The organism is Pantoea sp. SGAir0175 (assembly GCF_043547855.1).
The window spans coordinates 285,787-343,457 of record NZ_CP028082.1 but is presented as its reverse complement, the minus strand read 5'-3'; the positions used below and the strand labels follow the sequence as shown (position 1 = coordinate 343,457).

Sequence of the window (57,671 nt, the reverse complement as noted above, 5' to 3'; positions counted from 1 at the left end):
CGGTAACACCTATGCAGGCAGTAACGTCCATGACGAAAAAACCGACATTTTTACCCTGGTTCATTCTTCCCGCCACGCTGACCGCGATGGGGCTGGTCGTCGCGATGTTTGCGGTGATGCAGTTCAGCGTGCGTGCATACATCCCCGGCTCGCTGGATGTCGGCGGCTTTACGCTGGCCAATTTCAGTGGCCTGTTCAAACGCATCTACGGCGACGCGTTTCTCAATACTGTGCTGCTCAGCGCCAAAACGGCTTTATTTGGTTTGCTGATGAGTTACCCACTGGCCTATGCGCTGGTGCGCACCCGCACCGCGTGGATCAAATCCACCATTCTGATCATCGCGATTACTCCGCTGTTTCTGGGGGAAGTGGTGCGCACCTATTCGTGGATTATCGTGCTGGGTAACAGCGGCTTTCTTAATAGCCTGCTGCTGGCGCTGGGCATCATCAGCCAGCCGATCCAGTTTATGTTTACCCAGACCGGCGTGGTGGTCGCGCTGGTGCATGTCACCATGCCGATCATGGTGCTGATGCTGGCGACGGCGCTGTCACACATCAATCCGGACTACGAAAAAGCCGCCACCAGCCTTGGCGCCGGGCCGGTACGCGCGCTGCTAACGGTGACCATTCCGCTGTCGATTCCCGGCATCATCGCCAGCCTGACCACCGCGTTTGCCTGGACCTTTAGCGCTTTCGCGACGCCGCAACTGATTGGCGGCGGACGCGTCAGTACCGTGGCTACGCTGGTGTATCAGCTGGGCTTCTCCTCGATGAACTTCCCGTTTGCCGCAGCGCTGAGCATTGCTGGCCTGCTGCTGACCATTCTGCTGCTGCTGGCGCTGAAGCGCATGACGCGCTTCCTGCATGCCATGGGAGGGCACTGATATGACCCGTTCTCACAACGACAAACTGATTGCGCTGCTGGGCAAACTGCTGGTGATCGCCATTCTGACGTTTGTCATGTTGCCCACCGTCGTGGTGTTTATCTCGTCGTTCAGCAGCACCTCCGTGCTGTTCTTCCCGCCGAAAGGCTGGTCGCTGCGCTGGTTTGAGCGGGCGCTGAGCTACGACGATTTTCGTCACGGCTTCTGGTCCGGACTGATTGTCACAGCATGGGCGTCAACGCTGGCGGTGGTCATCGGCGCCACGCTGGCGATTGCCATCGAGCGCTATCGCTTTCCCTGCAAACAGGTGCTGGAGAGTATTCTGCTGTCGCCGCTGTTTATTCCGCATTTCACCATTGGCCTCGGCCTGCTGATGCTGGTGTCGCAGCTCAATCTGGGACGCGGCTACGCACTGGTGATTTTCTGCCACGTGGTATTAGTGCTGCCGTTCGTGCTGCGCAGCGTCTATGTATCGCTGAAAAATCTCGAGCAGCGGATAGAACTGGCGGCGGCCAGCCTCGGCGCATCGCCGTTACGCGTAGTATGGACCATTACCGTGCCGCTGATTCTGCCGGGCCTGTTTGGTGGCTGGCTGTTCGCGGCGATTCTCTCATTCAATGAATTCACCGCCTCGCTGTTTATTACCACCCAGGCGACGCAGACGCTGCCGGTGGCGATGTACAACTACGTGCGTGAATTTGCCGACCCGACGCTGGCGGCGCTGTCGGTTATTTATATTGTGGTGACCGCCGTGATGTTAATTATCGCCAATAAGTTTTTCGGGCTGGGAAAAATATTAAACGTTGAGGCCGGGCATTAATTTCGCTGTGCCATTAAGCTGCCGTTAAACATGACAACCTGGTGTTAATCGCCAGCGGCGCAATATTTGCGCCGCGCTGGTGGCATGCCAACTATTCGGGGATGACCTATGTCAGTAGAAAAAATCAATACCGTGATCGTCGGAGCGGGCCAGGCGGGTATCGCCATGAGCGAACATCTGGCGCAGATGCAGATCCCGCACGTGGTGCTGGAGCGCAGCCGCATTGCCGAGCGCTGGCGCTCCGAACGCTGGGACTCGCTGGTGGCTAACGGCCCGGCGTGGCACGACCGCTTTCCTTCGCTGAAGTTTGATAATATTTCACCGGAGGCGTTTCCGCCGAAAGAGCGCATGGCGCAGTATTTCGAGGATTACGCAAAGATGCTCAACGCGCCGGTGCGCACCGGGGTTGAAGTACAGCAGGTGACGCGGCTGCCCGGACGCAGCGGCTTCCGGGTGGTGACGTCGGCGGGAGAATTCGACGCGGACAATGTGGTGGCTGCCACCGGCCCGTTTCAGAAGCCCGCGTTCCCGGCCATCGTGCCTGAAGGCGCGGTGCCGCAGCAGATCCACTCATCGGCGTACAAGAATCCACAGCAGCTGGCGCCCGGTGCGGTGCTGGTGGTCGGTGCGGGTGCGTCCGGCACCCAGATTGCCGAGGAGCTGCGTCAGGCCGGCCGCGAGGTGTTTCTGTCGGTCGGTGAGCACTACCGCCCGCCACGCGCCTATCGCGACCGTGATTACTGCTGGTGGCTTGGCGCGCTGGGGCTGTGGGACGAGGTGAAAATCAAGCCGAAGAAACAGCATGTGGCCTTTGCCGTCAGCGGCTATGAAGGCGGTAAAACCGTGGATTTCCGCCGGCTGGCCCATATGGGCATTACGCTGGTCGGCATCACCGAGCGCTGTGATAACGGCGTGCTGCGCTTTGCGCCGGGGCTGGCAGAGAATATCGCCGAAGGTGACAGAGCCTATTTCGAGGTGCTGCGCGATGCGGATGCGTACATTGAGCGCAACGGGCTGGATTTACCGGCCGAGCCGCAGGCGTGGGAACTGTTGCCGGATCCGGAGTGCCTGTTAAATCCGCTGATGCAGCTGGACGTGCAGGCGGCGGGCATCAGCACCATTATCTGGGCTACCGGGTTTAAATTTGATTTCAGCTGGCTGCAGGTGGATGCGTTTGATGAACAGGGCCTGCCATTCCACAAGCGCGGTATTTCTGCCGAGCGTGGTATTTATTTCCTTGGCCTGCCCAATCTGGTCAACCGGGCGTCGTCGTTTATTTATGGCGTGTGGCACGATGCGAAATATATTGCCGACCACATCGCGCTGCAAAATGCCTATTCGGATTACGTAAAGTCGTAATTATTTTCCAGGTGCGCATGAATGCGCACCCTGCGGAGAACGTTCACCCTTAAATTGTATCATGTAGGGTCGCTATTAATAGCGACCCGCTGTAGCGACTGAACCGTATTTATTCTGGCTCTGCTGGTGGATGAGGCAATCGGGAAGATGACGTATAGCTTTGATAGAGCGCTTTGATATCAGGATCATCAACCGCACCGTAGTAAATGTCTTCTTTATCTAAACCGTCCAACCCTTTTATGCCACTAATCATTGCCGGCCATTCGCTTCGACTGGCAATATCAACAACGCAGGGGAGTAAATAATTATCCAGATGGCCTTTAGCGGGTTCACGAATCTCAGCGCTGAGTGCGCTAAGATACGCATCTTTTTTGGTTCTTGCCCATTCAATGGCAAAGCCAGCACGGTAGGTCATTTCCATAAATAGCAACAGCAACGTTCGACCATTACCATCCAGAAAAGGATGGGCAAAAGCCAGTTGTCCCATTACCTCACCCGGTTTTTTTCTGAACCGCGATGAGTCGCTGGCAAGGCGCAGAGCATAATCAACGGCGAGCTGAATCGAGTGGGGCTGCTCAAACATGGTAAAATAAGCATCTTCTGGCATGCCTTTAAAAACAGCAAGATGAGGAACTAACTCGTTGCGATCTTTACCCGCCCAGGGATAAAAGTCAGAAAACAGAATTTTATGAACTGACAAAAAAGTGCTGTAAGTGATTGCAGGCTGAAGTGCCAGGAAATGAAGCGCATCTTCGACGCTAGATTCAAAGGCCAGATGCTCAGCTTTTTTTACCTCATCCGCATCTTTAAGCCCCAACGCGTTTCTCAGGTAGCCGGAAGTAGAAAAATCGCTGAAAGGATCAAACGTCATGCGCTGAAGTTCTGCTTGTGCTCACGTTTTTCCTGCAGATAAGAACCCTGAAGCTTCAGCGTTTCTGCTTTAGTCAGCACACCTTTTCTTTTGAGATTAACCAGCAATTGTTCAACGTAATCCAGTTCTACTCTGTCGCCTGCCAGATGAGTAATCGCAGCAGCCATGAGGCTGACACCGTCACGCTCTGCGGTGATATGGTTAGCCTTCGCTAAATTCTGGATCTGGCTGGCAATACTCAGAGATGCATTTCTGCTCATAATTAATCTCCCGTCAGAAGTTCAATTTTAGCACGCTGCATCGTCAAAGTCAGTGGGAAGAGACGCTGAACCACAGGGCATCTCTCAGCGGTAACACTGGTGAAGTCTGACACAGCAATCATCAGATCCCAGACAAAAAAATGCCGGTGGGCGATGGCTCGCGCACCGGCATCGGTTCGATTGACTCAGCGATGGCGTATTACAGCGCCATATCCTGCTTCGCGGACTCTTCGCGCGGTTTGGCCTGCGCGGGGGCTGACTGCTGATCGTCCATGTTGATCACAGGCGGTTTGGTCAGCTGCAGCACGGCAGCGGTGTTATCCCATACCTGCTGGGTCAGCGCGGTGTTGCCGTTCAGCTTCTGGCCGAAGCTTGGCACGATAGCGCGGATCTTCTGCTGCCACTCTGGTGACGCGAACTGCTGCGGGAACAGCTTCTGCATCACGTTGAGGGTGATCGGTGCCGCGGTAGATGCACCCGGTGAAGCACCCAGCAGGGCCGCCACGGTTTTCTGCTGATCGGTCACGATTTCGGTACCCAGCTTCAGCACGCCGCCTTTCTCAGCATCTTTCTTGATGATCTGCACACGCTGGCCGGCCTGAATCAGTTTCCAGTCCTCTTTACGCGCGTTCGGGTAGTACTCTTTCAGCGCGGCAAAGCGGTCGTCATCGTTCAGCATCACCTGACCAATCAGGTATTTCACCAGGTCAAAGTTATCGATGCCCACGTGCGTCATCGGCATGAAGTTGCTGGTGGTGGTGGCGCTCAGCAGATCAAACAGCGAACCGTTCTTCAGGTATTTGGTCGAGAACGTGGCGAACGGCCCAAACAGCACCACTTTTTTACCGTCGAGGTTACGGGCATCAATGTGCGGTACCGACATTGGCGGTGCGCCTACGGAAGCCTGACCATACACTTTCTGCAGGTGACGGCTGGTGATTTCCGGGTTTTCGGTCATCAGGAACGAACCGCCCACCGGGAAACCGCCGTAGTTATCGGCTTCAGGAATACCGGTTTTTTGCAGCAGCTTGATCGCCGCACCGCCCGCGCCGATGAATACGTATTTCGCATCCACTTCACGGTTTGCGCCGCTCTTCACGTCTTTGATGGTGACGTGCCAGGAGTTGTCGCTGTTGCGTTTGAAATCGGTGACTTCAGAGGAAGTTTCCAGCTTGAAGTTCTGATCTTTCTGCAGGCTGCCGATCAGCTGACGGGTGATTTCACCGTAGTTCACATCGGTACCCACCGGCGTCCAGGTGGCGGCCACTTTCTGATTCTGATCGCGGCCTTCCATCACCAGCGGTGCCCACTGCTCGATCTGTTTGTGATCGGTAGAGAACTTCATGCCCTGGAACAGGGTCGTTTTCTGCAGCGCCGCATAGCGTTTGGTCAGGTATTCGACATTTTTATCGCCCCAGACAAAGCTCATGTGCGGGGTAGAGTTGATGAACGAACGCGGATCGTGCAGCACGCCACGCTGTACCTGGCTGGTCAGGAACTGGCGGGTAATCATGAACGATTCATTGATTTCCAGCGCTTTGCTCACATCGATGGAACCGTCTGCACGCTCTGGCGTGTAGTTCAGCTCCATGTTGGCAGAGTGGCCAGTACCGGCGTTATTCCAGCCGTTGGAGGATTCCAGCGCGACGCCGTCGAGACGCTCAACCATCAGTTGTTTCCAGCCCGGTTGCAGCTCCTGCAGCCAGGTACCGAGCGAGGCGCTCATGATACCGCCGCCAATCAGCAGCACGTCGGTTTTTTCTGGTGCGTTCTCAGCGTGAACCGCTGAAGAGACAAGCAGTGCCGTCAGCGAAAGCGCGGACACAAGTTTTTTGGTCTGAGTCATGCCAGTCCTGTTTATTCTTTGCAGATGAACGTTAAAAATTCGGTTGGCAAATTAAAAGATTGTTACGAAAAGATTAACTTGTTTTTAGTTAATTAACTATTGATGGCAATTAATTAACTTTTATAAAAGCGGGATGGCGAAATAAGCGGCAGGAATACAGCAGCAGTGCGGGAAAAAGCAACAATATATCCGCTAACGGAGCGCGGTTATTATTTATAACCACGGGCACGACTTAGGTCAAATTAAATCCGCTGCCGCGATGACAAATCATGCACTATCACTGCACGGAGCGTGTTGATGATCTGACGCCGAATGGGTTTACCCTAAGGTCTCTGATGACTTGTTTAACTTTCGCGTGGACATGAGCATGGCGGGCAAAACCCTGTATGAAAAGCTGATCGAACAGCATGTGGTACGTCACCTGGACGATGAGGGGCACGTGCTGCTCTATATCGACCGGTCAATCCTCAATGAATACACCAGCCCGCAGGCGTTTAGCGGTCTGCGCGACCGGTCGCGGCGCGTGCGCCATCCTGCCACCATTCTACTTAACGTTGACCACGTGAACCCGACGCGGCCAGTGCGCGATGCGGCGATGACCGACGCTGGCGGTCAGCTGCAGGTCGATTACTTCCGCAAAAATGCGGAGCACTTTGGCATCGAGCTGTTTGACGTGCTCGATCCGCGACAGGGCATTGAACATGTGGTGGCGCACGAGCAGGGGCTGGTGATGCCAGGCATGGTGATTGCCGCCGGCGACAGCCATACCACCACTTACGGGGCGTTTGGCGCGCTGGGGTTTGGCATCGGCACCTCGGAAATCGAGCACCTGCTGGCGACACAGACATTGATTTATCGCACGCTGAAAACCATGCGCGTTGAAGTTACCGGCGAGCTGCCGTTTGGCTGCGCCGCCAAAGACATCGTGCTGGCGTTGATCGAACAGATTGGCGCATCCGGCGCTACGGGATATGCGATTGAGTTTACCGGCAGCGCGATCGATGCGCTGAGCATGGAAGGGCGTATGACGCTGTGTAACATGGCAGTGGAAGCCGGTGCGCGCGGGGCGATTATCGCGCCGGATGACAAGGTCTACGCTTACATTGCCGGCAAACCGCAAATGCCGGTGGGCGAGCTGTGGCAGCAGGCGCTGGCCGAGTGGCGCACGTTGCGCAGCGATGATGATGCAGTATTTGACCGGCAACTGACCATTGATTGCAGCGATCTGGAACCGAAAGTCACCTGGGGCATCAGCCCGGATCAGGCCTGCGCCATCAGCGGCCACGTGCCTAATCCGGCTGACGAACCCGATCTGGTGAAACAGCAGGCGATGAAAAATGCGCTGCACTACATGGGGCTGCAGGCCGGCACGCCGCTGGCCGACATTGCCATCACCCACGCGTTTATCGGCTCCTGCACCAATGGGCGCATTGAAGATTTGCGCGCTGCGGCAGCGGTGATTGGTACCCGCAAAATCGCGCCGCACGTGCGCGGCATCATCGTGCCGGGCTCAACCCAGGTACGGCAGCAGGCGGAGGCGGAAGGGCTGGCGGCCATCTTTATCGACGCTGGCTTCGAGTGGCGTCAGTCGGGCTGTTCGATGTGTCTGGCGATGAACGAAGATGTGCTGGCACCGGGCGATCGCTGCGCATCGGGCACCAATCGTAACTTTGCCGGCCGTCAGGGCGCGGGCGCGCGTACTCACTTAATGAGTCCGGCGATGGTCGCCGCCGCTGCGCTGGCGGGCCATCTGGTTGATGTTCGTCACTATCTGCAATCCGGGGTTTAATATGCAAGCTTTCACTACCATCACCGGCAAGCTGGCACCGCTGCCGGCTGCTAACATCGATACCGATGTGATTATGCCCAAGCAGTTTCTCAAAGGCATTGACCGGCAGGGGCTGGACCGCGGCGTGTTCTTTGACCTGCGCTTTCTGGCCGACGGTGCACCAAACCCTGATTTCATCCTCAATCAGCCGGGCTGGCAGAACGCGACGTTTTTGCTGGTCGGCGCCAATTTTGGCTGCGGCTCCAGCCGCGAACATGCAGTGTGGGGGCTGAATCAGCTGGGCATCCGCGCGATTATCGGCACCAGCTTCGCCGGCATTTTTGACGACAACTGCCAGCGTAACGGCGTGCTGACGCTGAGCCTGAGCGAGGCGGATTATCAGCGTCTGAGCGCGGTGGCCGCCGATGCGCAGCGCAACACCATCAGCGTGTCGCTGGAGCAGCAAACCATTCAGTTCGCGGATGAGGTGATTCACTTTACGGTCAGTGCCCTGAAGCGCGAGATGCTGATCGGTGGCGGCAGCGCGGTAGACTGGACGCTGCAATATGAAGCAGATATCCGCCAGTTTGAAGCGCAGCACTTTGCGCAGCGTCCGTGGCTGCAGCGCACCAGGGAGCAACCATGAGTAAGATTATCGATCGCGGCCCGTCGCCGTTTATCGCCGGTTTTACCCTGCAGGATGTGACGCTTGATAATGGCGTTACGCTGCGCGTGGCCATCGGCGGCAAGGGCTCGCCTTTACTGATGCTGCACGGCCATCCGCAAAATCATCTGGCCTGGCGTAAAATCGCACCGCAGCTGGCGCAGCATTATCAGGTGATCCTGCCGGATTTGCGCGGCTACGGTGACAGCGACAAGCCCGCCAGTGACGCTGAACATCTGCCGTATGCCAAACGCAGCATGGCGCAGGATATCAGCCAGCTGATCGACGCGCTCGGCCTGCAGCGCGTGGCGTTTGTCGGCCACGATCGCGGCGGGCGCGTCGGGCACCGGCTGGCGCTCGATCACCCGGAGAAAGTCAGCTGCTGCGTGTTTGTCGATATCGCACCGACTGCCACCATGTACGCGCTGACCGATCAGGCGTTCGCCACGCGCTATTTCTGGTGGTTCTTCCTGATTCAGCCGCACCCGCTGCCGGAGACCATGATTGGTCACGATCCGGCGTTCTTTTTGCGTAAACACATTGATGGCCAGCTGAAAACGCCGGGCGCGACCGAAGCGGCGGTGTTTGAAGATTATCTGCGCTGCTATCGGGATCCGGCGATGATCCACGCGGTATGTGAAGATTATCGCGCCGCCGCCAGCATCGATTTGCAACACGATGCCGCTGACAGCGACCGGCGCATTGCCTGCCCGCTGTTACTGTTGTGGGGCGAAAAGGGCACGGTCGGTCAGCTGTATGATGTGGTGCACACCTGGCAGGACAAGGCGCTGCAGGTGCAGGGCGAGGCGTTACCGTGCGGCCATTCACCGCAGGAAGAGGTGCCAGAGCGGTTTCTGCACTCGCTTCAGCGCTTCCTGGGATCTGTGTTATAACCACGTGGCGTTCACTCACCATGTGCTGTTATGAAAATACTGCTTGCCGGAAAAAGTTATCAGAAGCCGTTACAGGGTTGGCCGTCGATTGAAGACCTGTACGTGTTTATCAGCGTGGCGCGGCATGACGGTTTCGGCCGCGCGGCGATTGAGCTGGGTCAGTCACCGTCTTACATCAGTAAACGCATCGCCATTCTGGAAAAACAGCTGGAGACGCGGCTGTTTTTCCGCACTAACCGCGTGATGCGCCTGACGCCGGAAGGTGAAAAAGCGCTGGAGGGCGCGCTGCAGGTAGTGCAGGAAATGGATGGCTTTCTCAATAATTTCCGTCAGTGGCGCGGCGAGCTGACCGGGGAAATTACCGTCGGCTGCTCGTTTGGTTTCGGTCAGGACTATTTATCGGATGCGGTTTCGGCATTTATTCACCAGCATCCGTCGCTGAATATTAAACTGATGCTAAGCGATCGGGCATTCGACCTGCTACAGAGCGGCACGGATGTAGAAATCTGCGTTGGCGACGATCTCAATCCTTCTTATATTGCCCGCCGGCTGATTGCTAACCGGCGCATTTTATGTGCCGCGCCGGCGTATTTATCCCGCGCCGGTATGCCAGATTCGCTGGATGCGTTAATTCATCACAGCTGTCTGATCATTAATGAACGCGATAATTCATTTGGTAACTGGGCATTGACCAATGGCGAGCAGCAGGTGTTGTGTCGCCTGAACAGCCATTACTCTTCCAATAGCGGCAAGGTGATTCTGCACTGGGCGTTGCAGGGGCATGGTATTGCGCTGCGTTCAGCGTGGGATGTGGCGCCGTATCTGGCGACGGGCGAGCTGGTGGCGGTATTACCGCAGTGGTATCAGGAAGCCAATATCTGGGCGGTGTATACGCAACGCGCCGCAGAATCGCAGCGTATTAAAGTTTTTCTCGATTTTCTCGCCGCCTATTTTAATGAAAAAAGCCTGCCGGAAATAACGGGCAGGCCATAAACAGAAAAACGCGTTAATCCCGGCATCAGCCGTAAGCCACTTTGTCATTGATGTGATACAGCGTGGCAGTGGCGGCCATCACGTGCTGGCCGTCGTGGCCCGGCTCATGTGATTCAACGTCGGTGATGTGATAACCGACGGCTCCGGCCGCCTGGGCTTTTTTCACAATGGCGTCTGTTAACTCTTCCATTGATGTGGCCCAGCTTACAGTAGTTACACCCGCCGGATGGATTGAAGATAATTCGCGGTGCGTCAAATCGGCGCGAATTAAAACCGGTTTAACATTTTGCGGCGTAAAAATGGAAATCACATCGTTAATTAACGCTTTCATGGTCTTACTCCTCAAAAATAACAACAGAGCCGGAAGTGAATTAACCGATCCTGAGATCGTTGTTTATTGGTTTATACATTCCGGCAAAGCGCACGGTGAATCATCATGCCGGTAGGGTTAATAAACACCTTTTGAGGTTATGCGTTTTAGCTTTAATTGCTAATCAGATGTTAAGAAAAGTTCCGCCACAACTCCGGTAATGTTTCGCTAATATTTTTTCATCTGCTTACATTTGCCATTAAAAAAGTCGCTGCATCATGTGCGGGCAAATCCGGCCATCCGTGGCCCTGCGGCTTAAAATTCGCGCTGGCCGCCCAGTTCGATCACCCGATTGGGCGGAATATGAAATTGCTCATGGGCGCGCAGCGCGTTGCGCTGGCAGAAGTGAAAAATCCCGCCGCGCACCCGCGCCAGACCGCGGCGTTTTTTCATTACCAGCGTATCGTGCGCGGTAAAAAATGACGCTTCATTCACCGTGCAGCCAAAACCTTCCAGTCCGCACAGATGCAGAATCTCGGCCATCGACGGCACTTCACGCCAGCCGTAAGCGGCAGTGACCTGCCAGAACGACGGCGATAATTGCGTAATGCTGATGCGCTGCTGGTTATAGACGCGCGGCGTGTCGGTGGTGCGGATATGCAACAGCACCACGCGGCGGTGCAGCACGCGGTTATGCTTGAGGTTGTGCAACAGCGCCTGGGGAATTTCAAACTCCTTGCGCGCGAGGAAGATGGCGGTGCCCTCGACGCGGTTCGGCGGATTGCTCTCCAGCGATTTCACCAGCGCCAGCAAACCATCCTGATCGTTATTTAAACGGCGAATCAGGCGGTTACGCTCGCTGCTCCAGATCAGCATCAATCCCATCATGGTCAGCGCCAGCAGCACCGGCACCCAGCCGCCGGACAGCAGTTTCATCAGGTTGGCGATGAACAGCGGCACGTCGACCACCAGCATACACAGCAGGAACAACAGCGCCAGCGGCAGCGGCCAGCGCCAGTTACGCAGCGCCACCACGCCCGCCAGACAGGCGGTGATCACCATGGTGCCGGTCACTACGATGCCGTACGCCGAGGACAACGCCGACGACTGACGGAAAGCCAGCACAATCAGCATCACGGCGGTGAACAGCAGCCAGTTCACCACCGGAATGTAAATCTGCCCGGACTCGGTATGCGAAGTAAAAATGATGCGCATCGGCGGTAAAAAGCCCTGGCGAATGGCCTGATGCGTCAGGGTATAGACGCCGGAAATCACCGCCTGCGCCGCGATGACCGTGGCCAGCGTTGACAGCACAATCAGTGGAATCTGCGCCCAGCCTGGAGCCAGATTAAAGAACGGATTGTTCAGCGCCTGCGCATCGGCGATCACCAGCGCGCCCTGGCCGAAGTAATTCAGTATCAGCGCCGGCATGGCGATCACCAGCCAGGCGAGACGAATCGGTGCTTTGCCCAGGTGGCCCATGTCGGCATACAGCGCTTCCGCGCCGGTCACCGCCAGCACCACCATGCCCATTGCCGCGAGCGAGAGCGCTTTGTGGCTGAGCAGGAAGGTCAGCGCATAGGACGGACTGAGCGCCTGCAGCACTTCCGGGTTGAGCAGAATACCGCGAATGCCGAGCGCGCCGATGGCCACAAACCAGACAAACATCACCGGGCCAAACACCCGGCTGACCTTTTCCGTGCCGTGTTTCTGGATAATGAACAGCAGCGCGAGAATGGTGAGCGCCAGCGGCACCACATATTTTTCCAGCCCGGGCGAGACCACCTGAATTCCTTCGATGGCCGACAGCACCGAGATGGCTGGGGTGATCACGCCATCACCATAGAAAAATGCGCCGCCAATCAGACCGGCCAGCACAATGATATGACCGGCTTTGCGGCCAACGTTGCGGCGTGCCAGTGACATCAGGGTGAGAATACCGCCTTCGCCGTCGTGGTCGGCGCGCATCACGAAGCAGACATATTTCAGCGTGACGATGAGCGTCAGCGCCCAGAAGATGAGTGACAAAAAGCCCATCACCGCCAGCGCCGACGGCGCGCCGTCCGGCAAAATCGACAGGCATTCTTTCAGTGTATACAGCGGGCTGGTACCGATATCACCAAACACGATGCCGGCGGCGGCCAGCATGCCAGCAGGCAGAGACTGTTTCTCTGATTGACTCATACATTTCCTGTTTTTTCAGGGAGAAAGGGCGAGCGCCATCAACCGCACTGGCGTGTCGCAATCACCCACTTTTATGCTGGCGAAGATAGCGTTTCAGCGGCGTAATCGGTAGGGGTTGGCGTTTTTTTGTACGCGATTTTTATACTAATCGACCAAATTTTTACGCCATTTTTACACCGCTGCGGCTTTTTCAACCTGAAGTGTAGACGATTCAGACAGCAGCAGAAGCGGGCTGGCTGGCAGAAAATGGGATGGGGGAGTGCAGGTAGCGAGATGATTAAAAATGCAGGAAATAGCGATGCTAAGACTTTGTACCAAAAATTATGTCCGTACCCTCTGACCGCACAATATGTAGCGGCGCGATTTATCGCGCTAAGTTAAACATTTCACAGTTGCCGGAATGCGCAATGAATTGCGCCGCTACGATCCGTGCGGCATTGTATTTCGGCACCGCCATCCTGCACACATTGTAGCGGCGCGATTTATCGCGCTAAGTTAAACACTTCACAGTTGCCGGAATGCGCAATAAATTGCGCCGCTACGATGGGCGCGGTAATCCTGTTCCTGCCTGCATCAACAGGCAGGTAATCCTTACCAACCCTTAATAATATCGCCTTTATAAATCTCGTTGGCTTTATCCAGCACCGGCTGGGACTGGAACGCTTCTTTCAGCTTCTGCACGTTCGGGCTGTCTTTATTATCTTCGCGCGCCACAATCGCATTCACGTATGGCGACGCTTTGCCTTCCATAAACATCCCGTCACGCGAGGCGGATAAATTCACCAGCGCGGCAAAGTTATTATTAATGATCGACAGATAAACCTGCGGATCGTCCAGCGTGCGCGCCAGCTGCGGCGTATCCACTTCCACAATCTTCAGCTTTTTCGGGTTGTCGGTAATATCCAGCGTGGTCGGCAGCAGACCGGCTTCGGGTTTCACCTTCAGCAGGCCCTGCGCCTGCAACAGCAGCAGGCTACGCCCCAGGGTGGTCGCTTCGTTAGACACGGTCACGGTAGCGCCATCCGGCAGATCCTGCAGTGATTTAATCTTGCGTGAATAACCGGCAATCGGGAATACGAAGGTATTGGTCACGACGGCAAATTTATATCCGCGCTCTTTGGACTGCATCTCCAGATAAGGCAGGCTCTGGAACGCGTTGGCGTCCACATCTTTATTGAACAGCGCTTCGTTCGGCTGCACGTAATCGTTAAACGCCACCACATCAACATCGAGCTGATATTTATCGTGTGCCACCTGCTTCACGGTCTGCCACAGCGCCTCATCCGGTCCGGTATTGATCGCCACTTTAATTTTGTTGTCGTTGTGGTTGTCACAGGCGCTGAGCAGGGTGACAGAGGCCGCCAGCAGGGCGGTAAGCCATGTTTTTTTCATTGTTTGCAGGTTTCCTTATGTTTGCAGGAAACCGACTATAGTATACGTCCAGACGTCTGTACATCCGTGTGCGGTGCGATCGCCTGGTATTTATCCAGCGCGGCTGTGTAAGCGCTACGGCTGTGGATGTTGCAGACAGGCCAGATAGCGGCGGCCCGACTGCTGCACCGCCTCATCGGCACGCGCGAGAATTTCGCGGCCGGCAAACGCGCCGTACAGGCGCGTAAACGTCACGCCCTGCAACCGCTGCAGCATGGCCGTCACCGTGACGCCGGCCAGCGGTAACATATTGGGATAGCTCCACATAAACGAAACCGCACTGGCACCGGGCGTTACCTGTAAAATATCGCCGCTCAGCAGCACGCCGCCGTCGTGCGCCCAGTGCAGCACCGTGCCGCCGGCAAAGTGGCCGCCGAGACGTAACAGCCGCACGCCCGGCAGCAGATCACAGCTGTCGCCGTGCCAGGGCTGCAGACGGGGCGATGCGCGCATGATCCACTCGCTGTCGCTGGCGTGCAGGTACACCGGCGCGTCGAAGGCGTCGGCCCAGTCCTGCATGGTGCTGTAATAGTGGGGATGGGAGATGGCGATGGCGTGCAGGCCGCCGAGCGCGCGCAGCAGCGTGACGGTGGCGTCATCCAGATGGGCGATGCAATCCCACAGGATATTGCCGTGCGGCGTTTGCAGCACAAAGGCGCGCTGGTTGATGGCAAAATCCGGCACGGTTTGCAGGCTGAGCAGCCCGGACTCCAGCTGTTGCCACTGGTTTTGATGCGAGGCGCGCAGCGCAGACTGATCGATCCACTGCTGCCCGCCGGGCGGCACAAACTGGCGTTCATCCTGACAAATGCGACACTGCGTAAGGGCAGGTTGCTGCTGCTGATAAGACGTGCCGCAGGCGGTACAAATGGTGATCATGGCTTCTCCTCACAGTCCGGTGAGGATCAGTTTAGGCAAGGTGCGAGGTTAGCGCGCGGCGTCCTGCTGTGGCTGCAGCTGATAAATCCACGCCGTCCGCTGCTGGCCGTCGGCCGTGGTGACCTCAACCGGCACCCGTTCGTAACCATCCTCAAACTCATCCAGCATCGGCCAGTGCAGCGCTAGCCGGTCCGAGATGAACAGATAACCCGGCACGCGCGGGCCGTGCTCATCAAGTACGATGCCGGGAAAATCGGCCGCCGCGCCCCAGCCGTTGGCATAGTAAGTGCCGGCGACCGTCCCTGCCAGCCACTCACCGCCGATGTTTTCCAGGATATGCGCATTGCACTGGCCCGGCTGCAGCGTGCCGTAAACGAAAAGCGTGTTCATTTTCCCTCGTAAAATCATGCAAAAGCGCTACTTTACCTGCCTGCTGCCGCCGTGTCATCCGCCAGGGAAAGGCCACACCGGCAGCGAAATTCTGCGTTACCGGTTGTGCGATGGCTCGTAATGTGAGGACGCGCGCGGCATAAAACGGTTAACGTAGCCGCAGATGTTTACCGCTGCTGCCAGCCAGCTTTCTCTTTTTCGAGGTATCCGCGCTATGTTGAAGGGTTCCAGCCTCTGCCGGGGTGCAATCAGGGAGTATCCGCACTCCGCTCAGTTTGATGGCAAAAAGTTTCGCAATGTCCAGCCGCGTCAGTCGCTGAGCTTTGGCGACTACCGCAAAATGCTGTGGGATTTCCTGTTCAATAAACCGAAAGATACCCAGCCGCCGGCCGCGCTGCCGGTGCAGCCCATCACGGCCGCCGCGCTGGCACAGGCCGCGCCGAACAGCGTCTTTCGCCTCGGCCACTCTTCGCTGTTGCTGAAGCTCAATGGCCAGTTCTGGCTGACCGATCCGGTATTCGCCGAGCGCGCGTCGCCCTTTAAGCGACTGGGACCAAAGCGCTTTCAGCCAGCGCCGATTGCCGTGGCCGATCTGCCGCCGATCGAAGGCATTATTTTGTCGCACGATCATTACGATCATCTCGATTACCACACCATCATGCAGCTGAAAGATCGGGTGAAGCACTTTCTCACGCCGCTCGGCGTCGGCGATTTGCTGATTAAGTGGGGCGTTGCGCCGGAGAAAGTCACCCAGCTCGACTGGTGGCAGTCGCGGGATATCGGCGGCATCCACTTTGTCGCGACGCCGTCGCAGCACTTTTCCGGACGTGGCTTGTTCGACAGCAACAAACGGTTGTGGTGTTCGTGGACGCTGATTTCTGACCAGTTCCGCCTGTTTTTTGGCGGTGACTCCGGTTACTTCGACGGTTTCAAAGCGATTGGCCGGAAATACGGTCCGTTTGATGCGGCGTTTCTGGAAAACGGCGCTTACGATGCGCGCTGGGCCGACATTCATATGCTGCCGCAGGACACGCTGCGCGCGTTTCAGGACCTCAACGCGCGCTGGCTGTTTCCGGTTCACAACGCGGCTTTTGATTTAGCTTTTCACCGCTGGGACGATCCGTTTACCCAAATCGTCCAGCTGGCGGCGGAGCATCAGGTTGCACTGTGTCTGCCGATGCTGGGCGAGGGCGTCGATCTGTTACAGCCGCAGTCCACCGCGGCCTGGTGGTAAAGCACGCAACCCGATGGCCGTTTGGCTATCGGGTTGTGCAGGTCAGGCAGTGAGTTCATCGTACAGGCTGCGCAGCCGGGTGCGCAGAAACAGAACCGCTTTATGTTTGCGCGACAGCAGCGCCTGCACGCTGTCGCCGCTTTCGGCGGCCAGATCCTGATAGCTGAAGCCGAGCAGCTCGGTCTTTTCAAATACCTCGCGCTGCGCAGCAGGCAGTTCCGCGAGCGCATCGTCCAGCTCTTCCCACAGCAGCGTCTTCAGATACTCATCCTCCGGCGTCTGCGCCACGCCAAACAGCGTTTCGGCAATTTCATCCTCGGGAAAATCTTCGTCTCCGGCGGCGTTAAATAGCGAGAGTTCGCGTTTTTTTCGCGATCGATCGGTAATCTCGTTGCGCGCGGCGCGAAACAGCCAGGCGCTGACGTTCTCCACCGGCTGTTCCACCTGCAGCAGTTTCCAGCTGATCTCCTGCAGGATATCTTCGGCCTCATCGTGCCGCTCGCTGCGGCCGCGAATAAAGGCGCTGAGCTTAGTGCGGCAGGCGCTGAGGGCCGCCAGCAGCCGCGAATCCTGCGCCATGCCGTTTACTCTGCATCCGGGGATTTGGCGGGCGCATCGTCCGCGGGCGGGCGCGGATCGTCACGCTGGCTACGGCGATCGTGCCAGTCACAGCGTCCGCCATGATGACCACGGCCGCCAAACCGCTCGCGCCGCTGCTGCATAAAGGCTTCGCGCTGCTCCGGCGTCATCTGCATCCAGCGCTCATGCATGCGGCGACGCGCCATGCCAAACATACCGGGATGGAAGCCCAGCCCGCCAAACAGGATGCGACACAGCACCAGCAGTCCCAGCGCCTGCCAGAAGCCAATACTTTTTACGCCGGTCAGTTCCGGCAGCAGCGCATTCCACAGCGACATCACCAGCAGGCCAAGGGCAGCAAACAGCACCACGCCGAGCAGCAGCGGTTTAGCCATGCGGTGATGACCAAAGCGGTGACCACGGGGATGCTGATGCCTGTCAAAATCTCTCATAGGGGTTCCTCATTACGGTGACAGAATAGGTTGGTGATGAGGTAGACGAATCAGCGATGAAAATATTGCTGAAAAAATAAAAAAAGTGCGCGCTGCGCGTCAGGCCGCTGGCTTGACTTCTTCCCTGCCTGCCAGTAGGTTGACCGATCTCTGTTGTTCTACCGGATTGCGTTATGACTGCCCGTTCCTCTAAAGCCCGCGAAATCATGGCCTGCACCCGCCAGTTGCTCACCGCCGGCGGCTATAAAAGCTTTAGCTATGCCGATATTGCCGCCCAAGTGGATATCCGCAAGGCCAGCATCCACCATCATTTTCCCGGCAAAGCCGATTTGGTGAAAGCGGTGGTAGAGGAATATCGTGCTGAGGCGCAGGCGGGCATGCAGGCGATGGATGAACAGATCAACGATCCGCTGAACGAAGTGAAAGCCTACGTCGATTACTGGGCGCACTGCATTAAAGAGGGAACTTCGCCTTTCTGCATCTGCGCGATGCTGGCGGCGGAAATGCCCACGCTGCCGCCGGATGTTGCCACGGAAGTCAGCGGCCACTTCAGCGATCTCTCCGGCTGGTTAGCGCGCCAGCTGAGTAAAGGCGCCGCCAGCGGCGTTTTCCAGCTCAGCGACAGCGCTGAAAACGAAGCCAAAACGCTGATGGCCAGCGTGCACGGCGCGATGCTGGCGGCGCGGGCATTTAATAACGCCGGGATGTTTGAGCAGATTACTCATCCGCTGCTGCATAAGCTGATCAAAACCGCCTGACGGCGCACAATCAGTGCGCGCCGGCCTGGGCGGATGTGGTTTGATTACGGAACGAAGCTTCCATCCTCTCCACCAGCGTTAGCGCTTCCCGTAAATGCAGCAGGATAATTTCCCGGTCCTCCTGCATTTCCGCCAGCTCTTCCAGCATCTCGCACTGCTCCGTCAGCTGACGGATGCCGGTGACGCGCAGCGATCCGGTGATGCGATGAAACAGGCTGGCGGCAGTGGCGAGATCGCCGCTTTGCACCACGTCAATCGCCTGCGTCAGATCGGTGCGTGCTTCATTAATCACGATGTCGAGAAAATCCGCGATCGCGCCGGGGCTGTTGGGCATATATTTCTCGATTTCGGCGATATCCACCCAGTCAGAAAAATCATCACCGACCGACAACGCGCTGGCGCTGTGAATCTGGCTCAGAATCGTAGTTAACTGCGCCAGCTTAACCGGCCGGAACACGCATTCGTTCATCCCCGCTTCGAGACAGCGCTGACGCTCGGACTGCTGCGCGTTGGCGGTGATGCCGATGATGTAAGTGCTCTTATCTTCCCGGCGGATGTTGCGCGTCATGTCCAGACCGTTCATCACCGGCATATTGCAATCGGTAATGATCACGTCCGGCTTCTGCTGCCGCCACTGCGCCAGGCCTTCTTCACCGTTGTTCGCTTCGCGGAAACTATGACCTAACAGCGTCAGCTGACGCGAAATCAGCAGGCGGTTGGCCGGATGATCGTCAATGATCAGCACATTCAGCGCGACCTGCGGCGCAGCGGGCAACGGTTCCGCGACCGGAGACGGCAGCGGGGTAGCGATATCACGCACGCTGACCGGCACGGCGACGTTGAGCACGGTGCCGACGCCGGGTTCGCTCTCCAGAGAAATGCTGCCGCCCATCAGGCGGGTGATCTCCTGGCAGATAAACAGGCCCAGCCCGGTGCCGGCGTTATCCGACAGGCCGGCCTGTTCGAACGGGCGGAACAGCGCATTTTGCGCTGCTTTATCGATGCCGCGTCCGGTATCGGCCACCTGGATCCGCAGCTCGGTATGGCTCTCCAGCGGCGTCAGACCCACCGTCACCTTCACTTCACCCTGATCGGTGAACTTGACGGCGTTACCCACCAGGTTAGACAGCACCTGGCGTACGCGACTGGCATCGCAAAACAGATCGTCATCGCCGACCGGCAGCATCAGGTTCAGGTTGATGCCTTTTTGCCGCGCCAGGCCGTCGAAGGCACAGATCACCGGACGCACCAGCGCATGCAGGCTGACCCACTGCGGCTGCAGCGTCATGCGTCCCGACTCAATTTTCGCCATATCCAGAATATCACCGACGATATCCATCAGGCTGACCGCCGCTTCGTGCGCTACGCGAATCAGTTCGGTATCGGCGCGGCCTTCCTGCGTCTGCAGTTCCAGCAGGCCAATCACCGCGCTGAGCGGCGTGCGAATTTCATGGCTCATGGTGGCGAGGAAGTCGCTTTTGCTCTGGCTGGCCAGCTCAGTGGCTTCGCGCGCCAGCGAGAGATCTTCCAGCAATTGCAGGTAGTCGGTGACATCCTGCCAGCCGCAAATCAGCCCGCCGCTGCCGACTTCATCGCCGGTGTACGACGTCATCCAGTGACGGATATGGCGCTTCTGCCGCCCGTCATCAATAACAAATTCTGCTTCTTCCGGAATGTCGCCGGGCTGGATGTTTTTGTCGATCTGCTGCCACACGTGATAGAGCGGATGGCGACAGTCATATAGCGAATAGCCCAGATGGGTTTGCTCTTCCGGGGTGAAAAACTGGGTAAACGCCGGATTGGTGTGCACGATCATCCCATCCAGCGAGGCCACATAAAACGGCCGCGGCGGACCATTGATCAGGCGATCGCGCAGCTGAATTTCCTGGCGCAGCAGCGCTTTGGTGCGGCGCGTACGTTTGACCTGCCGCATCAGCAGCACCGCCCAGACAAAGGTGACGGCGATGATGGTGGCTGCGCCCAGCGCGCCGACATAAAATTCTTTGCGGTACAGCTTCCAGGTGTCGAAATGCGCAGCGGGCGTCGCCTGCCAGTGGGTTAATACATCGGTCATCATGCCGGCCGGAATCGCGGCCAGCGCTTTGTTCATGATGTCCTGCAGCTCCGGCTCGCTGCGGCTGACGCCAAAGGCGATAGCGGCTTCCTGCGCCGGTTTCAGCTCGGTTAACCGCAGTTTGCCGGGATAAAGACCTTCGGAGAGATAGCGCGCGCCCACCAGCGTATTAATGGTGGCGTCGGTTTGCCCATCCGCCACCCACTGCATCGCCAGGCTGGGATTGCCAACATAATCGACTGACACATCAGGATATTTTTTCAGAAACCAGTGGGAGGCATCCTGCTCGCGCACCAGCGCGGCGCGTTTTGGCGGCGCATCCTGCGCGGCCGTGTTGGTCACCAGCACTTCCGGCGTGAACATAAACGGTGTGGTCATCAAAAAGTCACGGCTGCGCTGCTGGCTCCAGATCAGCGGTGCGGCAATCGTCACATCGCCGCGTTTCATCCGCGCGGCCAGATCGCGACTGTCGCTGATCTCCACAAAGTTGAAGCTCAGCCCGGTGCGCATTTCGATCAGGTTGAGCAACTCCGGCACGATGCCGGTGATTTCGCCCTGCGCGTTTTTAATAAAGAACGGTGCCACCAGGTCCGTGACCGCCATATTGATTTGGTTGTGCGTCTGCCGCCAGGCCTGCTCGGTGGGCGTCAGTGCCAGCGGCGTGGTGACAAAGCGCGTGATGTTGGCGATATCCCAGCGTGCAGCAATGATCTCACCGGCCGCGTGGCGCTGCAGGGCATCAAACGCAATGCGCATCGCCCGCGCCAGTACGTGTTCTTTGCTGTTGACCACAAAGCGATACGGCGAGCTGAGATCGGGCAGAATGTGATCGATGGTCAGCGTATTCAGGTAGTTGCGTTCAATCAGGTAATAGGCTTCTACCGCCGGCACATCGGCATAGGGCAGCGTGCCCATCGCGACCTGCGGCAGCTGGCTGTAGGGAGAGGTTATCGCCGGGCCGGGTAAAAACTCCTGACCGGCCAGCGGGTTACTGCTGCTGCGCACCACCCGAACCGGGCTGGCTTTCAGCGCGGTTACGCTGATGGTGTCGTTGACATGCGCGGGCACCGCCTCACCGGCCGGCACAAATATCATATCCAGCTCTTCGCGCGCCAGCGCGGCAAAGGCTTCGGGCGCGGTGTCGTAATGTTTGACGCGAAAACTGATACCCAGGCTGTGCAGCGCAGCATAAGCCGCATCGGGAATGTAGCCAAACACTCTTCCTTCTGGATTGGTGCGCAGCATCGGGGGCCGATCCGGCCCATAAATGCCAATCACGCTGTCGCGCTTTTGCCCCAGCCAGTGCCAGTCGTCGTCATTGAGCATCGGCGCGGGCAGAGCCGGCAAATCGTTGGGCTGATAGTTTAGCTGCTGCACCGCAGCGTGCAGTGGGGCGATCAGCAGCAGCGCGCAGCACAGCGCATACAGGGAAAAGAGTCGCATCAGTTAATCTGGTTCCGGCGAGTGAAATCGAGTAAATCCTTTTGATTTTTCAGCGATAACTTCTCCATCAGTCTGGCTTTATAGGTGCTGACCGTTTTATTGCTGAGCTTCATACGGTTGGCAATTTTGACAATCTCGGTGCCTTCACCGAGGTAGCGCAGCACTTCGTATTCGCGATGCGACAGCAGCAGCAGCTTGTCGCTGTCCTGCACCAGCTGATCGCCCTCCGCCTGATGACTCAGGCGCAGCGGGAAAAAACCATAGCCGGACAGCACCGCGTCGACGGCATGGGCCAGATCATTGAGGTTGTTTTTTTTACTGATAAAGCCATTGGCACCGGCTTTTTTACTCTCATAAGCATAAAACTCTGCGTTTTTCCCGCTCATGACAATCACCGGGATTAACGATCCGGCGGTGCGAAGGTTCTTAACCGCTTCAATACCACCAATGCCGGGCAGATCAATATCAATAATTGCCGCATCGGCACTCTTCTCTTTGACCAGGCTAAATATATTGTCGCCGTCGCCAGCCTCTGCTGAAACACGATGTCCGGCATTTTCCAGCACCAGCCGTATCGCCACGCGCACAATAGGATGATCATCAACAATAACAAAGTTAGCCATACGCACTGCCTTTCTCTTAATTAATCTGAGCACGCTCGTTCAAAAGCACACTTATATAACGGCATCTTAATCAACTCAAGACCATTCTGTTTGCAGGTGTTTATTTTTAAATGTAGTCCATAACTTACAGCTGATTACTGACTGTCTTATTTACAATATTAAAATCTCGCCTGCGACTTTTCTGCTTAGCATAAAGATTATTCACTAAGGATAAACGGCGCGAGTTTATTAAACTTAAGTGCTGAAGATTAAAGGTTCGTAAGTTTTTAAAAAGTTAACATAGCATCTGAGGGCGAAAAAATTAGTTATTAAATAACAGTGGTTTGCCGTAACTCTTTGAATGGTTGATGTTATGGGTAAGTTATGAGATCTGCGCCAAGTGAATTATTTGATAAATAAATTGGTCGTTGTTGTTGTATTTAGGTGATAAACCAGACATGCAGTAATTCGGGTAAATGAATAAACGCTGAATTAACCATGCTGCATTGCGGGTTGCAATGGGAGATGTGGCGTTTATTCTCTGCGCACTCAGGTTGCGCGGAAGCATTGTTTTTGAGTTATTTAAATTTCAAGGTGAGCAAACCTGTAGTCCTCAGCCTACAGCGTAACCTGATGGTTTTTATTTGTCTGGCGATTAGTTTTGAGACAGGTCTTAAAGAGGTCAAGACCTGTCTCAACGTTAGAATTCAGCCCAATCCCGTAGCTTTAATTATTTTGCGGCATCAGGTGGTGGGGAAAATTCTTATCGCATCGCCGCCGTTTAAACCGTTAGGTCGTATCCGTCCGGGTTCGACATAATCAGAATCAGGAAAAAGCATGAACAAAAATTATCGTGTTATCTGGAATTATGCCCAGCAATGTTATGTCGTGGCCTCGGAACTGGCGCGCGGCAAAGTGAAGTCTTCCTGCTCTGGTGCAGCGACAAATAAATCATCACTGATTATTGGCGCGCTGGGCTCGGCGCTGCTGCTGGCCGGTTCACCGGCGGCGCTGGCCTCTTCTCATGGCGCAATGGTAAACGGCCCTGAGGATAAGCTGGAACTGAGCAACCAGACGCTGCAGGCGACCGGTAACGATCGTTATGGGCTGCTGGTGCAGAATGGCGGGCAGGCCAGCGCCACGGATGTCATCGTGCTCAATGATGGCAATAACGGCTACGGTGTATTCTCCACCCTTGCGTCTTCTGCGATTGAGATGACGCGCGGCAGCGTGCAAACCACGGGCGATGGCGGCTACGGCGTGGTCGCCAGCCTGACCGGCACATTAAAACTTGATGGCACCCGTGTAGAAACCAGCGGAAAAACCGCCTACGGCGCCTACGCTTCTTCGGCCGGTATCATTAACAGCCAGAACGCAGACTATATAACGCACGGCGACAGTGCCTATGGTGTTTATTCGCGCGCTGCGGGTTCGCTGATCGATATCACAGGCGGCAGCGTCACCACCAGTGGCACCAAGGCTTATGGTTTGGTGGCGGGTTCCGGCGGCAGCCTGACTGCGGATGGCGTAAATGTGGTCACCCATGGCGACCAGTCCTTTGGTGTTTTTGCTAACCTGGCCGGGACAGAAGTTACGCTGGCAGGCGGAGCAGTAACGACCAGCGGTACCAATGCCTACGGTCTGGCAGCGATTTCCGGTGGCAAACTCAACGCCAGCGGCGTGCAGGTTGCGACCGGCGGGCAGGATGCCCACGGTCTGTACGTCGGTGGCTCGGGGACGATGACCGCCTCAGATGCCCACGTCAGCACTTCTGGCCGGAATGCACACGGCGGCTACGCCAGCGGCGAGGGTTCTGTGCTCAACGTGGACAACAGTACATTTGTGGTTACTGGCACCGGTGCTAATGGCCTGCTTGCAGATCCAAAATCGACGCTGAATGCGTCGAACTCTGAAATAGAAGTTACCGGCAATGGTTCAGGCGTGGCCGCCAGTGGTTCCGGAACGGTGCTCAGTCTCTCTGACAGCCGAATCAACATCGGCCAGAATGGCGGATACGCTGCTTTAAGCAATTACAGTGCAACCACCAACCTGAAAAACGTTAATATTATCACTGATGCGGACAATGCAGCCCTGGCTCCAGGATATTCAGGCAATATCAATGCTGAGAATGTTTCCATACTGGCGCGCAGCGGCGGTTACGGCATTGAAGTTCAGGACGGAGGCACATTTAAGGGTAATAACGTTACCATTGAAAAAAGCGGCACAGATTCTCAAGGCTTTAACGCAGCCATCAACATGCTGAATTTATATTATCCGGATCCACGGAATACTCTTTCCCTGAGCGATTCCGATATTAATGTGTCCGGCGAAAACGCCACCGGTATTCTATCGCAGTATCAAACCACGCTGGCGGATATAAAACTGGCGAATACCGCCATCACCGCGACCGGCGGCACCGCCGTCAACGTGCTGACCGGCACCAGCATGCATATCGACGCCGATAATTCGCTGCTGAGCGGCAGCATGCTGCTGAAAACCGGCTATGACACAGCAGAAGGTTCAACCGCCGGCTCGGTGGTGCTGAACGGCAGCAACCACTCGCTGTTCGTCGGTGACGTGGACATCGACCGCAGCCAGACCGCCGACAGCCAGATCAACCTGAGCGGCAGCTCGGTGTGGACCGGTGCCTCCAGCGGCCTGAATACGCTGACGCTGAACGACAACAGCCAGTGGAATATCATGGACAACAGCAGCGTCGATGCGCTGACCGCGAACAACAGCGTGATCAACGTGGCGCACAACACCGCGAACTTCACGGTGCTGACTGTTAACGGCAACTACACGGCGGACAACGCCACGCTGGTGATGAATGCGGCGCTGGGCGGCGACACCTCGGCCACCGACCGGCTGCACGTGCTGGGTGACGTCAACGGCAACACCGACGTGGTGGTGAACAACGCCGGCGGCAGCGGCGCGCAGACCATTCAGGGCCTGCAACTGATTCAGGTGGACGGCGCGACCAACGGCGAATTCCGTCAGAAAGGGCGTATTGTCGCCGGTGCCTATGACTACAACCTGGTAAAAGGCGCGGATCAGCACGGCTGGTATCTGGTGAGCGACAAAAACGGCAGCGAGACCGATCCGGTTAATACCGATCCGGTGACCGCACCGGGCGAAGGCACCGGCGGTGACATCATCGCGCCGCCGGCGGAGCAGCACAATATGATCGTGCGCCCGGAAGCGGCGAGCTACAGCGCCAACATCGCGGCGGCCAACACGCTGTTCGCCACCAGCATGGACGACCGCCCGGGCGTCACGCAGTACACGGACGCGAACGGCCGGCAGCAGCACACCCGCCTGTGGCTGCGCAACAGCGGCGGTCACAACCATCAGAAAGACAGCAGCGGCCAGCTGAAAACCGACACCAGCCGCTACGCCATCCAGCTGGGCGGCGACGTGGCGACCGGCACGCTGCACGGCACGGACAGCCTGCGCCTCGGCGCGATGGCCGGCTACGGCAACGCGCAGAGCAAATCGCGCTCGGCGGTGAGCGGCTATCAGTCGCGCGGTCAGGTGCACGGCTACAACCTGGGTATTTACGGTACCTGGCAGCAGAACGCGGCGGCGCGCAGCGGCGCGTTTATCGACAGCACGCTGAGCTACAGCTGGTTCGACAACAGCATCAAGGGCGAGGACATCGGCGAGGAGTCCTACAAGTCGAAGGGCATCCTGGCGTCGCTCGCCGGCGGCTATAGCGCCGAAGTGGCGACGCTCTCCGAGTCGACCGGCTTCTGGCTGCGTCCGCAGGCGATGCTGAACTGGCAGGGCGTGAAGGGCGATGACCTGACGGAAGGCAACGGCACCCGCGTGCGCGGCACCGGCGAAAATAACCTGCAGAGCCACGTCGGCGTGCGCGCCTCACTGCGCTCTGCGCTGGACCAGGGGCGCAGCGTGGAGCCGTACGTCGAGGCCAGCTGGGTGCACAACACCCGCGCGCTGGGCACCTCAATGAACGGCGTTACCATCCATCAGGCCGGTACGCGCAACGCCGGTGAGCTGAAGCTGGGCGTCGACGCCACGCTGAACGCCAACGTCAACCTGTGGGGCGGCGTAGCGCAGCAGCTGAGCAGCCACAGCTACAGCGACACCAGCGCCATCGCCGGCGTGAAGGTCAGCTTCTGATGAACAACGGCTCCCGCCACGGGGGCCGTTTTTTTATGCCCGCCCGCGTTCTCCGCTTTTGTTTACTGCTCACCTGACGTGTTAACACAGCATTTATTGATCTGGAACATAGCGCGGCGACTTACTTTTTGTAGTCCTGTGACTACAGCCGTATTCCGGTGCTCTCATATTCACCCTTCCGCGATTTTGCGAATATTTTCCCATCAGCCGCTCTGGCAGAGATTAATTAAGGCCGGTCAGACAGCGCGTCACCGTAAATAGCGTGATGGCTGTGTATTCCGCGCCTGTCCGTTAATAACCGCTTATTCCGCTTATTGCCGGAAGGGATTGATTTAACCTGAATCAGGAAAAGAGTATGAACAAGAGCTATCGCGTTATCTGGAATTATGCCCTGCAATGTTATGTCGTCACCTCGGAACTGGCGCGCGGCAAAGTCAAATCATCCTGCTCCGGCAAAACGGCGAATAAATCAGCACTGATCGGCGGCGCGCTGGGCTCGGCGCTGCTGCTGGCCGGTTCACCGGCGGCGCTGGCGGCCAACGGTGCCACCATCAGCGATCCGGCGCAGCCGGTTGAACTGAATAATCAGACGCTGCAGGCGACCGGTGACAAAGCCTATGGACTGCTGGTGCAGAATGGCGGCAAGGCAAGCGCCACGGATGTGACGGTGCTGAATGCGGGCACCAGCGGCTACGGTGTGTTTTCCACCGCCGGCGCTGCCTCTGCGGAGATGACGCGCGGCAGCGTGACCACCACCGGCACCGGCGGCTACGGTGTGGTGGCCAGCCTGACCGGCGCGGTGAAGACCAACGGCACAAAGGTGGAAACCTCCGGGCAGGGTGCCCATGCCGCCTACGCCTCTTCGGCAGGTATCATCAACAGCACTGACACCGACTATGTCACTCACGGCGACGGCGCGTACGGTGCTTATTCCCGCGCAGCGGGTTCGCTGATCGATCTGACCGGCGGCAGCGTCACCACCAGCGGCAATAAAGCCTACGGCCTGGTGGCGGGTAACGGTAGCAAACTCAATGCCAGTGGTGTGGCTGTTATCACCCGTGGTGACGATTCATCGGGAGTTTTTAGTAATTTGGCCAGCACAGAGGTCACTCTGGAAGGCGGCAGCGTCACCACCAGCGGCATCAAAGCCTACGGCCTGGCTGCGGGTTCCGGTGGCAAACTTAACACCAGCGGCGTGCAGGTAACCACCAGCGGCGACCAGTCGAATGGCGTGACAGCTAACAATGCCGGTACGGAAGTTAATCTGGATAACAGCAAGGTTACAACCGCCGGAGCAAGTGCATTTGGTGTTTATGCCGGCGGCGCTTCAACCGTAAGCGTCAGTAACGTGCAGGTCAGCACCGCTGGCAAAAATGCTTACGGCGGCTATGCCAGCGGCGAAGGTTCAGTACTGAATGTGGATAACAGTACGTTTGCGGTCAGTGGCGCAGGTGCTAATGGTCTGACGGCGGATTCAAAATCGGCTCTTAATGCGTCAAATACTGCGATAAAAGTCACTGGTAACGGCATGGGCGTGCTGGCGTCAGGAACCGGAACGAAGTTGAATCTCTCCGACAGCCAGATAGAAACGGGACCTGACGCTTCAATCGCGGTCCATGCCAGATATAGCAGCACCGCGAATCTGAAAAATATCGACATCATTTCGGACGCAAAAAGCGCAGCTGCCCTGGCTTCAGCTTTCTCCGCGACAATGAATGCTGAAAATGTTTCCGTGCAGAAGCGCAGCGGCGGTTACGGTATTGAAGTGCAGGACGGTAGCACATTTAATGGAGATAAGATTACCATTGATAAAACGGGTTCTGATGCTGAAGGATTCAACGCAGCAATCAACTTAGTGAACTTACTTCATCCGGATCTGAGCAATAGCCTGTCCCTGACCAGTTCAGAGATTAATGTTTCCGGCGAAAACGCCACAGGTATTCAATCGCAGTATCAGACAACGCTGGCGGATATAAAACTGGCGAATACCGCCATCACCGCGACCGACGGCACCGCCGTCAACGTGCTGACCGGCACCAGCATGAACATTGACGCCGACAACTCGGTGCTGAGCGGCAGCACGCTGCTGAAAACCGGCTATAACACCGCACAAGGTTCAACCGCCGGCTCGGTGGTCCTGAACGGCAGCAACCACTCGCTGTTTGAAGGCAACGTAGACATTGACCGCAGCCAGACCACCGACAGCCAGATCAACCTGAGCGGCAGCTCGGCGTGGACCGGTGCGTCATCCGGCCTGCACACGCTGACGCTCAGCGACAACAGCCAGTGGAACATCACCGGCAACAGCAGCGTCGACGCGCTGAGCGCCAGCAACAGTACGCTGAACTTCACCCACGACGGCGCCGGCTTCAGCACCCTGACGGTCAACGGTAACTACAGCGGCGACAACAGCACGCTGGTGATGAACGCGGCGCTGGGCGACGACAGCTCGGCGACGGATAAACTTCACATCCTCGGCGACAGCAGCGGCAGCACCGACGTGGTGGTCAACAACGCCGGCGGCAGCGGCGCGCAGACTATCCAGGGCCTGAACATCATTCAGGTGGACGGCGCTAACAACGGCGAGTTCCGTCAGAAAGGGCGTATTGTCGCCGGTGCCTATGACTACAACCTGGTGAAGGGCGCGGATCAGCACGGCTGGTATCTGGTGAGCGATAAAAACGGCAGCGAGCCCGATCCGGTGGTGACGCCGGGCGAAGGCGAGGGCGGCCAGATCGTCGAGCCGCCGGTAAATCAGCACAACATGATCGTGCGTCCGGAAGCGGCGAGCTACAGCGCCAACCTGGCGGCGGCCAACACGCTGTTTACCACCGGCATGGACGACCGTCCGGCGGAAACCTTCTTCACCGACGCGAACGGCCAGCAGCAGAGCACGCGCCTGTGGCTGCACAACAGCGCCGGCCACAGCCGGGTAAAAGACAGCAGCGGCCAGCTGAAGTCCGACACCAACCGCTACGCCATCCAGCTGGGCGGCGACGTGGCGAGCGGCACGCTGACCGGCAGCGACAGCCTGCGCCTCGGCGCGATGGCCGGCTACGGCAACGCGCAGAGCAAGTCGCGCTCGGCGGTGAGCGGCTACCAGTCACGTGGTCAGGTGAACGGCTACAGCCTGGGCGTGTACGGTAGCTGGCAGCAGAATGCGGCAGAGCAGAGCGGCGCGTTCGTCGACAGCTCGCTGAGCTACGGCTGGTTTAACAACAGCGTGAAGGGCGACGACATCGGCCAGCAGTCGTACAAATCCAAAGGCATCAGCGCGTCGCTGGCCGGCGGCTACCGCGCACAGGTGGCAACGCTGAGCGACAGCACCAGCCTGTGGCTGCGTCCGCAGGCGCAGCTGAACTGGCAGGGCGTGAAGGCGGACGACGTGAAAGAGCAGAACGGCAGCCGCGTGCAGGCCACCGGCCAGGACAACCTGCAGAGCCGCCTCGGCGTGCGCGCCTCGCTGCGCACGCTGCTGGACCCGCAGTCGCAGAGCGCCATCGAGCCGTACGCCGAGGCCAACTGGCTGCACAACAGCAAGGCGTTCGGCACCGCGCTGAACGGCGTCAACATTCAGCAAGCGGGCACGCGTAACGCCGCCGAGGTGAAGCTGGGCGTGGACGCGCGGCTGAACGCGAACGTCAATCTGTGGGGCGGCGTGGCGCAGCAGCTGGGCAACCACAGCTACAGCGACACCAGCGCGGTGGCGGGCGTGAAAGTCAGCTTCTGATAAGTGACATATAATTAAACCGGTGGGGCGTGTCGCCTCACCGGTTTTTTGTATCTGCAATGCGGAGGTCAGGTGTCATCATCCGTACAACCCGAGTCCGGCCAGCCTATCATTCTTTATGATGGACAATGCAAGCTGTGCAATGCCTGGGTAATTTTTCTGCTGCGCCACCGTCTGCCGCGCGATTATCACTTTGCGGCGATCCAGAGCGAGCGCGGCAAACAGCTGCTGCAGCGCGCCGGATTACCGCACGATAACATCCGCACTATCGTGTTACTGCGCGATGGGCAGCACTGGCTGCGCGCGCAGGCCATCTGTCGCATTATGTACTCGCTGCCCTGGCCGTGGCGCGCCTGTGGCGTTCTGCGTTATCTGCCGGACGGGCTCACTAACCTGATCTACAACCTGATTGCCCGCAATCGCTATCGCCTGTTTGGCCGTTATGACCAGGTACACGCGATTGAAGCAGATTATCCCGGACGATTTCTGACCGACTAAAGACTGACGCGCCGGCCCTGCGCATCAATCACCACCTCACCATCCTCTTTAGTAAACGGACCGCGCTGCGCATCGGGCAGGATATCCAGCACCTGCTCAGAAGGACGGCACAGACGCGTTCCCAGTGGCGTCACCACAATCGGGCGGTTGATGAGAATCGGCTGCGCCAGCATGGCATCCAGCAGTTGCTCATCGCTCAGCGTTTCACGTACGGGCCCCAGCGCCTGCCAGGCGTCGGTGTTTTGACGCACCAGCGCGCGCAGACCAATCCCCATGGCGTCGATCAATTGCTGCAGCGTTTCACGCGTGGGTGGCGTAACCAGATAAAGCACAATGGTGGGCTCGACGCCGCTGTTGCGAATCAGTGCCAGCGTATTGCGCGAGGTGCCGCAGTCCGGGTTGTGATAGATCGTAATGTTAGTCATTGTCAGTCTCTTAACGGTCAGAGGGAAAGGCGCAGCGCCAGAGCTGCCAGCGTCACGGCCAGCACCGGTAACGTCAGGGTGATGCCGACGCGAAAATAGTAGCCCCAGCTGATGCGAATCTCTTTTTGCGCCAGCACGTGCAGCCATAGCAGCGTTGCCAGACTGCCAATCGGCGTGATTTTCGGACCCAGATCGCAGCCGATAATGTTGGCGTAAATCATCGCCTCGCGCACTACGCCCTGCGCCGTGCTGGCATCAATCGCCAGGGCGCCCACCAGCACCGTCGGCATATTATTCATGATGGAGGAGAGCAGGGCGCTGAAGAAGCCGGTGGCAAACGTTGCGCCCCACAGGCCAGTGGAAGAAAAATCGTTGAGCAAGCCGGTGAGCCAGACGGTCAGCCCGGCGTTGCGCAAACCATACACCACCAGGTACATGCCGAGCGAAAACACCACAATCTGCCACGGAGCGCTGCGCAGCACTTTACGCGTATCAATCACCTGACCCCTCCGCGCCACCAGCCACAGCATCAGTGCGCCTGCGGCGGCCACGGCACTCACCGGTACGCCCAGCGGCTCAAGGGCAAAAAAGCCAGCCAGCAATAAGAGCAGCACCAGCCACCCCGCGCGGAAAGTAGCTCGATCCCGAATTGCCGCCGCAGGCGACGTCAGCCGGGCGCGATCGTAGCTGAGCGGTAGCTCTTTGCGGAAAAACAGGTGCAGCATCAGCAATGTCGCCAGCACCGCCGCCAGCGTGACCGGCACCATCACAGCGGCGTAATCGCCAAAGCCGATCCGGAAATAGTCGGCCGAGACGATGTTAACCAGATTGGACACCACCAGCGGCAGGCTGGCGGTATCGGCGATGAACCCGGCCGCCATGACAAACGCCAGCGTGGCCCCCCGGCTGAAACCCAGCGCCAGCAGCATCGCGATCACGATAGGCGTCAGAATCAGCGCGGCTCCGTCATTGGCAAACAGCGCGGCGACTGCGGCGCCCAGCAGGATAATAAAGGAGAACAATTTTTTACCGCTGCCACCGCCCCAGCGCGCCACGTGCAGTGCCGCCCAGGCAAAAAAGCCGGCCTCATCAAGCAGCAGGCTGATGATGATCACCGCGATAAAGGTGGCGGTGGCGTTCCAGACAATCTGCCACACCGCCGGGATATCGCCGGGATGCACCACGCCCGTCAGTAGCGCCAGAAGCGCGCCGGCGCTGGCACTCCAGCCAATGCCCAGCCCGCGCGGTTGCCAGATCACCAGCAGTAAAGTAATGGCGAAAATAGTCCCTGCCAGTAACATGTTTCCTCCGGAAAGTCAGGTTGTGTTCGTTTCATATATGGTAAATCGAATATGTATGGGTAAAATTTTTTACAGACACACCGCCCGGCCATCGGTGGTCAGCTGGTCACGCTGCACCGGCAGCAGCAGGGCATGGATCGCATCGCGCTGGCATTGCCATGCCTGTTCGATCACCGTCGCTGCCCACACCGGCATATGTGGCGAAAGGCGATAGTGGATCCACTTGCCGTCACGACGATCGCTCAGCAAACCGCTGTTGCGTAGCAGCGCCAGATGACGGGAAATCTTCGGCTGCGGCAGTTGCAGAATGGCAGACAGCTCGCACACGCACAGCTCCTGACGTTCTTTCAGCAGCAGCACCAGCGTCAGACGCGTCTCATCGGAAAGGTTTTTAAACAGCTGCAGTGGCGTTAGCGGCGACATAATCCCTCCTGAATGGAAAGCAAACAGTGTGGTGCGGCGACGTGATGAAGTCAACTACATATGCGAAAAAAGAGATGTGTTTATCCTGTGATGCGCCAGGCTCACCGTGAGCGGCTTGAAGCTGGTCACAAATCTGTATTGTGGTGCCCGCGGGCCTGAGCGGAGTAAAAACGGGGCTGGCTTTGTTAACTCATTGTTAATATTGAGGGTGGCCCGTTGCCGGCAGCGATTAATGCGCCGCACGCATCACGCCATGCGTTTATTGCGCTTATTAACCTTAACGTTCTGATCCAGTCTTCCGAAGCAGGCGCGATTGATAACAGCGCCAAGGACAAACTGGAGATACTTATGCATTCCTCTGCCTTACCGATGACCACCCGAGCCCGGGTTGGCGCTATTTTCCGCGTCACCTCCGGCAACTTCCTCGAACAGTTTGATTTCTTTCTGTTCGGTTTCTATGCCACCTATATCGCGCACACCTTTTTCCCCGCCAGCAGCGAATTCGCGTCGCTGATGATGACCTTTGCGGTGTTCGGTGCCGGCTTCCTGATGCGGCCGATTGGTGCGATTGTGCTGGGCGCTTATATCGATAAGGTTGGCCGGCGCAAAGGGCTGATCGTCACGCTGTCGATCATGGCGGCGGGCACCTTCCTGATTGTGCTGATTCCGTCGTACCAGTCGATTGGCCTGTGGGCGCCGCTGCTGGTGCTGATTGGTCGTCTGCTGCAGGGCTTCTCGGCCGGGGCAGAATTGGGTGGCGTGTCGGTTTATCTGGCAGAGATTGCCACGCCGGGGCGCAAGGGTTTCTACACCAGCTGGCAATCCGGCAGTCAGCAGGTTGCCATCATGGTCGCGGCCGCGATGGGCTTCGCGCTCAATGCCGCGCTGGAGCAGAGCGCCATCAGCGCCTGGGGCTGGCGTATTCCGTTCCTGTTTGGCTGCCTGATCGTGCCGTTTATCTTTATTCTGCGTCGCCGTCTGGAGGAGACGCAGGAGTTCAGCGCGCGCCGTCATCATCTGGATATGCGTCAGGTATTTAGCACGCTGTTGCAGAACTGGCCGGTGGTGATTGCCGGGATGCTGATGGTGGCGATGACCACCACCGCGTTCTACCTCATTACCGTCTATGCGCCCACCTTCGGCAAAAAAGTGCTGATGCTGAGCGCCTCGGACAGCCTGCTGGTGACGCTGCTGGTGGCGATCTCCAACTTCATCTGGCTGCCAATTGGCGGTGCGCTGTCGGACCGCTTTGGGCGTAAACCGGTGTTGCTGGCGATGACGCTGCTGGCGCTGGCGACCGCCTATCCGGCACTGACGCTGCTGGCGCAGACGCCGACCTTCAGCATGATGCTGAGCGTGCTGCTGTGGCTGTCGTTTATTTACGGCCTGTATAACGGTGCAATGATCCCGGCGCTGACCGAAGTGATGCCGGCAGAAGTGCGCGTCGCCGGTTTCTCGCTGGCCTACAGCCTGGCCACCGCGCTGTTTGGCGGCTTCACGCCGGTGGTGTCTACCGCGCTGATCGAATACACCGGCGATAAGGCGTCACCGGGCTACTGGATGAGCTTTGCGGCGATTTGCGCGCTGCTGGCGACGCTGTACCTGTATCGCCGCCGCGCGCTGACGTTGCAAACCGCGCGTTAAGCGTGCTGAGACTGTTCGATAATCAGCTTTTCCAGCTCCGCAGCGACGTAAGATTGCATACGTCCGCTGCGGCGAATTAATCCCACCGAACGGGTGACCTGCGGATCGGTCAGCGCCAGCTGGCGCAGCAGCGGATGCCCGTTCGCTGGCATCGACATCGCGGGCACGGCAGCAATGCCGATGCCCGCTTCTACCATCCCCAGCAGCGTCGTGACATGGCGCGTTTCGCAGATACTTTGCCGGGCGGGCGTGAGATGCGCCAGCGCACTGTCCAGCAGATTGCGGTTGCCGGACACCTTATCCAGCGCCACATAATCCTGCGCAAAATACTCCTGCCAGCTGAGCTGCTGGCGCGTCGCCAGCGGATGATCGTGGCGACAGGCGGCGACGTAAACATCTTCCACCAGCGGTGTGAAGGTCAGCTCCGGCGGTAGATTACGCGCAAAACAGATACCGAAATCGGCCTGTCCGCTGCTCACCGCATCCATCACGTTGCCGACGCTGCTATCAATCAGCTTGATGCGCACGCGCGGGTAACGCGCCTGAAAGCGGCGGATCACCTCCGGCATAAAATAGTAAGCGCCCGAGGGCACGGTAGCGACGGTGATCAGGCCGGTGCGATCCTGGCTGGCGCGCTCGACGTCGGCCAGCATCGATTCGACATTATCCAGCAACTGCTCCGAGCGCTGAGCAAAGTTCTGGCCATACAGCGTCAGCGTGACGCGCCGCGTGGTGCGGTCAAACAGCCGGGTGCCGAGCGCCGCTTCCAGCTTCTCAATTCTGCGGCTGAGCGCTGACTGCGACAGGCAGATTGACTCCGCCGCCAGACGAAAGTTGCCGTACTCCACCAGCGCGCGGAAGGCGTAGAGATCGTTGAGGTCAAAATTGACGGGCATAACCGCGACTATCCTGCGTAATAACGCCAGCACACTGCGCCGCTGACGTTAAAAAGTTGTTATAGCCGACGAGTGTAACAGGCTGCTGCGCGTTTCCGGCGGCGCAGAGGGAAAAAATCCGTTTTTAGCGCATCAGCGGCACTTAGCGCATCCAGTCAGCGATGAGCTGCCCGTAAATCTGCTCTGCCTCGCTCAGACGGCTCACCAGACAGTATTCATCGGTCTGGTGCGCCTGCGTCGGCTCGCCGGGACCGAGAATAATGCAGGGCGGATCGCCGAGCGCCGGCAGCAGCAGCGAGGCATCGGTAAAATAGGGCACGATGCGCGCTTCCGCAGGTTGCTGCGTCACGGCTTCGCAGACACGGTACACCGACTGAATCCACTGGTGCCGCTCCGGGCTCAGCACCGCCGGCAGATCGACCAGCGTGCTGATGTGCACGCTGTCACCGAGAAAGGTCGCCAGCTGCTGACGAATCACCGCGTGTTGCAGATTGGGCGCGCTGCGAATATCCACATCAAACGCGGCACGGTCCGGCACCGAGTTAATGTTGAGGCCGCCCTCAATGCGACCGACATTCAGCGTCGGCTGTTTCATCAGCGGATGCGGCGCGCCCGGTGAAAAGTGACGAATTTTACCCAGCGCATCAGCCGCCAGGTAGATGGCGTTGATACCCAGCTCCGGCATGGCTCCGTGCGCCGTTTTGCCACGCGTTTCGCAGCGCAGCCACAGCGCGCCTTTGTGGCCGATCACCGGCTGGTTGGCGGTCGGCTCGCCCACGATCAGCGCGCCGACTTCAGGCAACTGCCCGGCCGCGATCAGCGCCTGCGCACCGTGGCAGCCGGTCTCTTCACCGCCGGTCAGCAGCAGTACCACGCCGCGCCCGGCGGCAATCGCCGCTTTGTGCTGCACGCAGGCCAGCACAAACGCCGCTACCGCCGCTTTCATATCGCTGGCGCCGCGCCCGTACAGCCGGTCGCCATCAATGTCGTGACCAAACGGATCAAACTGCCAAGGCTGATTACCCAGCGGCACGGTGTCCAGATGGCCGGTAAAGGCCAGCGGTTTGCCCGGCATCTGGCCCGGCAGGCGGGCGATCAGGTTGGCGCGCTGCTCGCCAAACGCCGTCAGTTCGACCACGAAGCCCTGCTCCTGTAGCCACGCGGCGAGGAATTGCACACAGGCCAGCTCATTGCCCGGTGGATTGATGGTGTCAAAGCTCAGCAGCTGCTGTGCCAGAGGCAGTGATCGCGCTGGCATCAGTCACGCTCCGTCAGCCAGTCGAGACAGTTAATCCACAGCTGGCGATAGCCCGGCCAGCGGCTGAACTCTTCCGGCAGCCAGTGGGCTGACATGTCACTGGTCCACACCAGCGAGCGGCCTTGCTGATATTCGCGCACCGCCAGCAGCGGATGGCCGGTGCCCGCCACGGTGGCCAGCAGCGTGCCTTCCGGCTGCATCTCTACTTCGTTGTAACCGAGCAGCCACGGCCAGTCGCCGGGAAGATCGGCAACTACTTTGTGTGACGTTGTCACCTCAGCGTAACTGCCTTCCGGCGTTTCGATGCGGTCATCCCAGGCCAGACAGCGCACCGGCAGCACTTTCTCCACCAGTGTATTGCGATAGCGTGCGCCACCGTTAATCCCCTGAAAACTGTAATAGCCGCCCACCATCATCAATGCGCCACCCGCGGCAACATAGTCGTGTATCAGCGCCAGGCGATTGGGCGTGCGCCGGCTTTTCAGCCAGGTGTCCGGATGCAGCAGCAGGGTATTGGCACCGATATCGGACAGAATAATCACGTCCCAGCGCTGCAAATCCTCCAGCGTCTGCGGAAAATCAGTGGCGGCGGCGTGAGCCGGCATATGCGTGACGGCATAGGTGCTATCCTGCAGCGCAGCGAGAAAATCCGCCGCACCGCTGTGCCAGGTGGCGGTAGCAAACTGATCAAAGCCTTTTACGTGCGTTGCGGTACTGGTCCAGGATTCACCGACCAGCAAGACGTTCTTTTGCATGCCAACTTCTCCGTTTATCCGCCAAACACCCGTTGCGGATTAGTGATCATCAGGGTTTCGAGTTGTTCGCCGCTGACGCCATGACGTTTCAGGCGCGGCACAAAATGTTTGAGGATGTAGCCATAGCCGTGACCGCCGTAACGCGTCAGCATGGTTTTCAGGAATACGTCCTGGGACAGCAAAATCTGCGGCAGATAACCGTCGTCGATCAGTGCGCAAATGGCGCGCGCGTTCTCCTCATCGGACGGTGACTGCGCCGATTCGTCGGCGTAGTAGTAGCTCATGCCGATCATGTCGTATTCGAGGAACACGCCGCGATCTGCCAGCTCGCGCTGGTAGGTTTTGTCGGCAAAGCTGGGGTTCATGTGACATAGCACGGTGTGGCGCAGATCGGCACCTTCCTGCGCCAGAATATCCAGCACCTTATGGCCGAGCCGCTCCCAGCCCGGCAGATGCACCTGAATCGGTACGCCGGTGGCCGCGCTGGCGCGCCCGGCGGCACGCAGCGATTTTTCTTCATCGGGCGTGAAGCGGCTGGATATGCCGATTTCACCGATCAGCCCGGCCAGCACCTCCGGCTTCTCCGGCAGTCCGCCGAGGTCGAAAATCAGCTTGTCGGTCAGCTGTTCCACGCTGATGGTTTTTACCCACTCGGGATGCGACGGCTCCAGATACAGACCGGTGCCCATCACAATATTCAGGCCGGTGAGACGGGCAATGCGCTGCAGCGCTTTACCATCGCGGCCGATGCCGATATTGGTCGGATCGATCACCGTTTCGCCGCCCAGCGCGCGGTATTTCATTAGCTCGTCAATTGCGGTGTCGACGTCAAACAGCTGGCAGTTGTCGCGACTCATCAGCGGGTTGAGCGACAGCTCGCCGAGGTTCTCGATGCGCACCGGCATTTCAGCAATGTGGCGGTCGCTACAGCAGCAGGGCGGCACCCATTTACCGGAGGCATCCAGTAAAATGTGCTCGTGCATCAGCGTGACGCCCATCTCCGCCACCGGCAGCGGACCGAGCACCGTCATCACCTGACCGCTGCTGACGCCGAGCGGCAACGGATCCGCATGGCGAAAAATTGATCCTTTCATGGGCTATCCTTTGGCGGGCGCGCGGCTCGGGTTGAGAATGCGGGTGTTGAGCCAGATGGCGAGCAGAATGATGGTGCCAGTGGCGATCTGGGTATAAAACGGTGAGATATGCGATAAAATCAGGCCGTTCTGGATAATGGCAATCGACAGCGCGCCGAGCAGCGTACCGATCACGGTTCCAAAGCCGCCAAACAGGCTGGTACTGCCCAGCACCACCGCCGCAATCACCTGCAGTTCAAAACCTTCGCCCTGGTTAGAGGAGCCGCTGCCGAGGCGCGCGGTGATGATCATGCCAGCCAGCGCCGCCGCCATGCCGCTGAGAATGTACACTTTCATGGTCACCGCTTTGGTATTGATACCGCTGCGCCGTGCGCCTTCCGCGTTGGCACCGATGGCGGTGACGTAGCGGCCAAAGCGCAGGTGATTAAGCACAATGTGACCGGCCAGCAGCACCACGATGCCGATCAGCGCCGGCATGGGAATCCCCAGCACCCAGGCGCGACCCATAAAGGTGAACAGGCTGTCAGCCGGCACCGGGATCGAATAGCCCTGCGTCACCAGCAGCGCAATGCCGCGCACCACCGCCAGCGTGGCCAGCGTGACGATAAATGCCGGTATCCCTTCCCAGGCGATAAAGAAGCCGTTGATGGCGCCCACCAGCGCACCGAGCAGCAGCCCGCCAATCAGCACCACCGGCCACGGCAAGCCCCAGTTATTGAGCGCAATGGCCGACAGCGCACCCACCAGCGCCAGCGTCGAGCCGACCGACAAATCGATGCCGCCGGTAGTAATCACCAGCGTCATCGCGGTGGCGACGATCAGCAGCGGCGCACTTTGCCGGATGATATTCAGCCAGTTGGTACTGGTAAGAAAGTTGCTGGTGATCAGCGAAAACACCACGCAGCAAAAGACAAAAAATAGCGCGATGCTCACCACACCCGAATGGTTATGCAACAAGCGGCGCGGCAGAGAGTGCTGGATCATGCGTGAACTGCCTAAATTCATGATGCTCATCCTGTTACCTCAGTGTGCTGCCGCGGACTGCGCGGTAAATTTCTCACCCACGATCAGGTTGACGATATCGCTCAGGCTGGTGTCCGCCACGCGGCGATCGGCCACGTTAGTGCCCTCGTACATCACCATGATGCGATCGCACACCAGGAACAGATCCTGCAGCCGATGGGTGATGAGGATCACGCTGACGCCGCGCGCCGACACGCGGCGAATCAGCTCCAGCACCGCCTCAACTTCCGCCACCGCCAGCGCGGCAGTGGGTTCATCCATAATCAGCACTTTGGGATCGAACGCGGCGGCACGGGCGATAGCAATGGCCTGACGCTGCCCGCCGGAGAGGTTACGCACCAGCAGACGGGTATCAGGAATTGAGATGCCCAGACCTTTCAGCATCTCACGCGCCTGCGCATGCATTGTGGCCTGATCGAGAAACGGCACGCCGAGGATGCGTCTGGTCGGTTCGCGTCCCATGAACAGGTTACCGGCCACGTCAACCGTATCGCACAGCGACAGATCCTGATACACCATTTCGATATGGCAACGGCGCGAATCCGCCGGATTGCTGAAGTGCTGCTGTTCGCCATCAATGCGGATCGCGCCGCTGGTGGGGATCACCGCGCCGGACAGCACTTTGGTCAGCGTCGATTTGCCGGCACCGTTATCGCCCACCAGACCGAGCACTTCACCGGGGGCCAGCTGCAGATTGACGCCGCGCAGAGAACGAATTGAGCCGTAGGTTTTGGTGATGTTAATCATCTCCACCCGGGCCGGAAGAGCTTGTAATTGCTGCATTGGATCACTCCCATCAACGCCTGTGGGAAATGTTTAGCCGGTCGCTAAAAAGAGGCTATCTGACACGATTTACAATCTAGTAAACCGGTTTACCTGTCAGATAAACCCTTAATTCACAGCAACAGGGTAAACGCTACAATGATATTTACTCGCCAGGTATGACATTGCAGCATCCATGCCAGCCTGAATAACAGGCACTGCACTCGCGGCTAACTTGTTGTAATACATCGTATGTTATGTAATCAGCAAGTAAACCGGTTTACTCACTATACCGCTAACGGGAAAAATCGCTCACTTTTTGCGCCATAATTGTGCAGTTTTGCCTCATTTTGGGACATCGCTAACAAATCCCACCGAATCGCGACCAATCCATTCCACCGGTAAACGTGTCTCCATCGGGATGCTGCTGTCGTTGTTGAGCAGGCGCAGCATAATGCTTACCGCCGTGTGGCCCAGCTGGCGCGCTGGCTGGCGGATGGTAGAGATACGCGGCTGCGTCAGATCGCTGTAGTTGGCGTCATCGAAGCCGACCAGCGAAAGCGCCGCCGGTGCCTGCAGGCCAATGGCGCGCAAACCGTCGAGCAGTCCCAGCACCAGATAGTCACTGGCGGCGAACACGGCGGTAGGGCGCGGCGTGCAGCGGAACAGGTGCTGCAACGCCTGCTGACCAAATTCGCGTTCGTAGTTGCCATACATCACCCATTGCGGCGGTACGGTTAAACCGGCCTGCTGCATCGCGGTGCAAAAGCCAAGATAGCGTTCGCGCACGCTCATCAGCTGCTCCGGGCCGCCGATAAACGCAATCTGCGTGTGCCCGGCGGCGATCAGCTGCTCGGTTGCCATGCGGCCACCCTGCACGTTATCTGCAAAGACCTTCGGCACGTTACTGCCGGGAATGTCTTCATCCAGCAGTACCACATGGCGCTGGCGCTGGATCTCGTCGCGCAGCAGGCCGTTGTCCGGCCGGTTGGTGGTGAACAGCAGGCCATCTACCTGGCGCGTATCCAGCCAGCGGATAAACTGCGCCTCTTTGTCCGGGTTGTTGCGCGTGATGCACAGCACCAGACTGTAACCGTGTGCCGACGCCGCTTCTTCGGCGGCATCCGCCAGTTCGGCAAAAAACGGGTTAGTGATATCCGGCAGCACCAGGCCCAGAGTTTCGCTGCCGCCTTTGCTTAAACGCCGCGCAAGAGAATTACCGCGATAGTCCAGCGTGCGGATCGCGCTTTCAATGCGGTCAACGGTGTCCTGCGGCAGCACAATACTGTGATTCAGATAGCGTGACACCGTGGCTTTTGACAGGCCAGCCAGCTTTGCCACGTCAGATAACAACACGCGTTTTGTACTCATCCATTTCGCCATGTTTGCCGGGGTGGCTTATCTGTAACACAGTTAAGCGCGACTAATACAGCGCTTTCCCGATTGCGTTGCTGGAGAAATAAACACTTGACAAAAAAATTCGTCGGGCGAATTGTATAAAGCGTTTACCGCAGTACCGGGATTAACTTCCCAACCCGACATTGTTTTTTTTCACCCCGCACTCCCAGTGGATGGGATGCCGAAAAAGACAACGCCGGCGGCATCAAAACACGGCATTATCGCCGTGCTCAGAATCATTGAACTGATATTTACCTGCCAAAAAAAACGCTCAGCGGTACGTCGCTGAGAAGCGCTGGTTATTATTATTCCCGACGAGGAACTCAATGATGTCATCTTTCAGCGGAAAACTGCGTTCACTGTTCATCGCGAGTGGTTTACTCGCCGCAGGTTCATTATGCGTTCAGGCTCACGCCGCACCCACTTATGCGTTAGTCCAGATTAATCAGCAGGCGCTGTTTTTTAACCTGATGAATCAGGGCGCGCAGGAAGCGGCCAAAGCCAGCGGTAAACAGCTGGTAATTTATAACGCCAACGATAATCCCGTGGCGCAAAACGATGCGATTGAAAACTATATTCAGCAGGGAGTGAAAGGCATTCTGGTGGATGCAATCGATGTCAACGGTATTATGCCAGCGATAAAAGAAGCCGCAGCGGCGAATATTCCGGTGATTGCGATTGATGCCGTATTGCCTGCCGGTCCGCAGGCAGCGCAGGTGGGCGTAGATAACCTCGAAGGTGGAAAAATCCTCGGTAAATACTTTGTCGATTATGTTGCGAAAGAGATGGGCGGCAAAGCGCGACTGGGAATTGTCGGCGCGCTCAATTCGGCCATCCAGAACCAGCGTCAGAAAGGTTTTGAAGAGACGATTAAAAGTAACAGCCAGATAACGGTCGCTGATGTGGTCGATGGCCAGAATATTCAGGACAACGCCATGACCGCTGCCGAAAACCTGATTACCGGCAACCCGGATCTCACCGCGATCTATGCCACCGGCGAGCCGGCGCTGCTGGGTGCCATTGCCGCAGTAGAAAACCAGGGGCGGCAGAAGGACATCAAGGTATTCGGCTGGGATCTGACGGAAAAAGCCATCAGCGGCATTGACGGTGGCTACGTTACCGCCGTGCTGCAGCAGGATCCGAAGAAAATGGGTGAAGAAGCGCTGAAAGCGCTGAATAGCCTGACGGCCGGTAAAACCGTGAGCAAAACCATTCTGGTTCCGGCCACGGTGGTGACCAAAGCCAACGTCGACAGCTACCGTTCGCTGTTTAAGTAACCGCCAGGCGCAGACGCGAACGTCTGCGCCCGGGCTTAGCGCTGCGCCAGAATACGCTGTAATTCATCAGCATCGGGAAACGCGTTCAGCGTGCCGGTGCGACTGACGGTGATCGCCGCCGCCGCGCTGGCATGTTGCAGCGCCAGCAGATCGGGCGCGACGCCGCGCAGCAGGGCAGACGCCAGCAGCACGGCGAGGAAGGTGTCACCGGCGCCGGTGGTATCGACGGTCGCGACGTTAATCGCCGGGCAGTACACGCGCTGATTGCCGCGCATCAGCAGCGCACCGGCAGCACCCTGGGTAATCACCAGTGTGTTAACGCCGGCGGGTTGCAGCAGATCGGCTTCCGGTTGATTGACCACCGCGATGTCAATCAGCGGCCAGAGATCGGCGAAGTCCGGATTGACCGGTGAAGGATTAAATACCGTGGTTAAGCCGTGCGCTTTTGCCCAGCTAAATAACCGGCGGGTTTTATCCGCAGAAAAATTGCCCTGCTGCAGCAGAATATCGCCGGCAGCGGCATCGGCTAAGTAAGCCAGGATAATATCCGCTGCCAGCGCATCGGCCGCGGCGGTGGTAGTAATAATGGCATTATCGCCATCGCTGCTATTAAAAATAATTGAGGTGTCACTGTGAGCAGACAAAAACTGAGGCGGCAGTAAGGTTAATTTCTCGTGCCGGATGCGTTCGCGGATCCACTGGCCGTTAATATCATCGCCGGTGGCGCTAATTAAGCGCGTATCGATGCCGCAACGCGAAAGTATGATTGCCTGATTGGCGCCTTTGCCACCGATATCCTGCGCAATTTTTTTGCCATGAATTGAGGCGCCTTTTTCAGGGAGTTGATCGATGGACCAGGTTTCATCCACCACAATATTGCCTGCAACATAGACACGCATAGTTTTCTCGTTAATAAGGTGAAAGAGATGGCTTCTATATCAGCAGAAAAAAGTAACGCGATACAAGATATTTTTTCACGCAGTAAAGCGGTGATTGGGGTTATTCACTGCGATGCTTTTCCCGGCTCGCCGAAATATCACGGAAAACCGGTGAGTGAAATTATCGATTGTGCCCTGCGTGATGCGGATAATTATCTGGCTGGCGGCGTGCACGGTTTAATTGTTGAGAATCATGGCGATATTCCCTTTGCCAAGCCCGACGATATTGGTCCGGAAACGGCGGCATTTATGGCGGTGATCACCGATAAAATTCGCGAGCGTTTTGCTGCACCGCTGGGAATTAACGTGCTGGCCAATGCGGCAATCCCGGCAATTGCCACGGCATTAGCCGGCGGAGCGGATTTTGTGCGTGTTAACCAGTGGGCCAATGCCTATATCGCCAATGAAGGTTTTATCGAAGGGGCAGCCGCTAAAGCGCTGCGCTATCGCAATCAGCTGCGGGCCGATCACATCCGCGTATTTGCCGATAGCCATGTTAAACACGGCAGCCACGCGATTGTCGCCGACCGCTCGATTCAGGAGCTGACGCGTGACGTCGACTTCTTCGAAGCCGATGCGGTGATCGCCACCGGCCAGCGCACCGGCGACAGCGCCACGCTGAGTGAAATCGACGAAATCCGCGCCGCAACTGCCTTGCCGCTGCTGGTGGGCTCAGGCGTGACGCCGGACAACGTCTGCCAGATCCTTGGCCGCACGCAGGGGGTGATTGTCGCCAGCACGCTGAAAGTCGATGGCGTGTGGTGGAACCCGGTGGAACTGGCGCGCGTGAAGCACTTCATGGCGGTGGCGCAGGCTGCGCTGGAGGAGGCGTGATGGAAAGCTTCAGCGATCGGCTGCTGACGCAGCATCAGGCGCTGTGGCAGGCGATGCAGCAGCACCGCTTTGTCGTCGACATTGAGCACGATCGGCTGCCGGCCAGCGTGTTTAATCGTTATCTGGTGTTTGAGGGTAACTTCGTCGCCACCGCCATCGCTATTTTTGCGCTGGCGGTGAGCAAGGCGCCCGGCATTCGTCAGCAGCGCTGGCTGATTGGCGTGCTCAATGCGCTGGTGGATACGCAAATCGCCTGGTTTGAGGCGGTGCTGGCGCGCCGCGGCATTCAGCCAGCGGATTATCCGGACGATCCGCCCGGTGTCAGCGCATTCCGTGATGGCATGCTGAAAGTCGCGCAGCAGGGCAGCTATGCGGAAATCATCACCCTGATGTTCGGTGCCGAGTGGATGTATTACCACTGGTGCCTGCGCGTCAGCGCGCAATCGCAGCAGGACGCTGACGTGCGCCGCTGGGTAGAGATGCATGCCGAAGACGAGTTCCATCAGCAGGCGCAGTGGCTGAAAACCGAGCTGGACCAGTGCGCACTGACGCTTAACACGGCGCAACAGGCGCAGCTATCGCAGCTTTACGCCCGCGTGCTGCAGTGGGAGATCGATTTCCACAGCGCGGCTTACCCGGAGAGCGCCCATGACTAGCTGTTTCATCGAAGCGCGCAACATCGGCAAACGCTTCGGCGCGTTAACGGCGCTTAGCCAGGTCAATCTGTCGATCCATCGCGGTGAAGTGCTGGCGCTGCTGGGTGACAACGGCGCGGGCAAATCGACCTTTACTAAAGTGTTATCCGGCGCGTACAGCGCCAGCGACGGCGAGCTGTGGGTGGACGGCAGGGCGGTGAAATTCACCTCGCCGCGCCAGGCCGCCGAGCACGGTATTGCCACCATCTATCAGGAGCTGGCGCTGGCAGAGAATCTGTCGATTGCCGAGAACGTGTTTCTTGGCCGCGAGCTGAAGCGCCGCGTGCTCGGCATTCCTTTTCTGCGCCGCCGCGCGATGCGCGAAACGGTGGATCGACTGCTGACCGAACTCGATGCGCACATTTCCGATGCCGAAGCGGCGGTCGGCAGTCTGTCCGGCGGCCAGCGCCAGGCGGTGGCGATCTGTCGTGCACTCAATCTCAACGCGCAGCTGGTGATCATGGATGAACCCACCGCCGCGCTGGCGGTCGCGGAGACACAGAAAGTCCTGCAGCTGACGCGCCGCCTGGCGGAACGCGGCTGCGCCGTGGTGCTGATCAGCCACAACATCAGCGATGTGTTTGCCGTGGCCGATCGCATGGTGGTGTTTCGTCGCGGCCGCAAAATCGCCGAGCGCCGTCACGCGGACACCACGCCAGACGAAATCGTTGCACTCATTACCGGTGCGCATCCTGATGCGCGCATTTTCGAAAACACCTAAGCACTCACACCAGGGGAAATCATCATGCATCGCATTGCTACTGCTGTTTGTTCGCTGTCGTTGCTGCTATCGGGTTACGCCTTCGCGGCACAAAAGGTGGCCTTCGTGCCGCAAATCATCGGTATTCCCTATTTTCAGGCGATGGAGGCGGGCGGCAAGCGCGCCGCGCACGATCTCGGCGTGGAGTTTGTCTATAGCGGTCCAGTAGATACCAATCCGATGGATCAGCTGCAGATCGTGCAGAACCTGATTGCGCAGAAGGTCAATGCGATTGGCATCAGCGTGCTGGATGCCTCCAGTATTGCGCCGGTGATGGCGCAGGCGCAGGCGAGTAATGTGCATCTGTTCACCAGCGACAGCGATGCGCCCGACAGCGGGCGGCCGGTCTATGTGGCGCAGGCCACCGATGAGGGCCTGGGCGATACGGTGATCGATGAGATGGTCAAACGCGTCGGCGAGCGCGGCAAAATTGGCATCGTCTCCGGCGAAGCCACCGCGTCCAACCTCAACAGCTGGATTGGCTTTATGCAGCAGCGGGTGAAAAGCAAATATCCGCACATTACGCTGCTCAAACCCCAGTACGCCGGCGGCTCCGCCAGCCGCGCGGCGCAAATCACCACCGATTTGATGTCCGCTAACCCCGATCTGAAAGGGGTGATTGCCATGGCCTCCACAACCTGTCCGGGCGTGGCGCAGGCCATCGAAACCGCCGGCAAAAACGGCAAGGTGATTGGCAGCGGTTTCTGCAGCCCGAACACCGCGCGCGCCTATCTGAAAAGCGGGGCGTTTGGCTACACCGTGCTGTGGGACCCGGAAAAGCTTGGCTATCTGACGGTGTGGGCGGGCAAACAGCTGATCGACGGGAAAGTGTTTGCCGCCGAAAATCACGTTCCCGGCTTTGCCCAACCGGTGACCTTTGACAGCAAAACCGGTGTGCTGCTGCTCGGCAAGCCGGCGGTGTTCACCAAAGATAACGTCGACCAGTTCAAATTCTGACGAGGCCTGTGATGCATATGACTTCGCGGGAAATCGTCCTGCTGGCGATCGCCGTGCTGGCTGGCACCTGCTTTACGTGGTTTTCGCCGTGGTTTGCCACCGCTGACAACCTGCTGACCATTCTGCGCAATAGCAGCGAACTGCTGCTGATTGCGCTAGGTATGACGCTGGTCATCGCCATGGGCGGCGTCGATGTGTCGGTGGGCGTGGTGATGGGCGTGGCCGCGTGGGGTGTCGGACAACTGCTGATGCTGCAATCCCCGCTGCTGGCGGCGCTGGCCGGACCGCTTATTGGCTTACTGGCAGGGCTGGTCACCGCGCTGGTGGTGGTGATTGGCCGCATTCCGGCGATTGTTGGCACGCTGGGGCTGTTCGGCGTCTGGCGCACGGCGCTGTTTGTGTTGCTGGGCGGGCAGTGGCTTTCCGGTCTGCCAGGCGATCTGACGCATGCGCTGATGCGGCCGCTGCTGGGGCTGCCGCTGATGGCCTGGCTGATTGTCGCGGCCTGGGCGCTGGTGTGGCTGGCGCTGCGCCATACGCCGTACGGGTTATGGCTGCTGGCCGCCGGCAACTCCGAAGAAAAAGCGCGGCTGGCGGGCATTCCGGTGACCCAGGTGCGTGTCGCGACCTTTGCCCTCAGCGGCGTGCTGTGCGGCCTGGCCGCCACCTGCTACATCGCCACCTATCGTAACGTGGAGATGACCGTCGGCGGCACGCTGGCACTGGAGGCGATTGCCGCGGTGGTGCTGGGCGGTACGCGCATTACCGGCGGCTCCTGCAGTCTGCTCGGCACGCTGCTCGGCGTACTGCTGTTGCGCATTCTGCAAAATGGCCTGCTGCTGATTGGCGTGCCCTCGCTGTGGCAAACCGTGGTCACCGGGGCGGTGCTGTTGCTGGTGCTGAGCAGTGAAGCAGCCAGTGGGCGGCTGTTATCGCTAAGGAGGCTGGCATGAAACTGTGGCGCAAAGCCCCCGATCTGACGCTGCTGCTGGCGCTGTGGCTGTTGCTGCTGGGCGCCATCGCGATTGTGCTGCCGCAGATGCTGGCGGCATGGTCGCTGACCTCCATCCTGCAGTTTGCCACGCTGCTGTCGCTGGTGGCGCTTGGGCAGTCGCTGGTGGTGATGACTGGCGGCGGCGGCATTGATTTGTCGGTTGGCGGTAACGTTTCGCTCTCGGCGGTCATTGGCATGCTGGCACTCGATCAGGGCATTGCGCCCGGCTGGCTGCCGCTGATTTGCCTGCTGAGCGGTAGCCTGGCCGGCGCGCTGAACGGCCTGCTGGTGGCGCGCTTACGCCTCTGGCCGCTGATCGTTACGCTGGGCAGTTTTTATCTGTTCTCCGGCCTGGCGCTGGCATTAACCGGTGGCGCGGCGCTGGCCGGCGTGCCGCCGCTGCTGACGCAGTGGGGCCGGGCGGCCATGCTGTCCGTTCCGTTGCCTTTCTTAACCTGTGTCATCCCGGCGTTTCTGCTGGCGTGGCTGATCCTCAGCAACAGCGCCTGGGGCAAATGGATCTACGCCTGCGGCTTCAACGAGCACGCCACGCGGCTGGTGGGTATTCCGGTCGATCGTCTGCGGCTGCTGGTTTACTGCCTGAGCGGCGCGCTGGCGGGCTGCGCCGGCTTTATTTCCCTGTGCTGGCTCGGCAGCGCCCGCCCGGAAATCGGCGTCAATCTTGAGCTGGAGTCGCTGACTGCCGCGCTGCTGGGTGGCGTGGCGATCTTTGGCGGGCGCGGCAGTGTCATCGGCGTTCTCGCCGCCGCGCTGATGCTGGTCACCCTCAAAACCTGCATGTTGCAGCTGGGGCTGAACAGCGTGTGGCAACTGGGCGTGGTGGGCATGCTGTTAATCATGGTGTTAATGGCACAACGACTTTTTATCTATCGGAGATAACACATGAGTCTGACTGAAAAAATTAGCGCGCACGTCGATGCCAGCGCGCAGCGTATCGCGCAGACATTATGCGACCTGCTGGCATTTCCCTCGGTGGTGAAAGTCGATCCGCGCGAGGCCGGGCCAGGCGAGCGCGACTGCCAGCGCTATCTGCAGCAGCGGCTGATGGCGCTGGGCATGGACACCGACTTGTGGGATCCGGATGGCCCGGCGCTGTACCAGAAGTATCAGGGCCGTCCGGGCGCCAATAAAGGCCGCACCTTCGAAGGCCGGCCGAATCTGGGCGGCACTCTGAGCGGATCCGGTGGCGGCAGGTCGCTGATGCTTACCGGCCATATTGACGTGGTACCTCCGGGTCCGGCTGAGCACTGGCACAGCGATCCATTTGTGCCGGAGATCCGCAACGAGGCGGTGTATGGCCGCGGCGCGGTCGATATGAAAGGCGGCGTGGCCTGCATGCTGATGGCGGTGGAGCTGCTGCAGGATCTCAACGTGCAGCTGGCCGGCGACGTGGTGTTCACCACGGTGGTGGATGAAGAGATCGGCGGCATGGGCTCGCTGGCAATGGTGGATCGCGGCTTCAAAGCCGATGCCGGTATCATGACGGAACCCACTGCCAATCGCATCGCGCCGATTTGCCACGGCATTTTGTGGGCGCGCATCATTCTGGATGGCATCGGCGGCCATGCGGAATTAACGCCGAACAGCTGGGACAGCAGCGGTCCGGTAGATGCCGTGATGTTGTGTCGCCAGATGCTGGACGGGCTCGATGTGCTGAACCGCCGCTGGCAGACGCAGCCCGACAAAAACCATCCACTCATGGATCTGCCCAACCAGATTATCGTGACGCAGCTGAAAGTGGGCGAGCATCCGGCGTCAATTGCCGGCCGCGCCGAGATCGTCATAGACGTGCAGTATCTGCCGGCAGAAAAGGATGAGATGGGGCTGGGCGGTAAGGTAAAACAGGAGATTGAGGCGCACGTGGCGAAGGTGTGTGCGCTGGATCCTTACCTGGCAAAGCATCCGGCGCGCGTGGAGTGGATACTGGACGCCGACTGCGCCGAGATCCCGGCCGATCATCCTTTTGTCAGCGCTTTTCAGCAGGGTGTGAGTGACGCGGCACTCAGCCCGCAGCTGGCCGGCTTTGGTGCCCACAGCGACATTGGCCTGCCCAGCACGCTGGGCCAGACGCCGACGGTCAACTTTGGTCCCGGCGATCCGGCGCTGTCGCATCAGCCTAACGAACATGTGCCGATTGCCGATCTGGTGGCTTGCACCAAAGCCATTGCGCTGACGCTGGTGCACTGGTGCGGGCTGGCTAAGGAAGCGGGGCGCTGAGAGCATTAACCACCGCAGTGACGCTGGCCGCAGAGGGCCGGCGTCATGCGTTAGCGCATTCTGTCACTGGCAAGGTGATAAACGTCACTGCGCTCGCGTTTACCCACCGCGACCACGGCGATGATCAACTGGTCATCAATCACCTGATAAACCAGGCGAAACCCGGAAGCCCTGAGTTTAATTTTGTAGCAGTCTTTAATGCCACGCAATTTGGCTGAGGGGATATGAGGATTTTCACAACATTTTTTGAGCTTTTTGGCAAACTGCTGCTGAATGGCTTTATCCAGCTTATGCCACTCCTTCAGGGCTTCTTCCCTGAACTTAACTGTCCATGTCACAGAAAGCTGTCCAAATCCACGTCAATCAGCGGCTGCTGTTGGCGTTCAGTTACCTTTTTAACCAGTTCCTGATCGTCCAGCGCTTCCAGCATTTGCTCGTAAAGTTGTGCGGGAACACAATAAAAGGCGGGCTGATTACGATTGAGAATCGCCACCGGCAAGCCTTCTCCCGCATTGACGGTCGCCATAGGATTCTTTTTTAATTCACTGACGCTGGCGCTCATATCGCTGAGAATGATGTTTGGCATACGTCTCTCCAGACTGGTTAACAGGTCTCAATATTATCAGCTTGATGACCTGTTAACCAGTCCTGACGGCTTAGCCATTCACATTTTTCCCCCCTCCGCCAGCCCGCATGCACTGGCGGAGGGGGCCTGCATTACGGCTGGTCAGGCAGCGCGGCGAGTAACTTATCCAGCGTCACCGGATAGTCTCTCACCCGGACGCCGGTTGCATTGTAGACCGCATTAACCAGCGCAGCACCGACGCCACACAGCCCCAGTTCACCGACGCCTTTGGCTTTCATCGGCGAAGAGACCGGATCGGTGTCATCGAGGAAAATCACCTCCTGCTCAGGCACATCGGCGTGTACCGGCACTTCATAGCCTGCCATATCGTGATTGACGAAGTAGCCGAGCCGGGTGTCCACCGCCAGCTCCTCCATCAGCGCGGCGCCGAGGCCCATGGTCATCGCGCCGATCACCTGACTGCGCGCGGTTTTGGGGTTGAGGATGCGCCCCGCAGCACACACCGCCAGCATGCGCCGCACGCGCACTTCACCGGTGGCGCTATCGACCGCCACTTCGACAAAATGGCCGGCAAAGGTGGATTGCTGGAAGGTTTTGTCCAGATCGCCGAATTCCATGGTCTCTTCCGCCATCAGCGGACCCGCCGCAGTGAGCGGCAGGCGCTGCCCGTTGGCGTGAATGTGCCCATCGGCAAACTCTGCACTTTCCGCATCCAGACCCAACTGTGCGGCAACCTTCTCGCGTAGCCGGACGCAGGCCGCGTACACCCCGGCCGTGGAGGTATTGGCTCCCCACTGGCCCCCCGAACCCGCCGAAACAGGAAACGCCGAATCGCCGAGCCGCACGCTGACCTGCTCAATCGGCACGCCCATCATCTCGGCTGCCGTCTGGGCGATGATGGTATAGCTGCCGGTGCCGATATCGGTCATGTCGGTTTCGACAGTGATTGTGCCTTGCGCATCCAGCTGCACGCGCGCGGCAGAGGGTGCCAGCAGGTTGTTACGGAAACCGGCTGCCACGCCCATGCCCACCAGCCAGCGCCCCTCGCGCCGCTGCCCGGGTTGGGCACAGCGCTCAGCCCAGCCAAATTTGCTGGCGCCGGTGCGCAGGCATTGCACCAGCTGGCGGCGTGAAAAGAAGCGCTCCGGATGCAGCGGATCGACCTGTGTATCATTGATGATGCGAAACTCTACCGGGTCGATACCGGCGATGGCGGCCATTTCATCCATGGCAATCTCCAGCGCCATCAGACCGGGCGCTTCACCCGGCGCACGCATTGCGTTGCCCTCGGGCAGATCGAGTTCGGCGAGGCGCAGCCCGGTAAGCCGATTGGCGGCGGCGTAGAGTAATTCAGTCTGCTGCACCGCAGTTTCCGGCGTTCCGCCCGGCAGGTTACCGGACCAGCTTTCATGGGCAATGGCGGTGAGATGGCCATGTGCATCGGTAGCTAATCGGATGCGCTGCCGCGTTGCTGGCCGGTGCGTGGTGTTGTTGGGGATCATCGGGCGCGGCACCATCACTTTCACCGCGCGTCCCACGGCGCGCGCACCCAGAGCCGCCAGCAGCGCATCGCTACGTAAAAACAGTTTGCTGCCGAAGCCACCGCCGACGTAAGGAGAGAGCACGCGCACCTTTTCCATCGGCATGTCGAGCGTGTGCGCCAGGTCGGTGTGGCACCAGTTAATCATCTGATTCGAGGTCCAGACCGTCAGGTGATCATCCTGCCACAGCGCCATGGAAGCGTGCGGTTCCATTGCCATATGGCTTTGATCGGGCGTGGTGTAGGTGGCGTCCAGCGTAAAGGCTGCGCTGTGCAGGGCAGCATCGACGTCGCCCAGTGTTTTATCCGGCTCACCTTCGGGTGACGTTGTCACCTCTGGCTGGGCCGCTTCAAGATCGTAAGCTCCCGTTTCAGCCTGGCAGTTAACCTTAACCAGCTGCGCTGCTGCACGTGCCTGCTCAAAGGTCTCCGCCACCACCAGCGCCACGGCCTGGTGATAGTGTTCGATTTTATTATTCGCCAGCAGCGTCGCGGTATTGCGCTCTGCCTTGTTGAGCTTGCCGGCGGTTGCTCCGGTGACGATGCCGAGCACGCCCGGTGCCTGCGCCGCGGCGTGGGTGTCAATCGAGAGAATATTGCCTTTGGCAACTGGCGCGCCGACCACATAACCGTAGGCCGCATCCGGTGCTTCAGCGTGCCATTCATAGGCGTAATGCGCCGAGCCGGTGGTTTTTAACGGCCCGTCGATGCGCGCCAGCGGCTGGCCGACGACGCGCTGCCGATCGATAGGATTGGCGGTTGCTGGTGTGTCAAATTTCATGCGTTGCTCCTCGCTTCCGCGATCGCTGAGGCGAGCGTGCGCTGCGCCAGCAACAATTTGTATCGGTTGGCTTCAGTGGGACGTGCATTAGCAAACAGCACATCGCAGACCGCCTGCGCCCCGTGAGGAAGTTCAGCATCCGCCGCCGCGCTGCGCCACGGCTGATGGGCCACGCCGCCGACGGCCACCCGGCCGCCACCCTCAGGCAGGATAACCGCTGCTACTGAGAGCAGCGCAAAGGCGTAAGAAGCGCGATCGCGCACCTTACGGTAAATGTGCGTGCCACCCAGCGGTGCAGGCAGGGTAACCGCGACGATCAGCTCACCCGGCTGCAGCACGGTTTCGATGTGCGGCGTGTCGCCCGGTGCGCAGTAGAATTCAGCGATGGGAATAGCGCGCTGGCTGCCATCAGGGCTGACGGTTTCAATCACCGCATCCAGTACTCGCATCGCCACCGCCATATCGCTGGGATGGGTGGCAATACAGGCTTCGCTGACACCCACTACCGCATGCTGGCGGCTGAATCCTTCGCGTGCGGCACAGCCCGTCCCCGGCTGACGCTTGTTACAGGGTTGATTAACATCGTAAAAATAGGGACAGCGCGTGCGCTGCAGCAGGTTGCCAGCGGTGGTGGCCTGATTGCGCAGCTGGCCTGAAGCACCCGCCACCAGCGCGCGCGTCAGCACGGCATAGTCGCGCCGGATGCGCGCGTCTGCCGCCAGATCGGTGTTGCGCACCAGCGCACCAATACGTAAGCCGCCCCCGGCGGTGGGTTCAATGCTGTCCAGCGCCAGTCCGTTAACATCAATCAGGTGCGACGGGGTTTCAATTTCCAGCTTCATCAAATCGAGCAGATTGGTACCGCCGGCAATAAAGCGTGCGCCCGGATGCTGCATCGCGCTGCTGGCAGCCTGTGCGGGCGTCGCTGCCCGTTCAAAGGTAAAGGCTCTCATGCTTTCTGGCCTCCGGCGTACTCTTCAATGGCGGCAAGAATGTTGGCATAGGCGCCGCAGCGGCAGATGTTGCCGCTCATGCGCTCACGAATTTCGTCATCGCTCAGCGCTGGCGCGGCAGTCAGATCGCCCGTGACATGGCTGGGAATGCCCGCCGCAATTTCCTGCAGCACCGCCAGCGAGGAGCAGATTTGCCCCGGCGTGCAGTAGCCGCACTGATAGCCGTCGTGGCGGATAAAGGCGGACTGCAGCGGGTGCAGATCATCAGGCGTGCCGACGCCTTCAATGGTGGTCACTTCGGCATCCTGCTGCATCACCGCAAGAGTGAGGCAGGCGTTGATGCGCCGGCCATTGACCAGCACGGTACAGGCACCGCACTGACCGTGATCGCAGCCTTTTTTGGTGCCGGTCAGGTGTAAATGTTCGCGCAGCGCGTCCAGCAGCGTGGTACGGGTATCCACGTTTAGCTGCTGAGGTTCGCCGTTCACCTGCAGCGTGACCGGCACCGTGACAGGGGCCGGCGCGGCGGAACCGGCACCGGCTGTCCGCCGGGCTCGCTCTGTCTCTTCCTGCTGCGGTGAATACCGCTGCGTCTTCTCATCGCGTGGGTTGCTCATGCCTTTGCCTCCGGACAAGTGGCGAAATGAAATCTCAATGACACCGATTTTTATAAGGTTTTGGAAAACTTTAAGCATAGACGTCAATACGCAGACGACCATGCGGCAGGGCAAAACCGATCCCAGCAACGGACAAGTCTGAAGCCTGTCGGAGTGTTCACGGTGACAAATACCCGCATTCATGATTAATATGCATGTTTTGCTAAAACGTTTTAGCGATTAAGTGAGACTGAATCATGATGAAACGTATCTGGTGTCTGGGTGATGCCGTAGTGGATTTGCTGCCTGATGACGCAGGCCGTTTGTTGCAGTGTCCCGGCGGCGCGCCCGCCAACGTGGCAGTGGGTATCGCCCGGCTGGCGGGTAACAGCGGATTTATCGGACGGGTGGGCGACGATCCTTTTGGCCAGTTTTTGTGTCGCACGCTGGCGCAGGAAAAGGTGGATGTTTCCCATATGCGCAAAGATGTGCAGCAGCGCACCTCCACGGTGGTCGTGGCCCTGGATGAGTACGGCGAGCGTACCTTCACTTTCATGGTGCGCCCCAGCGCCGACTTGTTTCTCACGCCAGACGATTTGCCGCGGTTTCAGTGTGGCGAGTGGCTGCACTGCTGTTCGATTGCGTTACTCGCCGAGCCGTCGCGCACGGCGGCGTTAACCGCCATGCAGCGCGTGCGTGAGGCGGGCGGTTTTGTCAGCTTCGATCCCAATATCCGTCTCGATTTGTGGTCCGATGCGGCGGAGCTGCTGCAATGCCTCAGTGCGGCCCTGCAGCGGGCGGATGTGGTGAAGCTCTCCGTGGAAGAACTGGCCTTTATGACGGACACCGCCGACATTGACAGCGGCATCGCGCAACTGGCGCAGCGCTTCTCCGTTAAATTGCTGTTAGTGACGCAGGGCAGCGCTGGCGTGCGTGCTTATTTTAATGGCCGGCAAACTCGCTATTCCGCGCGCGCGGTGATCAGCGTGGATACCACCGGTGCCGGCGATGCCTTCGTGGCGGGACTGCTGTGGGAACTGGCGCAGCGGGGTCTGCCGGCGGATGAAGCGCAGCTGGCGGCCTGCCTGCGCACGGCGCAGGCGTGCGGGGCGCTGGCCACCACCGCCAAAGGCGCGATGACCGCGTTACCCAACTATCAACAGTTACAGCAGCACGGTATCTGACCCCGCCGTTTTCCCTGTTTTGCGAAGTATCTCACATCCACTAAATCGGTTTAGCAAAATCCATTGCGCTTTAAAAATCGGCACCGCTATGATGCGGTGCCTAAACCGGTTTAGCAAAAAACATCTGATGATAGCCTTGCCTCAGGGATGCAAAACAGTGAAAAAAAGCATAATCGCGATAACCCTTAGTACCGTATTAGGCTCAGGCTCAGCCTGGGCGGCTGACGACATGAGCAGTATTGAAGCGCGCCTGGCGGCGATGGAAAAACGGCTGGCCGCGGCTGAACAGCGTGCCAGCGTGGCGGAGCAGCGCGCGCAGGCGGCGGAACAGCAGGTGCAAAAGCTGGCTGTGGTGCAGCAGCAGAACCCGACGCCGGTTGCCGTCGCACAGACCGAACCGCGCGCCGCTCAGCCTGTTGCGCCCGCCGCCAGCAGCGAGTCAGAGGGCTTTGAGTTTCATGGCTACGCACGCTCTGGCCTGTTGATGAACAGTTCCGCTGCGAAAACTCAGGGCGGGCCCACCCTCACGCCGGCCGGTGAGACCGGCGGTCACGTCGGGCGGCTCGGCAATGAGCCGGATACCTACGTTGAACTTAACCTCGAACATAAACAAACGCTGACCAACGGTGCCACCACGCGCTTCAAGGCGATGCTGGCCGACGGACAGCGCACCTACAACGACTGGACTGCCGCCAGCAGCGATCTCAACCTGCGTCAGGCGTTTGTCGAGCTGGGGCAGCTCCCGACCTTCACCGGCGCGTTCAAAGACACCACGGTGTGGGCCGGTAAGCGTTTCGACCGCGATAACTTCGACATCCACTGGATCGATTCCGATGTGGTGTTTCTCGCCGGAACCGGGGCCGGTATTTACGACATGAAGTGGGGCGATGACGCCCGCAGCAACCTGTCGATTTATGGCCGCACCTTCGGAGACATCGAAAATAACGACAACACCGCGCAAAACTACATTCTGTCGCTGAATAACTTTGTCGGGCCGCTGCAGCTGATGGTGAGCGGCATGCGCGCGAAAGATAACGATCAGCGCACCGATATTGACGGCAACCGCGTGAAAAGTGATGCCGCCAGTGACGGTGTGCACGCCCTGGTCGGATTGCACAACGACAGCTTCTACGGCCTGGGTGAAGGTTCAGCGAAAACCGCGCTGCTGTACGGTCATGGCCTCGGCGCAGAAGTGAAGAGCATTGGTTCCGACGGCGCGCTGTTGCCGCAGGCGAATACCTGGCGGCTCGCCAGCTACGGGATGACGCCGCTGGGCGCGGGCTGGCACATCGCG

General features: G+C 58.7%; 52 protein-coding genes (1 of these 52 running past the window's edge). 24 read left to right on the top strand and 28 right to left on the bottom strand.

All coding sequences use genetic code 11. From position 1 onward, the window contains the following. The first annotated feature begins 29 nt into the window (after positions 1–29). The 3 genes from C1N56_RS20870 (at position 30) to C1N56_RS20860 (ending at position 3,063) form a co-directional block, all read left to right on the top strand. Positions 30–884: an ABC transporter permease gene (locus tag C1N56_RS20870; RefSeq protein WP_021509491.1), complete on the top strand. Its 855-nt coding sequence runs from the start codon at positions 30–32 to the stop codon at positions 882–884. Position 885: 1 nt separating this feature from the next. Next, entirely contained in the window at positions 886–1,704 is an 819-nt protein-coding gene (locus C1N56_RS20865) for an ABC transporter permease (protein ID WP_394517708.1), read from the top strand. A 108-nt stretch (positions 1,705–1,812) separates the two neighbouring features. Beyond that, entirely contained in the window at positions 1,813–3,063 is a 1,251-nt protein-coding gene (locus tag C1N56_RS20860) for a flavin-containing monooxygenase (RefSeq protein WP_394517707.1), read from the top strand. A gap of 109 nt (positions 3,064–3,172) precedes the next feature. Here C1N56_RS20860 and C1N56_RS20855 read toward each other — a convergent pair whose 3' ends face one another. The 3 genes from C1N56_RS20855 to mqo all read right to left on the bottom strand — a co-directional run bounded on the left by C1N56_RS20855 (position 3,173) and on the right by mqo (position 6,040). Next, the gene (locus C1N56_RS20855; protein ID WP_394517706.1) at positions 3,173–3,934 is read right to left on the bottom strand and encodes a Fic/DOC family protein; all 762 of its coding nucleotides are present in this window, start codon (positions 3,932–3,934) and stop codon (positions 3,173–3,175) included. Continuing rightward, positions 3,931–4,194 (bottom strand): hypothetical protein, encoded by a 264-nt coding sequence (locus C1N56_RS20850; protein WP_104187249.1) that lies wholly within the window; start codon positions 4,192–4,194, stop codon positions 3,931–3,933. Before C1N56_RS20850 ends, C1N56_RS20855 begins: the two co-directional genes overlap by 4 nt. A gap of 199 nt (positions 4,195–4,393) precedes the next feature. Further along, positions 4,394–6,040, bottom strand: a complete 1,647-nt coding sequence (gene mqo, locus C1N56_RS20845) for a malate dehydrogenase (quinone) (RefSeq protein ID WP_394517705.1) — start codon at positions 6,038–6,040, stop codon at positions 4,394–4,396. Between the two features lie 367 nt (positions 6,041–6,407). Between mqo and leuC the strand changes: the two genes are divergently transcribed. From leuC to C1N56_RS20825, 4 genes are read left to right on the top strand one after another with little or no spacing between them, the layout of a single operon-like run. Beyond that, positions 6,408–7,829 (top strand): 3-isopropylmalate dehydratase large subunit, encoded by a 1,422-nt coding sequence (gene leuC, locus C1N56_RS20840; RefSeq protein WP_058770123.1) that lies wholly within the window; start codon positions 6,408–6,410, stop codon positions 7,827–7,829. Between the two features lies 1 nt (position 7,830). Further along, positions 7,831–8,454: a 3-isopropylmalate dehydratase small subunit gene (gene leuD, locus C1N56_RS20835; RefSeq protein WP_058770124.1), complete on the top strand. Its 624-nt coding sequence runs from the start codon at positions 7,831–7,833 to the stop codon at positions 8,452–8,454. After that, complete coding sequence (locus tag C1N56_RS20830; protein ID WP_058770125.1) at positions 8,451–9,365, top strand: alpha/beta fold hydrolase; 915 nt, start codon at positions 8,451–8,453, stop codon at positions 9,363–9,365. The genes leuD and C1N56_RS20830 overlap by 4 nt, the downstream gene beginning before the upstream one ends. Before the next feature lie 30 nt (positions 9,366–9,395). Further along, positions 9,396–10,358, top strand: coding sequence for a LysR substrate-binding domain-containing protein (locus tag C1N56_RS20825; protein WP_394517704.1), 963 nt, complete (start codon positions 9,396–9,398; stop codon positions 10,356–10,358). 25 nt (positions 10,359–10,383) lie between these two features. Here the strand turns inward: C1N56_RS20825 and C1N56_RS20820 are convergent, their stop codons facing one another. From C1N56_RS20820 to C1N56_RS20800, 5 genes are all read right to left on the bottom strand, one after another. Beyond that, positions 10,384–10,689 (bottom strand): YdgH/BhsA/McbA family protein, encoded by a 306-nt coding sequence (locus C1N56_RS20820; protein ID WP_058770126.1) that lies wholly within the window; start codon positions 10,687–10,689, stop codon positions 10,384–10,386. 294 nt (positions 10,690–10,983) lie between these two features. After that, positions 10,984–12,852 carry a low affinity potassium transporter Kup gene (kup, locus tag C1N56_RS20815; RefSeq protein WP_215787831.1) on the bottom strand — a complete coding sequence of 623 codons (1,869 nt, stop codon included), beginning with the start codon at positions 12,850–12,852 and terminating at the stop codon, positions 10,984–10,986. 591 nt (positions 12,853–13,443) lie between these two features. Then, positions 13,444–14,244 (bottom strand): MetQ/NlpA family ABC transporter substrate-binding protein, encoded by an 801-nt coding sequence (locus C1N56_RS20810; RefSeq protein ID WP_021509481.1) that lies wholly within the window; start codon positions 14,242–14,244, stop codon positions 13,444–13,446. A gap of 114 nt (positions 14,245–14,358) precedes the next feature. After that, a complete protein-coding gene (locus C1N56_RS20805; protein WP_136547800.1) occupies positions 14,359–15,162 on the bottom strand; it encodes an MBL fold metallo-hydrolase in 804 nt (267 codons plus the stop codon). A gap of 48 nt (positions 15,163–15,210) precedes the next feature. Further along, a complete protein-coding gene (locus tag C1N56_RS20800) occupies positions 15,211–15,552 on the bottom strand; it encodes a gamma-glutamylcyclotransferase family protein (RefSeq protein WP_136547798.1) in 342 nt (113 codons plus the stop codon). Between the two features lie 214 nt (positions 15,553–15,766). Between C1N56_RS20800 and C1N56_RS20795 the strand changes: the two genes are divergently transcribed. Then, positions 15,767–16,786: an MBL fold metallo-hydrolase gene (locus tag C1N56_RS20795; protein WP_394517703.1), complete on the top strand. Its 1,020-nt coding sequence runs from the start codon at positions 15,767–15,769 to the stop codon at positions 16,784–16,786. A gap of 42 nt (positions 16,787–16,828) precedes the next feature. Here the strand turns inward: C1N56_RS20795 and C1N56_RS20790 are convergent, their stop codons facing one another. Together C1N56_RS20790 and C1N56_RS20785 are read right to left on the bottom strand one after the other, a co-directional pair. Continuing rightward, positions 16,829–17,365, bottom strand: coding sequence for an RNA polymerase sigma factor (locus tag C1N56_RS20790; protein ID WP_088517637.1), 537 nt, complete (start codon positions 17,363–17,365; stop codon positions 16,829–16,831). 5 nt (positions 17,366–17,370) lie between these two features. Then, a complete protein-coding gene (locus C1N56_RS20785) occupies positions 17,371–17,817 on the bottom strand; it encodes a hypothetical protein (RefSeq protein ID WP_150059052.1) in 447 nt (148 codons plus the stop codon). Positions 17,818–17,990: 173 nt separating this feature from the next. On the opposite strand from C1N56_RS20785, the gene C1N56_RS20780 reads away from it, so the two are divergent. Then, a complete protein-coding gene (locus tag C1N56_RS20780; protein ID WP_021509474.1) occupies positions 17,991–18,575 on the top strand; it encodes a TetR/AcrR family transcriptional regulator in 585 nt (194 codons plus the stop codon). Between the two features lie 10 nt (positions 18,576–18,585). On the opposite strand, the gene C1N56_RS20775 is transcribed toward C1N56_RS20780, so the two are convergent. Then, positions 18,586–22,092, bottom strand: a complete 3,507-nt coding sequence (locus C1N56_RS20775) for a response regulator (protein ID WP_394517702.1) — start codon at positions 22,090–22,092, stop codon at positions 18,586–18,588. Further along, positions 22,092–22,715 (bottom strand): response regulator, encoded by a 624-nt coding sequence (locus tag C1N56_RS20770; protein WP_394517701.1) that lies wholly within the window; start codon positions 22,713–22,715, stop codon positions 22,092–22,094. The genes C1N56_RS20775 and C1N56_RS20770 overlap by 1 nt, the downstream gene beginning before the upstream one ends. A gap of 504 nt (positions 22,716–23,219) precedes the next feature. On the opposite strand from C1N56_RS20770, the gene C1N56_RS20765 reads away from it, so the two are divergent. From C1N56_RS20765 to C1N56_RS20750, 4 genes are all read left to right on the top strand, one after another. Beyond that, on the top strand, positions 23,220–23,513 hold the full coding sequence (locus C1N56_RS20765; protein WP_394517700.1) for a hypothetical protein: 294 nt from the start codon (positions 23,220–23,222) through the stop codon (positions 23,511–23,513). A gap of 18 nt (positions 23,514–23,531) precedes the next feature. Further along, the gene (locus tag C1N56_RS20760) at positions 23,532–26,837 is read left to right on the top strand and encodes an autotransporter outer membrane beta-barrel domain-containing protein (RefSeq protein WP_394517699.1); all 3,306 of its coding nucleotides are present in this window, start codon (positions 23,532–23,534) and stop codon (positions 26,835–26,837) included. 355 nt (positions 26,838–27,192) lie between these two features. Next, a complete protein-coding gene (locus tag C1N56_RS20755) occupies positions 27,193–30,567 on the top strand; it encodes an autotransporter outer membrane beta-barrel domain-containing protein (RefSeq protein ID WP_394517698.1) in 3,375 nt (1,124 codons plus the stop codon). 72 nt (positions 30,568–30,639) lie between these two features. Beyond that, entirely contained in the window at positions 30,640–31,065 is a 426-nt protein-coding gene (locus C1N56_RS20750) for a thiol-disulfide oxidoreductase DCC family protein (RefSeq protein WP_058758774.1), read from the top strand. Here the strand turns inward: C1N56_RS20750 and arsC are convergent. The 3 genes from arsC to C1N56_RS20735 all read right to left on the bottom strand — a co-directional run bounded on the left by arsC (position 31,062) and on the right by C1N56_RS20735 (position 33,214). After that, positions 31,062–31,490 (bottom strand): arsenate reductase (glutaredoxin), encoded by a 429-nt coding sequence (gene arsC / locus C1N56_RS20745; RefSeq protein ID WP_058770138.1) that lies wholly within the window; start codon positions 31,488–31,490, stop codon positions 31,062–31,064. The genes C1N56_RS20750 and arsC overlap by 4 nt on opposite strands. A gap of 17 nt (positions 31,491–31,507) precedes the next feature. Next, positions 31,508–32,791, bottom strand: a complete 1,284-nt coding sequence (locus C1N56_RS20740) for an arsenic transporter (protein ID WP_127834867.1) — start codon at positions 32,789–32,791, stop codon at positions 31,508–31,510. A gap of 69 nt (positions 32,792–32,860) precedes the next feature. Further along, positions 32,861–33,214: a metalloregulator ArsR/SmtB family transcription factor gene (locus tag C1N56_RS20735; RefSeq protein ID WP_021509466.1), complete on the bottom strand. Its 354-nt coding sequence runs from the start codon at positions 33,212–33,214 to the stop codon at positions 32,861–32,863. Between the two features lie 348 nt (positions 33,215–33,562). Here C1N56_RS20735 and C1N56_RS20730 point away from each other — a divergent pair, with 348 nt between their 5' ends. After that, positions 33,563–34,858: an MFS transporter gene (locus tag C1N56_RS20730; protein WP_021509465.1), complete on the top strand. Its 1,296-nt coding sequence runs from the start codon at positions 33,563–33,565 to the stop codon at positions 34,856–34,858. On the opposite strand, the gene C1N56_RS20725 is transcribed toward C1N56_RS20730, so the two are convergent. The 7 genes from C1N56_RS20725 to C1N56_RS20695 form a co-directional block, all read right to left on the bottom strand. Continuing rightward, a complete protein-coding gene (locus C1N56_RS20725) occupies positions 34,855–35,754 on the bottom strand; it encodes a LysR family transcriptional regulator (protein ID WP_058775038.1) in 900 nt (299 codons plus the stop codon). The genes C1N56_RS20730 and C1N56_RS20725 overlap by 4 nt on opposite strands. Positions 35,755–35,896: 142 nt before the next feature. After that, positions 35,897–37,012 (bottom strand): M20 family metallopeptidase, encoded by a 1,116-nt coding sequence (locus C1N56_RS20720; RefSeq protein ID WP_215800971.1) that lies wholly within the window; start codon positions 37,010–37,012, stop codon positions 35,897–35,899. Next, entirely contained in the window at positions 37,012–37,767 is a 756-nt protein-coding gene (locus tag C1N56_RS20715) for a glutamine amidotransferase (protein ID WP_058770142.1), read from the bottom strand. Before C1N56_RS20715 ends, C1N56_RS20720 begins: the two co-directional genes overlap by 1 nt. Before the next feature lie 14 nt (positions 37,768–37,781). Continuing rightward, on the bottom strand, positions 37,782–38,861 hold the full coding sequence (locus C1N56_RS20710) for a phosphotriesterase family protein (protein ID WP_394517697.1): 1,080 nt from the start codon (positions 38,859–38,861) through the stop codon (positions 37,782–37,784). Between the two features lie 3 nt (positions 38,862–38,864). Beyond that, positions 38,865–39,866, bottom strand: a complete 1,002-nt coding sequence (locus C1N56_RS20705; protein ID WP_164861075.1) for an ABC transporter permease — start codon at positions 39,864–39,866, stop codon at positions 38,865–38,867. Between the two features lie 18 nt (positions 39,867–39,884). Next, positions 39,885–40,631 (bottom strand): ATP-binding cassette domain-containing protein, encoded by a 747-nt coding sequence (locus C1N56_RS20700; protein ID WP_021509459.1) that lies wholly within the window; start codon positions 40,629–40,631, stop codon positions 39,885–39,887. 360 nt (positions 40,632–40,991) lie between these two features. Further along, positions 40,992–42,029, bottom strand: a complete 1,038-nt coding sequence (locus C1N56_RS20695) for a LacI family DNA-binding transcriptional regulator (protein ID WP_031280100.1) — start codon at positions 42,027–42,029, stop codon at positions 40,992–40,994. A gap of 341 nt (positions 42,030–42,370) precedes the next feature. On the opposite strand from C1N56_RS20695, the gene C1N56_RS20690 reads away from it, so the two are divergent. Beyond that, positions 42,371–43,321, top strand: coding sequence for an ABC transporter substrate-binding protein (locus C1N56_RS20690; RefSeq protein ID WP_394517696.1), 951 nt, complete (start codon positions 42,371–42,373; stop codon positions 43,319–43,321). 35 nt (positions 43,322–43,356) lie between these two features. Here the strand turns inward: C1N56_RS20690 and C1N56_RS20685 are convergent, their stop codons facing one another. After that, positions 43,357–44,220: a PfkB family carbohydrate kinase gene (locus C1N56_RS20685; protein WP_394517695.1), complete on the bottom strand. Its 864-nt coding sequence runs from the start codon at positions 44,218–44,220 to the stop codon at positions 43,357–43,359. A 27-nt stretch (positions 44,221–44,247) separates the two neighbouring features. Between C1N56_RS20685 and C1N56_RS20680 the strand changes: the two genes are divergently transcribed. The 7 genes from C1N56_RS20680 to C1N56_RS20650 are packed head-to-tail and all read left to right on the top strand — an operon-like array spanning position 44,248 to position 50,737. Further along, entirely contained in the window at positions 44,248–45,093 is an 846-nt protein-coding gene (locus C1N56_RS20680) for a BtpA/SgcQ family protein (protein ID WP_127834873.1), read from the top strand. Continuing rightward, on the top strand, positions 45,093–45,749 hold the full coding sequence (locus tag C1N56_RS20675; RefSeq protein ID WP_394517694.1) for a TenA family protein: 657 nt from the start codon (positions 45,093–45,095) through the stop codon (positions 45,747–45,749). Before C1N56_RS20680 ends, C1N56_RS20675 begins: the two co-directional genes overlap by 1 nt. After that, positions 45,742–46,509, top strand: a complete 768-nt coding sequence (locus C1N56_RS20670) for an ATP-binding cassette domain-containing protein (RefSeq protein ID WP_058770147.1) — start codon at positions 45,742–45,744, stop codon at positions 46,507–46,509. The genes C1N56_RS20675 and C1N56_RS20670 overlap by 8 nt, the downstream gene beginning before the upstream one ends. Before the next feature lie 24 nt (positions 46,510–46,533). Next, positions 46,534–47,505 carry an autoinducer 2 ABC transporter substrate-binding protein gene (locus C1N56_RS20665; RefSeq protein ID WP_394517693.1) on the top strand — a complete coding sequence of 324 codons (972 nt, stop codon included), beginning with the start codon at positions 46,534–46,536 and terminating at the stop codon, positions 47,503–47,505. An 11-nt stretch (positions 47,506–47,516) separates the two neighbouring features. Further along, positions 47,517–48,458: an ABC transporter permease gene (locus tag C1N56_RS20660; RefSeq protein WP_394517692.1), complete on the top strand. Its 942-nt coding sequence runs from the start codon at positions 47,517–47,519 to the stop codon at positions 48,456–48,458. Beyond that, a complete protein-coding gene (locus C1N56_RS20655) occupies positions 48,455–49,399 on the top strand; it encodes an ABC transporter permease (protein WP_021509450.1) in 945 nt (314 codons plus the stop codon). The genes C1N56_RS20660 and C1N56_RS20655 overlap by 4 nt, the downstream gene beginning before the upstream one ends. 3 nt (positions 49,400–49,402) lie before the next feature. Then, positions 49,403–50,737 carry a M20 family metallopeptidase gene (locus C1N56_RS20650; protein WP_058758757.1) on the top strand — a complete coding sequence of 445 codons (1,335 nt, stop codon included), beginning with the start codon at positions 49,403–49,405 and terminating at the stop codon, positions 50,735–50,737. A 50-nt stretch (positions 50,738–50,787) separates the two neighbouring features. Here the strand turns inward: C1N56_RS20650 and C1N56_RS20645 are convergent, their stop codons facing one another. From C1N56_RS20645 to paoA, 5 genes are all read right to left on the bottom strand, one after another. Next, the gene (locus C1N56_RS20645) at positions 50,788–51,075 is read right to left on the bottom strand and encodes a type II toxin-antitoxin system RelE family toxin (protein ID WP_058770149.1); all 288 of its coding nucleotides are present in this window, start codon (positions 51,073–51,075) and stop codon (positions 50,788–50,790) included. After that, positions 51,072–51,323: a type II toxin-antitoxin system Phd/YefM family antitoxin gene (locus C1N56_RS20640; protein ID WP_104093611.1), complete on the bottom strand. Its 252-nt coding sequence runs from the start codon at positions 51,321–51,323 to the stop codon at positions 51,072–51,074. Before C1N56_RS20640 ends, C1N56_RS20645 begins: the two co-directional genes overlap by 4 nt. Positions 51,324–51,454: 131 nt before the next feature. Further along, on the bottom strand, positions 51,455–53,644 hold the full coding sequence (gene paoC / locus C1N56_RS20635; protein ID WP_394517691.1) for an aldehyde oxidoreductase molybdenum-binding subunit PaoC: 2,190 nt from the start codon (positions 53,642–53,644) through the stop codon (positions 51,455–51,457). Further along, a complete protein-coding gene (locus C1N56_RS20630; RefSeq protein WP_127834878.1) occupies positions 53,641–54,597 on the bottom strand; it encodes an FAD binding domain-containing protein in 957 nt (318 codons plus the stop codon). Before C1N56_RS20630 ends, paoC begins: the two co-directional genes overlap by 4 nt. Continuing rightward, on the bottom strand, positions 54,594–55,214 hold the full coding sequence (gene paoA, locus C1N56_RS20625) for an aldehyde dehydrogenase iron-sulfur subunit PaoA (protein WP_127834879.1): 621 nt from the start codon (positions 55,212–55,214) through the stop codon (positions 54,594–54,596). Before paoA ends, C1N56_RS20630 begins: the two co-directional genes overlap by 4 nt. A 236-nt stretch (positions 55,215–55,450) precedes the next feature. Here paoA and C1N56_RS20620 point away from each other — a divergent pair, with 236 nt between their 5' ends. Both C1N56_RS20620 and C1N56_RS20615 read left to right on the top strand, forming a co-directional pair. Beyond that, positions 55,451–56,377 carry an aminoimidazole riboside kinase gene (locus tag C1N56_RS20620; RefSeq protein WP_127834880.1) on the top strand — a complete coding sequence of 309 codons (927 nt, stop codon included), beginning with the start codon at positions 55,451–55,453 and terminating at the stop codon, positions 56,375–56,377. A 127-nt stretch (positions 56,378–56,504) separates the two neighbouring features. Next, positions 56,505–57,671, top strand: the 5' portion of a protein-coding gene (locus tag C1N56_RS20615) for a carbohydrate porin (protein WP_390958169.1). Its footprint extends 390 nt past the window's final position; the window shows 1,167 of its 1,557 coding nt (coding positions 1–1,167); its start codon is at positions 56,505–56,507; its stop codon lies off the right edge, out of view.

Bases quoted from the DNA above. Each gene is read 5' to 3' on its own strand.
- C1N56_RS20870 (WP_021509491.1), top strand. From the start codon at position 30: ATGACGAAAAAACCGACATTTTTACCCTGGTTCATTCTTCCCGCCACG.
- C1N56_RS20865 (WP_394517708.1), top strand. From the start codon at position 886: ATGACCCGTTCTCACAACGACAAACTGATTGCGCTGCTGGGCAAACTG.
- C1N56_RS20860 (WP_394517707.1), top strand. From the start codon at position 1,813: ATGTCAGTAGAAAAAATCAATACCGTGATCGTCGGAGCGGGCCAGGCG.
- C1N56_RS20855 (WP_394517706.1), bottom strand. From the start codon at position 3,934: ATGACGTTTGATCCTTTCAGCGATTTTTCTACTTCCGGCTACCTGAGA.
- C1N56_RS20850 (WP_104187249.1), bottom strand. From the start codon at position 4,194: ATGAGCAGAAATGCATCTCTGAGTATTGCCAGCCAGATCCAGAATTTA.
- mqo (WP_394517705.1), bottom strand. From the start codon at position 6,040: ATGACTCAGACCAAAAAACTTGTGTCCGCGCTTTCGCTGACGGCACTG.
- leuC (WP_058770123.1), top strand. From the start codon at position 6,408: ATGGCGGGCAAAACCCTGTATGAAAAGCTGATCGAACAGCATGTGGTA.
- leuD (WP_058770124.1), top strand. From the start codon at position 7,831: ATGCAAGCTTTCACTACCATCACCGGCAAGCTGGCACCGCTGCCGGCT.
- C1N56_RS20830 (WP_058770125.1), top strand. From the start codon at position 8,451: ATGAGTAAGATTATCGATCGCGGCCCGTCGCCGTTTATCGCCGGTTTT.
- C1N56_RS20825 (WP_394517704.1), top strand. From the start codon at position 9,396: ATGAAAATACTGCTTGCCGGAAAAAGTTATCAGAAGCCGTTACAGGGT.
- C1N56_RS20820 (WP_058770126.1), bottom strand. From the start codon at position 10,689: ATGAAAGCGTTAATTAACGATGTGATTTCCATTTTTACGCCGCAAAAT.
- kup (WP_215787831.1), bottom strand. From the start codon at position 12,852: ATGAGTCAATCAGAGAAACAGTCTCTGCCTGCTGGCATGCTGGCCGCC.
- C1N56_RS20810 (WP_021509481.1), bottom strand. From the start codon at position 14,244: ATGAAAAAAACATGGCTTACCGCCCTGCTGGCGGCCTCTGTCACCCTG.
- C1N56_RS20805 (WP_136547800.1), bottom strand. From the start codon at position 15,162: ATGATCACCATTTGTACCGCCTGCGGCACGTCTTATCAGCAGCAGCAA.
- C1N56_RS20800 (WP_136547798.1), bottom strand. From the start codon at position 15,552: ATGAACACGCTTTTCGTTTACGGCACGCTGCAGCCGGGCCAGTGCAAT.
- C1N56_RS20795 (WP_394517703.1), top strand. From the start codon at position 15,767: ATGTTGAAGGGTTCCAGCCTCTGCCGGGGTGCAATCAGGGAGTATCCG.
- C1N56_RS20790 (WP_088517637.1), bottom strand. From the start codon at position 17,365: ATGGCGCAGGATTCGCGGCTGCTGGCGGCCCTCAGCGCCTGCCGCACT.
- C1N56_RS20785 (WP_150059052.1), bottom strand. From the start codon at position 17,817: ATGAGAGATTTTGACAGGCATCAGCATCCCCGTGGTCACCGCTTTGGT.
- C1N56_RS20780 (WP_021509474.1), top strand. From the start codon at position 17,991: ATGACTGCCCGTTCCTCTAAAGCCCGCGAAATCATGGCCTGCACCCGC.
- C1N56_RS20775 (WP_394517702.1), bottom strand. From the start codon at position 22,092: ATGCGACTCTTTTCCCTGTATGCGCTGTGCTGCGCGCTGCTGCTGATC.
- C1N56_RS20770 (WP_394517701.1), bottom strand. From the start codon at position 22,715: ATGGCTAACTTTGTTATTGTTGATGATCATCCTATTGTGCGCGTGGCG.
- C1N56_RS20765 (WP_394517700.1), top strand. From the start codon at position 23,220: ATGTGGCGTTTATTCTCTGCGCACTCAGGTTGCGCGGAAGCATTGTTT.
- C1N56_RS20760 (WP_394517699.1), top strand. From the start codon at position 23,532: ATGAACAAAAATTATCGTGTTATCTGGAATTATGCCCAGCAATGTTAT.
- C1N56_RS20755 (WP_394517698.1), top strand. From the start codon at position 27,193: ATGAACAAGAGCTATCGCGTTATCTGGAATTATGCCCTGCAATGTTAT.
- arsC (WP_058770138.1), bottom strand. From the start codon at position 31,490: ATGACTAACATTACGATCTATCACAACCCGGACTGCGGCACCTCGCGC.
- C1N56_RS20740 (WP_127834867.1), bottom strand. From the start codon at position 32,791: ATGTTACTGGCAGGGACTATTTTCGCCATTACTTTACTGCTGGTGATC.
- C1N56_RS20735 (WP_021509466.1), bottom strand. From the start codon at position 33,214: ATGTCGCCGCTAACGCCACTGCAGCTGTTTAAAAACCTTTCCGATGAG.
- C1N56_RS20730 (WP_021509465.1), top strand. From the start codon at position 33,563: ATGCATTCCTCTGCCTTACCGATGACCACCCGAGCCCGGGTTGGCGCT.
- C1N56_RS20725 (WP_058775038.1), bottom strand. From the start codon at position 35,754: ATGCCCGTCAATTTTGACCTCAACGATCTCTACGCCTTCCGCGCGCTG.
- C1N56_RS20720 (WP_215800971.1), bottom strand. From the start codon at position 37,012: ATGCCAGCGCGATCACTGCCTCTGGCACAGCAGCTGCTGAGCTTTGAC.
- C1N56_RS20715 (WP_058770142.1), bottom strand. From the start codon at position 37,767: ATGCAAAAGAACGTCTTGCTGGTCGGTGAATCCTGGACCAGTACCGCA.
- C1N56_RS20710 (WP_394517697.1), bottom strand. From the start codon at position 38,861: ATGAAAGGATCAATTTTTCGCCATGCGGATCCGTTGCCGCTCGGCGTC.
- C1N56_RS20705 (WP_164861075.1), bottom strand. From the start codon at position 39,866: ATGAATTTAGGCAGTTCACGCATGATCCAGCACTCTCTGCCGCGCCGC.
- C1N56_RS20700 (WP_021509459.1), bottom strand. From the start codon at position 40,631: ATGATTAACATCACCAAAACCTACGGCTCAATTCGTTCTCTGCGCGGC.
- C1N56_RS20695 (WP_031280100.1), bottom strand. From the start codon at position 42,029: ATGGCGAAATGGATGAGTACAAAACGCGTGTTGTTATCTGACGTGGCA.
- C1N56_RS20690 (WP_394517696.1), top strand. From the start codon at position 42,371: ATGATGTCATCTTTCAGCGGAAAACTGCGTTCACTGTTCATCGCGAGT.
- C1N56_RS20685 (WP_394517695.1), bottom strand. From the start codon at position 44,220: ATGCGTGTCTATGTTGCAGGCAATATTGTGGTGGATGAAACCTGGTCC.
- C1N56_RS20680 (WP_127834873.1), top strand. From the start codon at position 44,248: ATGGCTTCTATATCAGCAGAAAAAAGTAACGCGATACAAGATATTTTT.
- C1N56_RS20675 (WP_394517694.1), top strand. From the start codon at position 45,093: ATGGAAAGCTTCAGCGATCGGCTGCTGACGCAGCATCAGGCGCTGTGG.
- C1N56_RS20670 (WP_058770147.1), top strand. From the start codon at position 45,742: ATGACTAGCTGTTTCATCGAAGCGCGCAACATCGGCAAACGCTTCGGC.
- C1N56_RS20665 (WP_394517693.1), top strand. From the start codon at position 46,534: ATGCATCGCATTGCTACTGCTGTTTGTTCGCTGTCGTTGCTGCTATCG.
- C1N56_RS20660 (WP_394517692.1), top strand. From the start codon at position 47,517: ATGCATATGACTTCGCGGGAAATCGTCCTGCTGGCGATCGCCGTGCTG.
- C1N56_RS20655 (WP_021509450.1), top strand. From the start codon at position 48,455: ATGAAACTGTGGCGCAAAGCCCCCGATCTGACGCTGCTGCTGGCGCTG.
- C1N56_RS20650 (WP_058758757.1), top strand. From the start codon at position 49,403: ATGAGTCTGACTGAAAAAATTAGCGCGCACGTCGATGCCAGCGCGCAG.
- C1N56_RS20640 (WP_104093611.1), bottom strand. From the start codon at position 51,323: ATGCCAAACATCATTCTCAGCGATATGAGCGCCAGCGTCAGTGAATTA.
- paoC (WP_394517691.1), bottom strand. From the start codon at position 53,644: ATGAAATTTGACACACCAGCAACCGCCAATCCTATCGATCGGCAGCGC.
- C1N56_RS20630 (WP_127834878.1), bottom strand. From the start codon at position 54,597: ATGAGAGCCTTTACCTTTGAACGGGCAGCGACGCCCGCACAGGCTGCC.
- paoA (WP_127834879.1), bottom strand. From the start codon at position 55,214: ATGAGCAACCCACGCGATGAGAAGACGCAGCGGTATTCACCGCAGCAG.
- C1N56_RS20620 (WP_127834880.1), top strand. From the start codon at position 55,451: ATGATGAAACGTATCTGGTGTCTGGGTGATGCCGTAGTGGATTTGCTG.